We start from the raw sequence: 47,841 nt of genomic DNA, 5'->3' as shown, positions 1-47,841 counted from the left end.
AATGCCATGGTAACCAACAAATCAATATAAAGTACTCATATTGACCGTAAATTCGCATTCGCTTATTCATATTTACCACATAAAAAAACAAAAATTTGAATAAAATTTGGTTACAACTCGTTACATGTTGAATTTACATTCACATTAACTGCTTATAAAATCTAGATTTTTACAAGCAGCCATACCATTAACAATTGGTTTACAAATACTTTAGTCGCAGATAAATTCACTAACCGAGTAGCATCTGAGTCGTAGTTATTCTTATGAAACATAAAATAATAATGATTAACACTAAATTGACCATGGAAGAAGAACATGACAATCAACAGAACCACTAAAATAGCGTTAAGCCTTTCAAGCTTAGCTATTGCGATCTCAGCCGGTGTACAAGCAGCACCACAAGCCCCAGGTTTTGCCGCAGCATTACAAGCACAAACCTCTCCACTGCCAAAGCGTTACATAGTGAAATTTAAAAACGCCGATGCAGCGGCCATTATGTCGGCCAGCAATGTGCAATCAATGAGTGATCAACAATCGAGTGACGCGACAACTGACGCGCTGCCAAGCACGATGAATTATCAGCCACAAATGGCGGAAATCAGTGCCCAGCACACTGCATTGAACAAAGTGCAAGCGAAGGAAATGAAGCGTATCGGACGCAGTAACAGCTACTCGGTCAAACTCGATGCTAACGGCATCAATACCTTAAAAAAACGTGCCGATGTGGAATATGTTGAAGAAGACATGCCGCGTCACTTACTGAGTGAAAGCACACCCTGGGGCCAAACCTTTGTAGGAGCGACTCAGCTAAGCGATAGCCAAGCGGGCAATCGCACGATTTGTATTATCGATTCTGGCTACGACCGTAGCCACAGCGAATTAGGTGGCAATAATGTCACGGGTACCAATAACTCAGGTACAGGCAACTGGTTTGAGCCGGGCAACAACAACGCCCACGGTACTCACGTTGCGGGCACGATTGCGGCGATTGCTAACAATGACGGCGTGATCGGCGTAATGCCAAATCAAACTGCCAATATTCATGTCGTTAAAGTGTTTAATGAATCGGGCTGGGGTTACTCTTCATCCTTAGTGGCCGCAGTAGATACTTGTGTTGCCAACGGCGCTAACGTTGTCACTATGAGTTTAGGTGGCGCGGGTTCCAGCACCACTGAGCGTAACGCTCTGGCTGCACATTATAACAATGGCGTGCTGTTGATTGCCGCAGCGGGTAACGCGGGTGACAGCACTCACAGCTACCCAGCATCTTACGATGGCGTGATGTCTGTTGCCTCTGTGGATAATCATAAAGATCACTCGGCATTTTCCCAATACACCAACCAAGTGGAAATATCTGGCCCAGGTGAAGCGATTCTGTCGACGGTTACCCGTGGCGAAGGCCGTCTAGCCGATATCACTATCGGTGGTCAGTCTTACTTTGATTCAGGTGTCGTGCCACATAATCGCCTCATTTCATCGGGCGGCAGCTATGTACCTGCGCCATACAATGGCACAGCGACAGCCACACTTGCCGAATGTAGCGTCAGCGGAACTAGCTTTAACTGCGGCAACATGACCAATAAAATCTGTTTAGTGGAACGTGTTGGCAATCAAGGCACAAGTTACCCTGAAATCAATGCGGCTAAAGCCTGTAAAAATGCCGGTGCCAGTGCGGCGATTGTTTACAGTAACGCGGCATTGCCGGGCTTACAAAACCCCTTCCTTGTCGATGCTAACAGTGAAATCAATATGGTTTCCGTGTCAGTAGATCGCGCAACAGGTTTAGCACTGCGTAATCAACTGGGCGCGACAGCTACAGTCAGCAATCAAGGCAATAAAGATTACGAGTACTACAACGGTACTTCGATGGCGACGCCACATGTGTCAGGTGTTGCAACCTTAGTATGGAGCTATCACCCAGAGTGTAGTGCCGCACAAGTTCGTAACGCATTGAAAATGACCGCTGAAGATCTTGGTACTGCGGGTCGTGATAACTACTATGGCTATGGTTTAGTCAACGCTGTTGCCGCGAAAACCTTCTTAGATGCCTCTTGTTCTGGCCCAACGGGTCCGGTTGATCCAACACCAACCGATGGCGTGTTAGTTAACGGTGTGGCTAAAACGGGCTTAGGCGGCGCAGCGAGTGAAGAACTGCACTTCTCCTTTGACGTACCACAAGGCGCAACTAATTTAGGCTTTGTAATGAACGGTGGTACAGGTGATGCAGACTTGTATGTGCAATATGGCGCAGCGCCAACTACAGCTAACTATGATTGCCGTCCGTATAAAAGTGGCAATAGCGAGTCTTGCCCAATCACCAATATCCAATCAGGCACTTACTACGCCATGCTGAAAGGCTACTCTGCCTTCACTGGAGTGTCGTTAACAGCAAGCTACACAGCATCTAGCGGCGGAACTCCACCGACTACGCCAGCAAGCTATAGCAACACTGATAACTACAACATCCCTGATAACAAAGCAGCAGGGATCACTAGCCCAATCACAGTCACTCGCACCGGTGATTCAGGCACTGTGACTGCGGTAGTGAACATAGTCCACCCTTATATTGGTGACTTGAAAGTGCAGCTGATCAGCCCTTCTGGTAAAACAGTTACATTGCATAGCAACACAGGTTCAGGTGCTGCCAATATCAACAAGAGCTATACCGCTGATATGACGGGTGCTAATTCGAACGGCGTATGGAAGTTAAAAGCCGTAGACAGTGGCGGTGGTGATGTGGGTTATATCGATAGCTGGGAGCTGAGCTTCCAATAAATCCAAATCGATACGCTTACTGAGAAATGAAAGTAATAAATGAAAAGAGCCTGCAATCGCAGGCTCTTTTTTTACAAGACATGTTATGCAATATCTTTGAGGATTTCAGGTTCGATCAACACGCTGGTCTCATTATCCGATAGCCAAATTTGGCCTTCGCTGATAGAAACCTGCAATGCCATATTGCGCCCAACAAAGGCTTCCATCGCCGTGACCGACTCTTCGGCAATATTCCACACGGTTAAATTCTGGTAACGCTCTAACGCCTGCTGATTCTGTTTCCACCAAATGGGTACACTACGGCCACCATAGGTAAATAACTGCACAACTTTGGCACGGCCACTGGCCTTTCGCAGCCATTTCTCATCGGCCTGACCAAACTCAACCCACAGATCAATTTCGCCTGATAAGGTTTTGTCCCACAACTCGGGCTCATCATCGACGCACAAACCTTTACTGAAACTTAAGGTTTCGCTGGCATTCACAATAAACGCTAGTAAACGCACCATCATGCGGCCATCGGTTTCGGAAGGATGCTGGGCAAGCGTCAATTGATGGTCTTGGTAATAATTCCGATCCATATCGGCTATCTGTAAATTGACCTTAAACACGGTCGCTTTGAGGGCCATAGTCATCCTAAATGCAGAGTGAAATCCTGAAACAGCGAAATCCTAAAATAAGGCTGCCGAGTCTACCTGAGACTCGGCATTAGCTCAAACGAACAATAAGATACGTCCATCAAATCGAACAGAAAGTGCAATCGGACAGAAGTCAGAATCGATAAGAGGTTAAATCGCGCCGGGTCGCAGATGCTTAGCCATGGGAAAATGCGCCTTCAACAGACTGATTTTTTGCGTATCGGCCACCAGCAACATGCGAGTGCCCTGCTCGTACTGCTGACTCAATTCACTGAGTGCGGGTAACTCACCACGATTAGCGTCTCGACGAACTAATTCTGCCAACTCGTCGCTCAAATCGCCTTGGCTATAGATCCAATCGAGGCGCTGCAACAACGGCATGGCAGCGAGCGGCAGTAAGTCCACAGAGGCTGAATCATCCAACAAAAGGATTTCGCCGCGGCTAACTAAATGATTAAACGCATTATGGTAATGCTCGGCGGTACGACTATCGAAACGGTCGCCATTGGTATCGAAAAAACGCTCCCAAAATAAACGGCGTTTCGAGGTTGAATCGAGCTTGTCTTGCACTTCGACGCGTCTATCGGCGACAAAGTCGAATAAAGGCTTGAGTGATTGCGGTAGGCTGGATTCTAAGCGCGAGCGAATCGTGCGTGCAAATACCGGTGCTGCGCCCGCAGTGCTGATCGCGACCACTAAACGGCCTCTATCGACAATCGAAGGGGTGATAAAACGGCAAAATGCCGGATTATCAACGGCATTAACCCAAATACCGCGCGCGGTGGCTAGAGTCGCCAACTCGGCATTAAGACTGTCGTTTGCCGTGGCTAAATACACCAGATCATAATTTTGAATATCGGCGTGGACCACTTCACGCTGGGATAGCAGAATTCGGCCCGTATCGGCATAACGCTGCACTTCAGGATTCACTTCAGGGGCTATCACGTGGATACTGGCTTCGGTACGTATCAGCAGCGCCAGCTTACGGCTCGCCACATCACCCGCCCCCACCAGCAAGACATTTAAGTTAACCGTATCGACAAACAAGGGGAAATATTGCATTAGATGAGATCCTGAACGCTTAATCCTGCACGACTGGCAGTTGACGCTGTACCCAGCCCTTATAGCCACCAATCAAAGAGGCAACGCGGGTGTAACCCATGAGTTGCAGATTATGGGCCGCCAAGGCTGAGCGCGCACCACCTGCGCAATAGAGTAATATGGGGGTATGTTTATCGGGGAAACGTGCTTCGATATCACGCTCTAAAATACCCCGACTTAAATGTTTTGCTTGGGGTAAATGATCCTGCAGCCACTCGCGATCCTCACGCACATCCACAAGGTGCCAGCTGTCATCGGCCTGATAGGCTTCAATGGTCACTTCGGTGATGTTAGGCAGAATTGCGTCAACAAGGGCGGAAAAAGCACTGGGATGCGGCATCACTGACTCCTAGATAAGATATTGAATGACATGATGAATGTCAGCTTATCAGCAAAGTGTAATCTTCTCATCCAGTAGACGCAATCTTTCAGCCACAGCACAAAGCAAAGGTGATTGCCTATCCAAGGCTAATTGTGGCTTTCACTGCGCTCAGAGCTGCATTGCCAGCACAGCTCAAAACTGCCTTCATTGGTTTCATGGCACTGCACACATTGCCACTGTGGGCTTTCGACATCCAACGCATTCAGTTGCACTTGCGCCGACGCATGCTGGGACTCGCCCACCCACAACTCGACGTTTTGCATCCCTGTCGGAAGCTCACCAATTCCGCCCAATAGCGCTTCACCTCTGAGCTCAACATGAATACCACAGGCCTCTAATAAACCTTTCCATGTGTGGGCTTGCAATAAATTACCACCAGCAACTAACACTTTACGTTCTTCCATGCGACATCCTACGGCTACAACTCTCTGGAATATGGGTTGCCGACATCCTACTGCTAAATAGCCGAGCCTGTCGAGCGCTGATTTTTGCATCAGTTGTTAATTTAATTAACATTCCATTTTTACAGCATAACTGACTATAACTTTGTGAGTTTGCTAGCAGAATGTCAGATCTATCTCAAATTCGAGCTAAAAAAAAGCCACCTCGTCGGTGGCTTTTTAACTCGAATGTAACCTTTAAGGCATCATAGGAGGTTGATCAGCGCCTTCTTTCTCAATCTCAACTGGCATCATGTGCTCACGATTGATCCCCAGTTTGATGGCCAAGAAACTCGCCACATAGATAGAGGAATACGTACCCACAAAAATCCCCATCAGCAATGCAGTCGCAAAACCATGGATCATAGTACCGCCTTTAAGGAACAAGGCCACGACCACCACTAAGGTTGTACCTGTGGTGATAATAGTACGGCTCATTGTTTGAGTAATGGACACGTTAACCACTTCTTCCGGGTCGCTTTTGCGCATCTTAAGGAAGTTTTCACGGATACGGTCAAATACCACGATAGTATCGTTGAGTGAGTAACCCACAACCGTCAATAGACCCGCCAGAACGGTCAAGTCGAATTCCAATTGGAATACCGAAAACACGCCTAAAGTCACGATCACGTCGTGCGCCAATGCTGCCACTGAACCAAACGCTAGGCGCCATTCGAAACGGAATGACACATAGATCATGATACAGATAAGCGCGACTAATACTGCTAAAGCGCCTTGCTCAGCCAGTTCTTTACCCACTTGTGGGCCAACGAACTCAACACGCTTCTGCTGAACCTGTGGATCAACTTTCTGCGCAGCTTCCATGACAGACTTAACTTGCACGTCACTCTTAACGCCTTCTTTCACCTGTAAACGTACTAATACGTCACGGCTAGAACCGAAGTTTTGCACAATCGCGCCTTCAGAATCTGGCGTCGTCAGTTGCACCCGCAGGGCGTTTAAATCGACCGGATTTGTGAACTCCATTTCAACGACGGTACCGCCAGTGAAATCAAGACCCCAGTTGATGCCATTGGTCGCGAGCGAAACCAGCGAGCCCAGCACCAATACAGCCGACATAATACTGATAGGCAGTGCATGACGGAGGAAGTTTACCGTATGTTTTAAAGATAAAATTTCTAACATTGTCACTTCCCCTTAGATAGACAGAGTCTTCACGCGCTTACCGCCCCAAATCGCGTTAACGATTGAGCGAGTACCCACGATTGCAGTAAACATGGAAGTCGCAATACCTATCATCAAGGTCACCGCGAAGCCTTTAACAGCGCCTGTACCTACGGCAAACAGGATCAGCGCCGTTAGGAAAGTGGTGATGTTCGCATCGGCTATGGTGGAGAATGCGTTGCCATAACCTTCGTGGATGGCCTGCTGGACGCTACGGCCCGCACGTAATTCTTCACGGATACGTTCATAGATCAGCACGTTACCGTCAACTGCCATACCCACAGTCAACACCATACCGGCAATACCTGGCAGGGTTAACACTGCGCCAGGGATCATCGACATTACGCCCACCACCATAACTAAGTTCATGGTTAAGGCGATGTTGGCAATAAGACCAAAGCCACGGTAGTAAACCAGCATAAAGAGTAAGACAACCGCCATACCCCAAACCATAGCTTGCACACCGTTTTGAATGTTTTCAGCACCTAAGCTTGGACCAATGGTACGTTCTTCAACAATCGACACTGGGGCAATCAAGGCACCAGCACGCAGTAATAGCGCGAGGTTTTGTGCTTCACCATGGCTTAAGCCAGTGATCACAAAGTTACGGCCTAAACGCGCTTGAATGGTCGCGACAGAAATTACTTCTTGGATTTTCTGCATCTTAACGCTGCCGTCGGCATTGCGTTCACCACTGTCTTTATATTCGATGAACAATGTCGCCATAGGCTTGCCTATGTTGTCTTTGGTCACGTCAGAGAAAATGGTGCCGCCTTTCGCATCAAGGTTGATGCTAACCTGTGGACGACTGTACTGGTCAAAGCTAGGTTGTGCGCCCGTGATATGATCACCGGTCAACATAACTTCTTTCTTCAATATCACAGTGCCACCTTCGCGGCGCTGGTACACTTCAGAACCCGCTGGTAAACGGCCTGATTGCGCAGCATTAGGATCAGCTTTGTCATCGACCATGTGGAATTCAATCGATGCGGTAGCACCTAAGATTTCCTTAGCGCGAGCGGTATCTTGCACACCTGGCAATTCAACGATAATGCGCTCGGCGCCTTGACGTTGTACTACAGGCTCAGCCACACCTAACTCGTTTACACGGTTACGAATGGTCGTAATGTTTTGTTGCAGTGCTTCTTCTTTAATCTGCTTAAGATACACGTCACTCATCACAGCTTGCAGGGCAAAGTCTTCACCCTTGCTCACATCGGTGAACACCATATCGTTGCTGCGAGATTTTAGGAAACGTTCGGCACTGGCTAAACTTTCGCCATCACGGAATTTAATCTCGATTCCTTGAGCATTATTGCGAATGCCCGCGTAACGGATTTTTTCTTCACGTAATTGCGAACGGAAATCGGCAATTTTAGCCTCTTCCATTTTGCGAATCGCTTCGCCCATGTCCACTTCCATCAAGAAATGCACACCGCCGCGAAGGTCGAGACCGAGTTTCATTGGGCTACCGCCCATTGACTCAAGCCACTTAGGTGTCGCTGGGGCTAAGTTGAGCGCCACAGTAAACTTGTCACCTAAACTGTCAGCAATCACTTCTTTCGCCAGTAGCTGTTGATCCGCATTTTGCACACGGACCAACAACTGACCTTTTTCAAGCTCAGAGCGCTTTACCGCAATGCCCTTACTGGCTAACAGCTCGTTCACACTGGCTTGGGTTGATGCCGTGACTTCAGCACCTCGAGTCGCCACCACTTGCACCGCATGATCTTCACCAAATAGGTTCGGTACGGCATAGAAACAACCTATGGCAATGACGAGCATCACCATAATGTTTTTCCACATTGGGTATTTATTTAACACGCCTGAGCCCTCTTGGCTTACAACGACTGGATAGAGCCCTTAGGCAATACAGCTGCAATATAGTCTTTTTTGATCGTGATTTGTGTTGTGTCGTTTAAGCTCAGTAACACGTAATCGCTTTCGTCGCTGATTTTTGCAATTTTGCCTAAAATCCCACCACTGGTCAGCACTTCATCACCTTTGCCAAGTGAAGACATCAGATTTTTGTGCTCTTTAACGCGTTTTGATTGCGGACGGAAAATCATGAAATAGAAAATCAGGCCGAAAATCGCCAGCATGAAAATCAGTTCCATCGTGCCGCCACCTTGTGGTGCGCCGGCAGCGCTTGCATATGCATTTGAAATAAACATAGTTTTCTCTTCTTATTAGCAAAAAATCAATCGACTAACTCTGGTACTTCGCGACCTTGACTGGTATAGAAGTCCGCCACAAAGGCGTCTAATGTACCCGTCTCAATCGCACCGCGCAAACCTTCCATTAACATTTGATAGTATCTCAAGTTGTGAATGGTGTTTAAACGCGCACCCAGAATCTCATTACAACGATCTAAGTGGTAAAGGTACGCCCGTGAATAATTTTTACAGGTATAACAATCACACTTAGTATCGAGTGGTGACGTGTCATCTCTATGACGCGCATTGCGTATTTTGATCACACCTTCACTCGTAAACAGATGACCGTTGCGGGCATTACGGGTTGGCATTACACAGTCAAACATGTCAACACCACGACGTACACCTTCAACTAAATCTTCTGGTTTACCGACCCCCATCAGATAGCGAGGTTTGTCTGCAGGAATTTGCGGACAAATATGCTCAAGAATGCGATGCATATCTGCTTTAGGCTCACCTACGGCCAAACCACCGACGGCATAACCGTCGAAACCGATATCGACTAAGCCTTTTAAGCTTTCGTCGCGTAAATCTTCATACACACCGCCCTGAATAATGCCGAATAGAGAGTTAGGGTTCTCTAAACGGTCAAATTCATCACGCGAACGTTTGGCCCAACGCAGCGACATCTGCATTGACTTGCGCGCTTCATCTTCAGTCGCGGGATACGGCGTACATTCGTCAAAAATCATCACCACATCGCTGCCCAATGCATCTTGGATTTGCATTGATTTTTCAGGATCTAAAAAGATTTTCTCGCCATTGATTGGCGAACGGAAATGCACACCTTCTTCGGTGATCTTACGGATATCGCCAAGACTGAATACTTGGAAACCACCCGAATCCGTTAAAATCGGACGCTGCCAGTTCATAAAATCATGCAAGTCACCGTGCTTACGCATGATTTCTTCGCCTGGGCGCAACCATAAATGGAAAGTGTTACCGAGCAAAATGTCCGCGCCTGTAGCACGTACTTCTTCTGGCGTCATACCTTTAACTGTGCCGTAGGTTCCAACAGGCATAAATGCGGGGGTTTCTACTGTGCCACGGTCAAAAATCAACCGACCACGGCGCGCACGGCCGTCGGTAGTGTCTAATTCAAATTTCATAATTCACCTCGCCAGATAAACAGTCTGACTACATTTTTAATGGCTAATGCCATTTTGATTAACAATAGAGATGGGGACAGCGTTAAAAGGTTCAACCTTTTAACGAAAAAAAGTTGCCGCCCATACTCACTTTGGGCGGCTATTTTAAAACAAAATCTTGGTCTAGTGGGCTTTTTTCGTCACAAACATGGCATCACCATAGCTAAAAAAACGATATTTTTGCGCGATAGCATGTTGATACGCCGCCATAACATGATCAAAACCGGCAAATGCGCTGACTAACATGATGAGAGTCGATTCGGGCAGATGAAAGTTCGTCACCATGGCATCGACCACTTGGAATTGATAACCAGGATAAATAAAGATATCGGTATCGCCGCTAAAGGCTTTGAGTTCACCAAGGCTTGCGCGCGCCGCACTTTCTAAGGAACGTACAGATGTTGTGCCGACGGCCACGACACGTTTACCCGCCGCTTTGGTTTGCGCGATTAAATCAACCACATCCTGCGGCACATTGGCCCACTCTGAATGCATCTTGTGCTCAAGAATGGTATCAACACGCACCGGTTGAAAGGTGCCCGCGCCCACATGCAAAGTCACAAAGGCGATATTCACCCCCTTGGCTTTTAATGCATCGAGCATGGCATCGTCAAAATGTAATCCCGCCGTTGGCGCAGCAACTGCACCTGGATTTTGGTTATACACGGTTTGGTAGCGCTCTTTGTCAGCATCTTCATCGGGTCTGTCGATATAAGGCGGTAGCGGCATATGCCCTACGGCTTCGAGCACCTCTAGAATGGTTAAGTCGGATAACAGCTCAAGTTCAAACAAAGTATCGTGACGGGCGACCATCTTCATTTGATAGCCACCGTCGAGCAGAATTAACGAATCGACTTTCGGCGATTTAGAGCTGCGAACGTGGGCGAGGATGCGCTTATCATCGAGCATACGCTCAACTAAAATTTCTAACTTACCGCCGCTGGCCTTTTGGCCAAACATACGCGCGGGGATCACTCGGGTATTGTTGAACACCATTAAATCGCCGGGATTAATCATCCCCAGCAGATCGGTAAATTGTTTGTCGCCTAAGGCGCCAGAATTGCCGTCTAAGGTTAACAGACGTGATGCATTACGCTGCGCCATAGGATAACGAGCGATCAGCTCATCGGGGAGATCGAAAGAAAAGTCTGCAACGCGCATGATAGGCCTCTAGATAGCTTAGAACGGCGGCTAGTCTATGGTTAGAGGCCAAGAATATCAAGATTACTTATTGCCAGCGTCCACTTCTTGCTCAGGAACCATAGGTTTGGCGCTATCTTGGGGCAAATTGTCATCGGCATCGAATTTAAGCCGCGAACGGCTGAAATCATCCATGCTAAAGCGGTGTTGTTCAAAGGGGATTTCTACCAGCACTTTTTTGCGCTTCGGCTGCTCGTCTCTACCAAGCATTTTGGTGAACCAGTTCCACATCATCCATGATCCTAAAAAGTGAAAAAATACTGCATTTTTAGCTTCCGTGCTTTCCTAAGCGCGCTTGCGCATGATACCGTGAACCGACGTGGTTAACCAAGTACAAAATATGAACTTTCTTACACACTTACATCTCGCCGACATCAGTAAAACACACCTTGCCGCCAATGTGGCGGGCAATTATATTCAAGCGCCAATTGCACAAGCTCCAATTGAGTTACGCCAAGCGTTATGGTTAAACCAAGAGATTAATACCCTCTGCGCTAGCCACGAACTCACGATTGAATTAATGGAAGCTTTCCCTGCGCCTTTAAGAAGCATAGCAGCAGAACTCATGGCCGTGAGTTTTGATCACTATTTAGCTTACTATTGGGAAGAATATCATCACCAACCCTTAGATGAATTCAGCCGCAAGGCCTATGATGCGTTAGATACTTTCGCCGTCCAAGGTGTAGACCCATACCATCCAGAAGCACTTGCTAAGCTCTTGCCTGCCATGCGCAGCGCCGATTGGCTCGGCAGCTACACCACAGAAAAAGGCTTACAACACGCCTTAGCACAAGTGGCAAAACAACATCCGCAAGCCGCACTGTTTAAAGATGCCCATAAAGTCGTCAATAAAATGCAGATCGAAATCGAAACCGCATTCCGCACTTTTTATCCGCAGCTGATGGCTTATACCCGTATCTGGAGCCGTAAAACACCTGCAGAATATTTGCCTTCCTCCCTCTAGGAATAAGCGAGCATGAGATTATGCTGTGTGCCTGCGTAAATTTTGCTAATATGGCCGCGCAAAAATGAGGACAAAATGCAGATATTTGATTACCAGCCCCCAGCAGTTCCTTGGCTAGACATCCGCTATAAAGATAGAGATCTGATTATCATCAATAAACCTTCGGGCCTATTGTCTAATCCGGGTATAGCGGCTCACACCTCCGATTGCGCGTTAACTCGCTTACAAACCCTTTATCCAGAAACAATTTTAGTGCATCGTCTCGACTGCGCGACCTCGGGCATTATGGTGTTCGCCCGCAATAAAAAAGCCGAGTCGCATTTAAAAACGCAATTTCAAGATAGACAGAGTAAGAAAGTCTATATTGCCGAAGTGATGGGACATGTGCCGCAGGAACAGGGCATGATTGACCTCGCGATAGCACCAGACACTGAGCATCCACCCTATCAAAAGACACTGCAAGCAGGAGAGACTGGCGGTAAAAGCGCGCTCACCTACTACCGTGTACTAGAGCGCCGAGAAAACAGCACCTTAGTCGAGCTTTCGCCAGAAACCGGCCGCACCCATCAATTGCGTGTGCATATGCTTGCCCTAGGCCATGCGATTTTAGGCGATGAGTTTTACGGTGATGTCGAGGTTATCAAAGCCGCGCCGCGTTTATGCTTACATGCACAAAGCTTAAGTCTGACTCATCCCTATTCGGCTAAACCACTGTTTTTTAGCAGCAAACATCCCTTTAGCGAATAACTCAATCCAATAGCTGCAACCCCATAAAAGCAAAAGGTCGCGATTTAGCACTGAGCTAAAATGCGACCTTAGTTACTTACGGACTCGATTGTTGCCTTTTAAGCGACGCGTATGCCTTGAGCAAAATCGGCATCGGCGGCTAATTTATCCGCTTGGAAATAACAGCCCTGCTCATTACAAAATTGTAATTGCTGCGACTGTGTCACGATAAAGAATTCACCAAAGAAATTACCGCCCACATCTTCCAGCTTATGGCCTTCAGCGGTTGGCGACATATAGACTTCATCTAAACTATGGCAGCCATCGCTAAACCAAGTTTCTAAAAAATATTTTCCGTCTTCTTTATAGAGGGTAATTTTGTCACCCAATAAAGGACGCCCATCTAACCAACGACCAATAATTTCACGATTTTGCATATCTGTCTCCCGCCAATGAAGGCGACGGCGTTTTTCAATCCCAGACATCCTGATATCCTTATGCAATACCCAATCACCTAAAGTGAATGTCAGTTGTGGTAGTACATTAAGCATAGAACCCATTTAACGCTTTACTCCCCACTACAGCAAATTACTTCAAACCGCCCGTCAAATGTAACTTTTAGGTTAATTTAAATTTGCTAAATGTTTAAATATAAAAGATAAATACCTTTGATTAATTAATCGGCAGTGTAGCTCAATCTACAAATAAAAACGCGATCTTTATCACTATTTACTTATCGCTAAAGTAAAGACAGCTAAAAGACTTATCTAGCGAGCTGAATGAGAGCGCCACGCTGTTTAAACGTCGATACAATGGAACGGCAGCCATACACAATACAGACCAACTGGCAATGCCAGCGAAAGTTCAATAAATCCCTTTTATATTACTAACAGTCCTCATAACATCCTTATTAACCGTTATGCGTTAAGTTGAAGAGCTTGTATGGCACTTAGTCACAAGCGCCAATATATTTTCCATTGCCAACGAGTTTCGACTTGATTTTCATTGCCTCTTCAGAGATTGTCACTTCAAGCTTAGAAGTGGACGTTTTCCCATTGAAATGCATTTCACCCACTGTTTTAGATGCACCATCAGGACTAGTGCATGATGTTTCAAACACCATTTTGTTAGCACTGATCCAATTGCTGTTGGTTTGACATTCTTCGCCTTCATTTTCTTCAGGCTCCAAATCAAATGCAGAGGAGATGTCATTTATGCATTCAGTTTCCGTGTAATCAGGCCTTTTGGACATGCTCCGCATCATTTTCTCCATTTCAGGAGGTGCGTCTATTTCTACTATTTCGGATTTCCAAATGGTTTCCCATAAACCCGGTTTGAAGTCGTAGTTTTCAGCGTGAAGATGAGTTGATGCCACTATGAGTCCAGTTAACATCAATTTAGTAATTAGGTGGGTCATTTATTATTCCTTTAATTAATGAAAAACAAGTAAGGTTTTAGTGCCTAGCGCCCAAATTTAGCACGCAAAGCCGTGCAGCGGGTTGACGTCGCAGCCAGCACTTTTGCAGGCGTTAACATTTGTTTTTAGGGGCGACAACCATCTTAATCGTCCGACCCACTATAAACATCTAAACTTAAAACAATTCCACGTTGACCAAGTGCCAGCATGATTTCAGGTGACAAGCTCAAACCATCATTCCAGTTGCCCATAAACAAGCCGCAGAACATGTCAACTTTGTAGCGTTGGTAAAGCTTTTCCCATATCGCTAAGTCACTTGTTAGCTGGGATAAAATTGCTTCAATCTGCGCGTTTAGGTCTTCTGGCTCTCTCTTTTTAGCCTGAAAATGCCAGATACCCGTTTTGGCAATCCGCACTTTTCCGCTGATTTTGCTGACATCTTCATCACCTTTCTTTTTACTTTTAGTTGCTGTACCACCAAGTAAATTTGATACGTCTTCAGGTATCAAATCATCCCCGAAGATCCGAAGAGTGGCTTGTGAATATTCAAATGCCCCCATAAAAGGCCCTAATGCTGAGCTAAAAAGCGCCAATGCAGCGTAGCGTTGGCGTCCATAGAAAAATAAAAACGCGCACACTTAACTACCTGTATTAACTAAAAGTTATCAGCTTTATACCGCTTTTCATATACAAGAATCCATCAGAAAGACACGCATGCGCGTTTTCCAGACCTATTATCCTAAAACGGTAACCTCTAAGTGTTTTATTTTAAATATTTTTAGATTTAGATGTTTGAGATAACACGCACGTGTATTGACAGAAAGCACTCACAAACAAGCAATTTAGATACGATTGTATCTCTTCCAGTTTCTACGACTCTTGATGAAGAGTTAAGCACAAGGGGGATGTAGCGTTATTTCTACAAATCTAAAACTCAATCCTTTGGTATGAATATGCTCCACATCTTGTCCAATTTCGTTTTTTAGTTTGCTTTGATCATATTGATGAACTCGCAACAAAAATAACTCAAGCAATTGTTTTTTTTAATTTTACATCAAGCCAACAATGTTACGCGTTTCATACTAAATGGACTTATAGGAGCTTGTTACATCTTTATTGCCAATTTAAATGGGGTTTCTGATATAACCCATAAGTGAATGACCGTACAAATAAGACCAAGTGATATTTCAATATCCCTACAAAACAAAAATAAAGCAGGAAGCGCTATGCATAACATTCATCGTCGTAATTTTCTTAAGGCTGCAGGTGCCGCTACTGCAGGACTCGTTACTGCCAATATTGCTCTCAATGCCTACGCCAGTAGCGTCGCCCCTAAACCGCAAGTGGGTAAATCCGTTATCGGACTCATAGCACCTAAGATGGACGTGGTCCGAGTCGGTTTTATCGGTGTTGGCGAGCGGGGTTTTAGCCATGTCGAGCAATTCTGCCATTTACAAGGCGTTGAACTCAAAGCCATTTGTGATACCCATCAAGCGGTAGTCGACAGGGCCGTGGATCATATCGTTAAACAGAATCGACCAACACCGGCTGTCTATACAGGTAATGATCTGAGCTATCGCGATCTGTTGAGCCGCGATGATATCGATATTGTGATTATTTCAACCCCATGGGAATGGCACGCGCCAATGGCGATAGAAACCATGGAGAGCGGCAAGCATGCCTTTGTCGAAGTGCCAATGGCGCTCACGGTTGAGGAGTGCTGGCAAGTTGTCGATACTGCTGAGCGCACTCAGAAAAACTGCATGATGATGGAGAATGTCAACTACGGCCGCGAAGAACTGATGGTGCTCAACATGGTGCGTCAAGGCGTGTTTGGTGAGCTACTCCACGGCGAAGCCGCCTACATCCATGAGCTACGTTGGCAGATGAAAGAGATCGATCATAAGACAGGCTCATGGCGCACTTACTGGCATACCAAACGTAACGGTAACTTGTACCCTACCCACGGTTTAGGGCCAGTTTCCCAGTATATGAACATCAACCGCGGTGACAGGTTCGATTATCTAACCTCGATGAGTTCGCCTGCCCTTGGCCGTGCGCTCTATGCTAAACGTTTCCCGCCGATCATGAACGTAATCAGCTCAAGTATATCAATGGGGATATCAATACCAGTCTGATTAAGACCGTTAAGGGCCGAACCATCATGGTACAGCATGACACGACGACCCCAAGACCTTACAGTCGCCATAATTTAATCCAAGGAACAAATGGCGTGTTTGCTGGCTTCCCGAATCGGATCGCCGTCGAAAATGGTGGCTTTGGTCAAAGTTACCACGAGTGGGATATGGACATGCAAAAGTGGTACGACAAATACGATCACCCACTGTGGCAGCGCATAGGAAAAGAGGCTGAAATTAACGGCGGCCACGGCGGCATGGACTTTGTGATGCTATGGCGCATGATTTATTGCCTACGCAATGGCGAAGCTTTAGATCAGGATGTGTACGATGGCGCGTCTTGGTCGGTGGTGAATATCTTAAGTGAACATTCACTTAATGATCGCAGTAACTCTGTCACCTTCCCTGATTTTACCCGCGGGGCATGGCAAACCGCCAAACCATTAGGGATTGTTGGCGCTTAAACTGCGGCTTTCGCCAAACACATCATTTTAATGAGTTCACCATAAGGATAAGTGCTTCGGCCTTATCCTTTTTCTTACTGTTAAATTAAGTGCTGAGATGACCCGCGCCATTAGCAACAAGCCATCAGCCATAAGCACTTAGCGGTAAGAAACTCGCGATCACCATAAGAAACTCACCACAAGCGTTAGTAGTAGCCGATTTCTCTGATTTTCAAAGAAAAATCACCACTCTGCTGGGCACCAATCACTAGCCCTAGACTACAGACTTGGCTTAAATCTATTGCCACTCGGGAAATGGGTTTACCTCGACATTGGGGCTTGAAATCACGGAATGGAATTTCTATCCGCTGCCAATTCAATACTCTGGCACTACTCACGCCAAAGGTTTGGTGAGTTGGCGTGGGCATAGGCGCTTGATACACCGTACTTTGTGGTGTGTCGACATCCTTTAAATTCACTTTATAGTCTTTAGTTCGGTCGCCATCGAGTTCGAGGTAAATCCCAGTAAACTCACTGACATCTATAGAGCTAAACTCACAACGCACTGAGGCAAACCCGCCGCCATTTGCCAGCGACACATGGCCACTAAACTCACCATAACCCAAAGGTGAAACCGTCATTTTACTGCGGGACAAACCGCCCATCACAGTGTCATTTATCCCATACCAGGGTTTTGCGGCATCTAGCACGCTAAAATCAAAAAATATCATAACGACTCCCATAAAAAAAGCAGCCACCTAAGTGACTGCTTCCATAATACTTTTCGATACGAATAACAGCACTCGTTAACTCAGTTTAGCTTTATTCTCGGCGGCTTCACAAGCGGCAGCGGTAAAGATAACGTCGGTTGAACTGTTCAATGCGGTTTCGGCCGCATCTTGAACCACACCAATAATAAAGCCAACAGCGACCACTTGCATGGCAACATCGTTAGAAATACCAAACAAGCTACAAGCCAGTGGGATCAACAATAATGAACCACCCGCCACTCCCGATGCGCCGCAAGCTGAAACAGCAGCAACAACACTCAATAACAAGGCGGTCAGTAAATCGACTTGAATGCCTAAGGTATGCGCCGCCGCTAAGGTCAATACGGTAATAGTGATCGCCGCGCCGCCCATGTTGATGGTGGCACCTAAGGGAATAGAAACTGAATACGTGTCTTCATGCAGCTTTAACTTTTCACACAGCGCCATATTCACCGGAATGTTTGCCGCGCTCGAGCGAGTAAAAAACGCCGTCACACCACTTTCACGCAAGCATTGAAATACCAGCGGATACGGATTACGTTTAATCTTCACGTACACAATCAATGGATTAACAACTAAAGCAATAATAGCCATCGCACCTAATAGCACGGCCAATAACTGGGCATAACCTGCAATCGCCGCAAAACCGGTTTCGGCAAATGTCGCCGCAACGAGACCAAAAATACCGATAGGCGCTAAACGGATAATAAAACGCACCATTTGTGAAATACCGTGGCTCATGTCGGCAAACACTTGTTTAGTCGAATCGGTAGCGTGATGTAAGGCTAAACCTAAGCCCACACCCCAAGCGAGGATACCAATATAGTTGCCCGTCATTAACGCATTGACTGGGTTATCAACCAGTTTGAATAACAAGGTATGAATGACTTCACCAATGCCCTGTGGTGGGCTAGTGCCTTCTACGCCAGCAACTAAAACTAAGTTAGTCGGGAAAATCGAACTCAGGAGTACTGCGGTTAATGCGGCTGCGAAAGTGCCGAATAAATACAGCACCACAATGGGACGCATATTGGTTTGAGTATTCTTTTTTTGATTAGCAATCGATGACGCCACTAAGATAAAGACTAAGATGGGAGCAATCGCTTTTAATGCGCCAACGAATAAACTGCCTAAGAAGGCGATATCTTTCGCGCTACTCGGTGAAAAACTGGCTAAGACGACACCAGCGATGATCCCCAAAAAGATTTGTATTACGAGACTGCCATTAGCCAACTTAGCTAACAATGATGATTCTTGTTTCATGGTTTAACCTATCGTTATTATATTTCGGTTGAGATCCCCAACGCGCACCTTCGGAAATGAGGCCAATAAGGTTTTTATAGGATGTGACTGGACTTGTCTAGTTTTGCGGGGAAATAAGCTAACTAAATTACCCTAGCCCCGCAAAAAGCATACAAAAAACTAACAAGCGCCAGATTAGCGCTTGTCTAAGGCGAGATCGGCGCCCCGTAACATGGCGTCGATTAACTCGTGGGCATCGAACTTAGTCAGTGCTTCATTCGCCCCAACTTGATGGGCCTGACTCACGCTAATTTCGCTGGATAAAGACGTATGCAAAATGATGTAGGCCTTGGCAGTCAGTGGATTATCACGCACTTCAAAAGCCAATTCGTAACCATCCAGTCCCGGCATCTCGATATCACTCACCAAAATATCTATCGGGTGATGTTCCAGTGCCGCTTGCTCCATCATGACTAGCGCTTCTTTACCGTCGGCGGTGACTCGATAAGGAATGTTAATCATATCAAGGGCGTCGGATAACTGCTTACGCGCTACCTTAGAATCATCCACCAATAAGATATTCATAGGTTTAAGTTTTTCACGTTGTACGTCAGTCAAAATAGCCCGATTCGTCTGTGGATCATCGGGGAAGATTTTCGACAATAACAGTTCAACGTCAAGTAACTGTACCAGTTGGTCCTCAAAACGTGTCACGCCCGTCAAATAGGCATTTTTCCCTAAACTAGACGAAGGAGCTTCAATATCACGCCAGTTACATTCAATAATCTTATCGATACCGCGCACCAAGAAACCAATGATCATCCGCTGACAATCCGTGATGATGATGTAGCACTTTTCCCGCTCTTCAGGAGCAATCGGCCGATAACCAATCGCCGCCGCCATATCTATGATAGGAATCGTATGACCACGGATAGTCGAAGCCCCCAGAATCGTCGGATGAGATTGGGGGATTTTGCTGAGACGTGTGTACGGCACCAGCTCACGCACTTTCAACGTGCCTAAGGCAAACACTTGCGTTTGTGATAACCGAAACAGTAGTAATCCCTGTGACTGACTTGCCTTACTTTTCATAATTAGATAGATAACTCACTAAAACCAACCTGCGGATAGCTTAACCTTAACACAGTAAAATTTTGATGACTAAGGTCAAACGAATGAAACTATTATGCCTATTAATGAATAGGTTCGGCCCTGAGACACCTACAAAAGGCTTAGTCTTGTAATGCGTACAAAACGTCAAAGGCGAATTGATCCCAGCCATCGGCAGTAAAGGCGATATCGCGAATACTGCGTACTTGGCTTACAGCGTGTAATGGCGCAGCACCATTGACCATTAAGTAATAGGCCATGATAAGACTGGTGCGATCCTTACCAGAACGGCAATGGATCACCACAGGTAAGCCATCGGCTTCACACTGTTGGATAAAAGCTAATGCCTTGGGCAATTGAGCGACACAAATCGCCACATCCCCATCTTGGGGCGGCACATTGCGCGAAAAGGGAATACATTCGTAACGTAAATCGAGCTTTTTAAAGGTGCTAGGCTCACAGCCTTCGCCCCCATTGACCGACAAAATAGCACCAATACCGGCCTCTTTAAGCGCCTGCAAATCCCAGGGATCTTTATTGGGACCACTGCGCCCTGCGACTTTACCTTCAACTAACCAGAATAAGTGTTGCATAAACCTTACCTACGACAAGTGAGATGACAAGGAACGCCAGAGATAAGCTAAGAATAGCTTGTTTCCAACGACTTAAGATTTTTTGCCCCAAAATTCAGCATTGGCAGCCGGCAACTGTTTACGCTTTTTTTTACCCATACCTTCGGGCTTGGCGACAGGTTTAGCTTGTTCTAACAGTTCGACTGGCATTTCATCATCGGCTTCAAAACCGACAATTTGCTCACGCACTAACTTAAGCTTGTTCTTTTTCTCTATCACGCCAAAGTGGTGATAATCCTCATGGGAAATCAAGGTCACAGCTAAGCCTGCTTCACCGGCGCGGCCACTACGGCCAATACGATGCATATAATCCGCAGGACTTCTGGGTAAATCAAAGTTAATCACCACGGGGAGTTTATCTATATCAATCCCACGCGCTGCGATATCGGTCGCAATTAACACGCTGATCTCACCGTTTTTAAAGCCATCGAGCACCCGCGTACGCGCGCCTTGGGCTTTATCACCATGGAAGACTTCGGCAGTGATCCCACGTTTAGATAACTTTTGCGCTAAGTGATTACAGGTATTTTTAGCACTCACAAAAATCAACGCCTGTGACCACTGATGTTCTTTAATCAGATGCGCCAATAATGCGGTTTTCATCGGACGATTAACGGTAATCACCCGCTGATGAATCGTGCTTTCTTGTTCACTTTGCAATTGGTATTCAAGCGGATCATTCAGCAGTTTTGCCGTTAATTCACGGACTTCTTCTGGGAATGTCGCTGAGAATAATAAGGTTTGTTTCTTGGCGGGCAACGCGTCGAGCACTTGGGCTAATTCTTCGGTAAAACCAAGGCTTAACATACGGTCAGCTTCATCGAGCACTAAGGCGCTAACGCGGTTAAGTTTGATGGCATTGCTGGACAACAGATCTAACAAACGCCCTGGCGTTGCCACTAATACGTCAGCACCAGCGCGTAGGCTCTGCATTTGCGCATTAACTGACACACCGCCAAACGCGGCAACGATTTTTAGCTTGCCATTCAAATGCGAGGCATAGGACAGAAAGCTGTCTGCGACTTGCTGGGCTAATTCGCGGGTGGGTACTAAGACCAAACAACGAACATAAGCGCCTGTCTTATCGTCTGTTTTTGCTTCAACAAGTTGCTGCAACAGCGGCACGGCAAAGGCTGCCGTTTTACCCGAGCCCGTATTGGCGCCGGCTAACACATCCCGCCCAGCGAGCACAGCGGGAATCGTCGCCACCTGTACTGGTGTGGGCGAAACATACGCTAATTCGGTTAGTCGATTTAGCAAAGGTGCAATAATGCCGAGTTGGGCAAAGCTTGCTGCAGAGGAAGAAGCCTGAGTCATAGAAAGTTTAACTGCTCACCAATATCTTAATAGGCGGCTATTCTAGCTTAAATATCGAGGCAGTGCTTGTCAGTTTCCAGCGTTAACAACTGCTGTTTCATCGCAAGCCCGTAGGCGTAACCCGTTAACTTGCCATTTTTGCCTATCACTCTATGGCAAGGCACGATAATCGCGATGGGATTGGCGCCATTGGCCGCGCCCACGGCGCGCACTGCCTTAGGCCGACCGATTTGCTCGGCAATTTGCCCATAACTACAGCTCTGGCCGTAATCTAGATTGAGCAAGGCTTGCCATACGTCGCGCTGAAATTCAGTGCCCTTGGGCGCGAGTTTTAAATCAAATTCAACCCGCTCACCCGCAAAGTAATCCGCGAGCTGCGCCTGAGTTTCGCGAATATGCGCCTTAGCTTGATTGAGGGCATCCTCACTCGCCTTGGCAAGCACAATCTCAGTGCGATCCGAGCCGACAACCGTTAAATGGCTTAGTCCATAGGCATTGGCATTTAACTGCAATATTCCGGCAGGACTGATAAACGTATCCACGGCGCAGGGTTGATATTCTGCAATGCTTGGCGCTTGGCTCAATTGACGAATCGCATGTTTCATAATCTGTCTCTTTATTTGATCTTAATTTGGTTCTTAACTGAACTGCTTACTCATCTTTTTAAACTGGCCATTTAATGTGAGACAGCTTAATGGTTATTGATGCCAAAGCTGAAAGGTTAAATAACTGCCCCATGGGGCAATTTGTTGGCTCAGCTGCTCGCACAATTGGGGATAGCTCACCGCTGCAGCGGCTGTTTCATCCAACCTATTGTTCTTGATATATAAGGCCAATAAATGCTTTTTAACAATCAAATCCGAATGCAAAAACACGTTTGGATCGCCCAAGCCACGAAGCTTGGCATACGCTATCGTCCAAGGACCTATGCCTTTAACGCTAAGCCAATCATCGACGCTCGCCTCAGGATGTTCGCAGATAAACGCCGCGAGCGCATTGAGCGCTAATTTACGGGCGCCCGGCATTTTAAGCTCAGTTAAACCCGCCTCACGAATCGCCTCGGGTGTTGGGAATAATCGATACTCGCGGCCATTGAGACTAAAACGCTCCCCATAGGCTTCAACTAATATATTCAGTAACTTAGTTGCTTGCACGACCGTCACTTGCTGGCCCAAAATCGCGCGGCAAACCGCTTCAAATAAAGATCCAGCGCCAGGAATGCGAAGTCCCGAAAACGGCGTTAAGCCTAAACTCGGTAGCGTACTTAAACCTTGTTCAATCTGCTGCATATCCGCATCGAGATCTAAAATGCGTCGCACCTCAGTGACCAGCAATTGCAGCTCATCAACGGCGGAATCTTCGGTCAAAGCAATCGCAAGTTTGAAGCGATTTAGCTTAGGTTCATGGATAATTTGCACTGTGCCGCGCATCTTGCCTATGGCAAAACAGCGACCATATTCGAGCCCGTTATCGTCAGCCTTGGCTTCTGCTGAAACATAGGTTTCATCTGCAATCTGAACTGCATCGCTCGCTTGTGGATGACTCATTTGCGGCGTAAACCACTCCATCCCTGTCACCGCACGTAAGCGATAAAATGCCAGCTGCGATGCCCAATCCAATGGGGGTCGATAGTATTGATATAGGGTTAATCCATAGTGCGGCACAAATTCACCCAAAGTATCAATTTCACCGAATCCTGTTGATGAATCAATATCCTGCTCCTTTGCCGCCTTGGTTAACGCGGTCTTTCTTAATTGCGTTGGCGTCAATTGTAAGGTTTGCTTAAATGCCTCATTGAAACGGCGAATACTGTTGAAACCCGCCGCCAACGCGACTTGGGTGATAGGTAATTGGGTTTGATGTAGCAGTTGTTTTGCAAACAGTAACTGCCGGTATAAGGCATATTGTTTAGGCGAAGTGCCAAAACCTTCGGTAAAGAGCTTATTGAGATAACGACTACTGATCCCTAATCTGTCAGCCAATTGTGTCACAGTCGACGCTGGCTCTCCCGATGATTTCCCCGCTAAGGCACCCGCTTCAATTAAACTAATGGCCCTCGCCAACGTTGTGCCAGTGCCTTTCCACGGATTTGAACCTGGCGCACTGTCGGGCCGACAACGCAAACACGGGCGTAATCCCGCCTGTGCGGCTTTCACGGCCGAATCAAAATAACGCACATTTTGCTCTTTTGGCGCGACGGCGGGACACACGGTACGGCAATAAATCCCCGTCGTTAATACGCCCACAAAAAACTTACCATCAAAACGCGGATCGCGGCTCATCCTCGCCTCACGGCAAATAGACGCAGAAAGTAGTCCCGCACTGGATTCCAGTGAATGCACTGAGTCTATTTCATCACACTTAATCGCACTCTCAGACGCTCTATCTGTACTCATTTTTCATCACGCCCGACAATATTCGCTCACAATTAATTTCTTGTTCATTACTTTACGTAAAACTAGCATGTAGCACTAGCGGAAAACGGAACTCAATCATTTCAATGCTTTTAGGGAATGAAATCTTATATACCCAAGCTACCTGAAGATACGAGTTTCAGAGCGTCTAGGGTGCTTCAATTCAAGGCGCATCAATGACAGAATGTCGGCCACCTTTTGAATTGATGCAACACGGAAGTGGAGTGCCCTAGACGCTCCGTTCCGGCGGGTTTTAACGCACTTTATGCCGTGTTGGTTATTTTTAACTTAGTCCACTAGGTCTGCAAATAACCGCCTTGCCTAAAGTGCGTTAAATTCCCGCTGAATCCTGCATCTTCAGGTTGTTTGGGTATATGCTATACGCGACTATTTTTTATCTCACCATAGAGTTAATTCATGTTTAAACGATTTGAATCTTGGGTTGAAGCCCTCCCCGATGATGAACCGACTAAGCCACCCACAGGGGTTTATGCTTTTTGCCGCCACTACACTAAAGGCTACGAACTGCCGCTGATCTTAATGTCAGTGCTAACCGCGATGCTGGCGATGCTTGAAGTGTCCCTGTTCGGATTTATGGGCCAATTAGTGGATTGGCTTGTGAAAAAAAATCCCGAAACCTTATTTCAAGACGAAGGCACGACCTTAATGCTGATGGGGGGCATGGTGCTGATTGTGATGCCAATATTGGTATTACTGCATGCGCTTATCATGCATCAAACCTTGCTCGGCAATTATCCTATGTCGATCCGTTGGCTCGCCCACCGTTATTTGCTAAAGCAAAGTGTGTCATTTTATCAAGATGATTTTGCTGGCCGAATCGCCACCAAAGTCATGCAAACCTCCCTAGCCGTGCGTGAAACTGTGATGAAATTACTCGATGTATTGGTATACATTCTCGTGTATTTCACTTCTATGTTAGTGATGATCGCCAGCGCAGATCTGCGCTTAGTCATACCTATGCTCATCTGGCTTGCACTGTATGTTGGGCTGCAATGGTACTTTGTACCTAGGCTCAAAAGTGTCTCTACCGAACAAGCCGATGCGCGCTCGACCATGACAGGCCGTATTGTCGACAGTTATACCAACATCACCACAGTGAAACTATTTGCCCACACGCAAAAAGAAGCCGAATACGCCAAATCCAGCATGCGGATATTCTTAGACACGGTTTATCGCCAGATGCGCTTAGTAACGGGCATCAGTGTCAGCGTGCAAATTATCAACTATGTACTCGCATTCAGCATTGCCGCTGTATCGATAGCTCTGTGGACTGATAATGCAATCACGGTAGGCGCCATCGCCATTGCGGTCAGTTTAGCACTACGCTTAAACGGCATGTCACAGTGGATCATGTGGGAAATCAGTTCGTTATTTGAAAATATCGGCACTGTCACCGATGGGATGAACACCTTATCGAAAACAACGATCATCCAAGATGAGCCAAACGCCAAGCCGTTGGTCGTCAATCAGGGTAAGATTGATTTCAACCAAGTGTGTTTCCATTACGGTGAGCAAACAGGGGTAATTGAAGATCTGAATCTGAATATTAAGGCTGGTGAAAAAGTTGGCTTAGTGGGACGTTCTGGTGCGGGTAAGTCGACCTTAGTGAATCTATTAATGCGCTTCTACGATGTCGAGAAAGGTCAGATTAATATTGACGATCAAGACATTAAAACAGTTATGCAGGATTCGCTACGCTCGCAAATCGGTATGGTAACCCAAGATACATCACTGTTGCACCGTACTATCCGCGAGAACATTCTTTACGGCAATCCAACGGCCAGCGAAGAACAGCTCGACAGTGCGATTAAACAAGCTCAAGCCTATGACTTTATTAAGGATCTAAGTGACCCTCACGGTAATCATGGCTTAGATGCCCAAGTCGGTGAACGTGGTGTAAAACTTTCTGGGGGCCAAAGACAGCGTATCGCTATCGCGCGGGTTTTATTAAAAAATGCGCCGATTTTGCTGCTTGATGAAGCCACTTCAGCGCTTGATTCTGAAGTCGAAGCCGCCATTCAAGAAAGTTTATATGAGTTAATGCAAGGTAAAACAGTCATTGCAATCGCTCATCGACTTTCGACCATTGCAGCAATGGACAGGCTAATAGTGTTAGATCAAGGCCGAGTCGTCGAACAAGGCACTCATCAAGAACTTATTGCCGCTGGCGGTATTTATGCCCAGCTATGGGCACACCAAACCGGTGGATTCTTAGGTGTAGACTAAATTAAACGTTAAATGACGAAAGGCGACACTCAGCAATGAGTGTCGCCTTTTTTATCTCAAATAAGTCTCCGCCTAAATCTGCCCTCTTCCCGCAAAGCTTCACTCTTACACTCGCCCTCATATTCACCGCAACGATACGCTATTTTGCACAATAGATGCAGTGAGAACGGCTCACTTCAAATTGCGCTCGTTGAGCTATTGGAAGCATGAGATAAATCGCGATTAACGGTTCAACTTATCAGTATTGAAAGTAGCAGCATTCAAAGTGCCAACACACTGAATAATCCGAAAGGTAAGTTTTAGCTATGGGTTAACGTAAGGTTAAGCAGGAAAACACTTAAATAATTCTTATCACACAATTGAACAGAATGACTTCACCACACTAAGTATGCCTCTCGAAGCATTATTTATCTTAATGTGGATGGTTTGATTGGTGGGTAAATTCGGCTTCGGCAAATAACTCGAGGCGTATGACTCGCAAATGAACTGGGGGTCTCGATTAAATACTAAAATTTAGATACAAAAAAACCACCTTGAGGTGGTTTATTGTCTTTAACCAAAGTTTCGATAAACCTTGATTAAAATTGGTATCCCCTAGGGGATTCGAACCCCTGTTACCGCCGTGAAAGGGCGGTGTCCTAGGCCTCTAGACGAAGGGGACCCGGACTTATTAATTTGAACTTAATGTTCCCGTTTAACATCTACGGTATCCTAGGCACTCTCTTCTAAAAAAAGAAGGGTACCCGGACTTATGATTTAACTCGTAACCGAGCTTTGTAACACATTCACTTCAGTAGGCTAGGAAGTAAATGCTTTGTTCTTACCAAACAACTCGTTAGTTATTTGCTAGGAACCACTCTCTATAAAAATAGATGGTATCCCCTAGGGGATTCGAACCCCTGTTACCGCCGTGAAAGGGCGGTGTCCTAGGCCTCTAGACGAAGGGGACCCGGACTTATGATTTAACTCGTAACCGAGCTTTGTAACACATTCGCTTCAGTAGGCTAGGAAGTAAATGCTCTGTTCTTACCAAACAACACGTTAGTTATTTGCTAGGAACCAAAATTTGGTATCCCCTAGGGGATTCGAACCCCTGTTACCGCCGTGAAAGGGCGGTGTCCTAGGCCTCTAGACGAAGGGGACCCGGACTTATGATTTAACTCGTAACCGAGCTTTGTAACACATTCACTTCAGTCGGCTAGGAAGTAAATGCTTTGTTCTTACCAAACAACACGTTAGTTATTTGCTAGGAACCAAAATTTGGTATCCCCTAGGGGATTCGAACCCCTGTTACCGCCGTGAAAGGGCGGTGTCCTAGGCCTCTAGACGAAGGGGACCCCGGACATATTAATTTGAACTTATTGTTCCCGTTTAACATCTACGGTGTCCTAGGCACTCTCTTCTAATGAAGCAAGGTCACCTCAGACATATTAATTCGAACTCACGTTCCTGCTTAACATCTACAGTAAATTGGTGGAGCTACACGGGATCGAACCGTGGACCTCTTGCATGCCATGCAAGCGCTCTCCCAGCTGAGCTATAGCCCCAAATTTTTGTCGACACTGCTAACTTTAATAGTATGCGTATCAGCAGAAATTTAGATTTTGTTCATACCAAACAACTCGTTAGCTATTCGACAGGAACCAATACTTGGTATCCCCTAGGGGATTCGAACCCCTGTTACCGCCGTGAAAGGGCGGTGTCCTAGGCCTCTAGACGAAGGGGACCCGGACATATTAATTTGAACTTAAAGTTCCCGTTTAACATCTACGGTATCCTATGCACTCTCTTCTAGAAAAACGAAGGGTACGCGGACTTATGTTTTAACTCGTAACCGAGCTTTGTAACACATTCACTTCTGTAGGCTAGGAAGTAAATGCTTTGTTCTTACCAAACAACTCGTTAGTTATTTGCTAGGAACCACTCTCTATAAAAAATATATGGTATCCCCTAGGGGATTCGAACCCCTGTTACCGCCGTGAAAGGGCGGTGTCCTAGGCCTCTAGACGAAGGGGACCCCGGACATATTAATTTGAACTTATTGTTCCCGTTTAACATCTACGGTGTCCTAGGCACTCTATTCTAAAGAACGAAGGTAACCTCAGACATATTAATTCGAACTCACGTTCCCGCTTAACATCTGCAGTAAGTTTGGTGGAGCTACACGGGATCGAACCGTGGACCTCTTGCATGCCATGCAAGCGCTCTCCCAGCTGAGCTATAGCCCCAAACTTATTAAACTACATTTAAGTGCACTACAAGCATTTGCTCGTCTGTGTCTCAACTGCGTGGCGCATTCTATGCAGCGCACCTAAAAGTGTCAACTCGTTTTTTAGGAATTTATTCTATCTGCTACAAATTCAATCGCTTTGGATATTCTTTGCTCAGAACGGCTTCTTCCGATTAAAAATAATGTGATATCAAGGCCTGGTGACTGCCCTGCCCCTGTTACAGCGACACGTAAAGGCATACCAACCTTGCCCATACCCACATCTAATTCTGTTGCAGTGTCTTCAATCGCCTGATGGATAGCTTCTACAGTCCACTCAGTTAATGCGGCTAATTTTTGTTGAACCAGTTGCAACGGCTCTAACGCAACACCACGTAAATGCTTTTTCGCTTGGGCCTCATCAAACTCTGCAAAGTCTTCATAGAAATAGCGGCTAGAAGCGGCTAACTCTTTTAGTGTCTTAGCGCGTTCGGCTAATGCCGTAACCACTTCCGCTAATGCTGGGCCGTTTGACATATCAATTTTTTGATCGTCCATGTGCCATTGTAAGTGTGTTGCCACATATTCTGGGGCAAGACTCTTTATATAGTGTTGGTTCAACCACACCAGTTTATCGGTATTAAAGGCAGAAGCGGCTTTATTGATATCACCGAGCTTAAAGTATTGTTTCATTTCTTCTAATGAGAAGATTTCTTGATCGCCATGTGACCAACCTAAACGTACTAGGTAGTTCAACAGTGCTTCTGGCAAATAGCCATCGTCACGGTACTGCATTACGCTCACTGCGCCATGACGCTTAGATAATTTCGCGCCATCATCACCGAGAATCATAGAGACGTGAGCATATTCTGGGATCGGCGCCCCTAATGCTTTAAGGATATTGATTTGACGCGGCGTATTGTTGATATGATCTTCACCACGAACCACACAGGTAATTCCCATATCCCAATCGTCAACGACTACACAGAAGTTATAGGTTGGCACACCATCGGTACGGGCGATGATCAAGTCATCTAATGCATCGTTAGAAAATTCAATACGGCCACGAACATGGTCATCAAATACCACTGAACCGCCGATAGGATTTTTGAAGCGCACGACAAATGGTTCATCAGTATCACGAGCGGGTAAGTCACGGCAGCAACCATCGTACTTTTGTGCTTCACCGTTGGCGGCTTGTGCTTCTCTTAACGCATCAATACGCTCACGTGAGCAATAGCATTTGTATGCAGTGCCCTTTGCTAACATTTGGGCAATAATTTCGTTATAACGATCAAAACGCTTAGTTTGGTAATACGGGCCCTCGTCCCATGTCAAACCTAACCAGTTCATACCTTCTAAAATCGCATCGCAGGCGGCTTGAGTCGAACGCTCAATATCAGTGTCTTCAATACGTAATACAAACTCACCGTTATTGGCACGAGCTTGTAACCAAGAATAAAGTGCAGTACGGGCACCACCAACATGTAAGAAACCAGTAGGACTAGGGGCAAAACGCGTCTTAGTTGTCATAATGGGACACTAACCTATATAAAGTCGTCTAGATAAAGACAATCACGATAAAAAAGTGGGCTTATTCTAACAGTCAAAGCAGGCGCTGCAAATGGGACAAGCTCTGCAGTATCACTTATCTAGTAAAATCGTGACGCTAAATCCCTTCCTTATATAGAGAAGCCTATATAAAGGTGCACATATTAGAGTGACGCTACTCTTATCACCCGCAAACCTGCACCCCATTTATCTGACTTAAGACTCATGGATTGATTTTCGCTACGCTTAGATCCCTGCCCTACTTTTGCCCCTATCATGCCTTCAGCTATAAATAGTGTGTCTTTGACGCAACGCCTATACATCGCTATCCACTCAATCTCTAACATCTAATCATTGTGAGTCACTCACACCCTGTCATTTTATCGTCCGAAATGCTCACGAATGACATGAGTCTAGCTATCGCGGCATCCAAAACACCCAAATTGCACGCCATTGACAGGCGAATAAACTAACACTTTGATCGGCGGCGTGATTAGCATTAAGCCAATGCGAACAAAAATAGCGCGACCAATGCTTTTTTCACTAAAAAGCGTTGACACTAGATCGAACCTCCCTATAATACGGCTCCACACAGCGAGGTCGATTAGCTCAGCTGGGAGAGCACCTCCCTTACAAGGAGGGGGTCACTGGTTCGAGCCCAGTATCGACCACCATTGTTTTTATACATAATTTGTAAAGAAATAATGGCTGTACAAAATAGTTATATCCCAGGTCGCTTAGCTCAGCTGGGAGAGCACCTCCCTTACAAGGAGGGGGTCACTGGTTCGAGCCCAGTAGCGACCACCATATAACTTAATGTACCTTATTGTGTGAAAGTCATTCCCAGGTCGCTTAGCTCAGCTGGGAGAGCACCTCCCTTACAAGGAGGGGGTCACTGGTTCGAGCCCAGTAGCGACCACCATTCTTCAGTGAAGAATGACTTAAAATTGTGTAATATCAGAATTCCCAGGTCGCTTAGCTCAGCTGGGAGAGCACCTCCCTTACAAGGAGGGGGTCACTGGTTCGAGCCCAGTAGCGACCACCATATTCTGCAATACACAAGTTATATCCCAGGTCGCTTAGCTCAGCTGGGAGAGCACCTCCCTTACAAGGAGGGGGTCACTGGTTCGAGCCCAGTAGCGACCACCATATTCTGTAATACATAAGTTATATCCCAGGTCGCTTAGCTCAGCTGGGAGAGCACCTCCCTTACAAGGAGGGGGTCACTGGTTCGAGCCCAGTAGCGACCACCATATTCTGCAATACACAAGTTACATCCCAGGTCGCTTAGCTCAGCTGGGAGAGCACCTCCCTTACAAGGAGGGGGTCACTGGTTCGAGCCCAGTAGCGACCACCATATTTATCCCCCCAATAAACTTTACCAACACGCTGACTCAACTATGCTTGATCTCAATCAGCGAGTGCTAAATTTTACTCTTTCGCCTTTTATAATCCGTAAAATACCAAGCTCTATCGACACTCAGCCTGATTTCATTCTGCTTTTAGCATTGTTTGGAGATCAACATTATGGCCAGCGTCAGTCAATCCGCTTCTCTTGCCAATATTGCCGCTTATTTAAAGCATACCCACGCTTGCGATGAGCAAACGGCACTCAAGGAAGCACGGGAAGTCATGCATAATCTCGTTAGTATGCGCCAAAAGGGCTTTATTACCGGTTGGTACTTTGACGAACAAGGCCACTTAGAGTTGTTGCCTAGCGATGCGATCCTAAAACGTATCCTTTTAGATGATGATTAACTGCACCAACTGTCCCTTTGTCTTGATTGACGACAAACACCATCGACTTGACCACAATTAACCACACAATCAGCCTACACTGCTTATCCCAAAATAATCCATCACGCATTTTTCAGCGTAGCGCATACTTTTGCGGCATTTTTTGATCTCAAAATAACTAAGTTTGTTTAATAAACCTGCACCGTCAAGGGCTATCTATTTGAGGCAGATCCGCGCCATGGGTGGGTTCCCACCCAAATACAAAATCACTGTGAGCGAGATCTCACCCACAAAACTAAAAGTGTGACAAACATCAAATGAACTACACTTTAGTAACCAAACACTTACAGAAGTCAGTGTAAGTTGGCGTGGTATTTGCCTTTAGTAAGACAGACCTCAGGGAAATCAAGGCTGTATTCCTACTCAAACTTGGTAACAAACTAACCAAGACTGAGGACAAATCCTAACAACAGAAAAAGGAACTCAAGATGACATTGAATCAACAAACTGGATTGACCCGTCCACTCAAAACCTTAGTCAAAATGCTCGCCGTTGCCTCCGTGTTCGCAACCAGCTTTAACGTATTTGCAGAACCTATTGAAATTAAGTTTTCGCACGTTGTGGCAGAAAATACGCCCAAAGGCCAAATGGCACTTAAGTTTAAAGAACTCGTTGAACAACGTTTACCGGGTGAATACAAGGTCAGTGTATTTCCTAACTCACAGTTATTTGGGGATAACAACGAGTTAGCTGCACTACTGTTAAACGACGTGCAATTTGTTGCGCCGTCACTCTCAAAATTTGAACGTTACACTAAACGCCTACAAGTATTCGATTTACCTTTCCTCTTCAATGATATGGATGCGGTAAACCGTTTCCAACAAGGTGAAGCAGGTCAAACACTGCTGAACTCTATGACCCGTAAAGGGATTGTCGGTCTAGGTTATTTGCACAATGGCCTGAAACAGTTCTCGGCTAACACGCCACTTAAAAATCCATCTGATGCAAACGGCTTGAAGTTCCGCGTAATGGCATCTGATGTTTTGGCGGCTCAGTTTGATGCTGTCGGTGCTATCCCAGTGAAAAAACCCTTCTCTGAAGTATTTACCCTGCTGCAAACCCGCGCTATCGATGGTCAAGAAAACACGTGGTCAAATACTTACTCACAAAAGTTTTATGAAGTGCAAAGCCAAATCACTGAAAGTAACCACGGTGTGCTCGACTATATGGTCGTGACCTCTGACACTTTCTGGAAAGGCTTACCCGCTGACAAACGTAAGATCATCAAAGAAGCTTTAGATGAATCTATCGCATTAGGTAACAAAATTGCCGCTGAGAAAGATAACCAAGACAAACAGTTAATCCTAGATTCTAAACGTTCACAGTTAGTGACTTTAACGCCTGCTGAACGTCAAAAATGGGTCGATGTGATGAAACCAGTTTGGGCTAAGTTTGAAGAGCAAATCGGTAAAGATGTGATTGAAGCTGCTGTAGCTGCAAATAAATAATAATGATGATAGCCGCTTAATCTCAACCGAGGTTAAGCGGCCATTTCAGCGAGGGGATTATGGCTGTGATATCGCGAATATTTGGTTATTTTGAAGAAGGTGTGCTCAATTTATTGATCACTCTGATGACGTTGTTAGTGTTTTCAGAAGTCGTCGCACGATTCTTCTTCAATACGGGTTTTCTGTGGATCCAAGAACTCACACTGACCTTTTGCGGTTGGTTTGTGTTGTTTGGTATGTCTTATGGGGTAAAAGTTGGCGCGCACATTGGTGTCGATGCCTTCGTTAAAAACTTAGCGCCTCGGGCCAAAAAGATAACGTCCCTCGTTACCGCCTTTGTCTGTATTGTCTATTGCGGACTCTTTTTAAAAGGCAGTTGGGATTACTTAAGCCAGATGTATCAAATTGGTGTGCCTATGGAAGATATTAATTTCCCCCAATTTTTGTTAAAAAGCCTCGACCCAGACTTTGCTTGGAACACCTTACGGATTGATGTTGAAGATGGCGCGGTACCGATTTGGTTATCCCAGAGCATCTTGATCATTGGTTTTTCGATGTTGACTTGGCGATTCGCCGAACTCTTTATTGCCATCCTACGTGACCAAGTCACTGGCTTCCAATTTGCCGATGAAGCGAAAGAAAGTATGCACTTAATCGATGAAAGCGTTAAAAACGCCAATGAAGAACCCGTCTCTGACGAAAAGGAGACTAAATAATGGCGATCGCAACCCTATTTACCGCCCTATTAGTGTGTATGTTTCTCGGTATGCCTATCGCTATTGCGTTAGGTTTTTCCAGCATGCTCACCATTTTGTTTTTCTCGAATGACTCCTTAGCCTCAGTGGCACTCAAACTGTATGAGTCTTCATCGGAGCATTACACTCTGCTCGCTATCCCCTTCTTTATTCTGTCATCCGCCTTCCTCTCAACCGGTGGCGTCGCGAGACGGATTATCGATTTTGCCATGGACAGTATTGGACATGTCCGTGGTGGATTAGCGATGGCATCTGTTATGGCCTGTATGCTGTTTGCGGCGGTTTCAGGCTCATCACCCGCTACCGTAGCTGCGATTGGTTCAATCGTGATTGTGGGCATGGTTAAAGCGGGTTATCCCGAGAAGTTTGCGGCGGGGGTTATCACCACCTCAGGCACACTTGGTATTTTGATCCCACCGTCCATTGTGATGTTGGTGTATGCGGCAGCGACCGAAGTGTCTGCAGCAAGAATGTTTATGGCAGGTTTAATCCCAGGTTTAATGATGGGATTCATCCTGATGATCGTTATCTACATCGTCGCCCGCTTTAAGAACTTGCCTTCGCGTCCTTTCCCAGGCTTTAAACAACTGGGGATTTCAAGCGCCAAAGCTTTGGGTGGATTAGCACTCATCCTTATCGTACTCGGCTCTATCTATGGCGGCGTTGCTAGCCCGACTGAAGCTTCGGCTGTGGCTTGTATGTATGCGTACTTTATTGCGGTATTTGGTTACCGTGACATTGGGCCATTAAAAGAGGTGGCTTGGCGCAATCAAGGTGAAAGCTTACCTAAAGCCGCCGCACGTAACTTAGGTCACATGTTCCTAGGGCTAATTAAAACGCCTATCGACAAAGACATACGTAACGTAGTGCGTGATGGTGCTAAGGTCAGTATCATGCTGCTGTTTATCATAGCTAACGCTATGTTGTTCGCGCATGTATTAACCACTGAACGTATTCCACATATTATCGCTGAGCATATCGTTAACATGGGTTTACCCGCTTGGGGCTTCCTGATCATCGTTAACTTACTGCTGCTTGCTGCCGGTAACTTTATGGAGCCATCGGCAATTGTACTGATTATGGCGCCGATCCTCTTCCCTATCGCGACTCACTTAGGCATAGATCCTATTCACTTAGGTATCATCATGGTGGTAAACATGGAGATAGGTATGCTCACGCCGCCGGTGGGGCTCAACCTCTTTGTTACCGCGGGGATCACGGGTAAGAGTATTGGCTGGGTCATTCAATCGGTTCTGCCTTGGTTACTGCTGATGTTAGCTTTCTTAACCTTGATCACTTACGTGCCACAGATTTCGCTCTTCTTACCAGAATGGTTGGATTCGATGCGTGGATATTAATCTGCAATGCAAGGTTGTGAGATTACCCCTTGATTACAGTTAGTTTTTAAGCGAGCCTAGTCAGGCTCGCTTTGTTTTATGATGCACAATCTCAGTGATTGATACCGTCGCTTTATCAGGATAGCCACCATGTTGCCCATGACGCCTAAGGCCAAGAAACGCCTCTTTCTCACTGTAGTGTTACTTGCAGGCCTATTTGCAACGCTCAAACTGACCTATTGGGTGCATTTGCATCAAGGTAAAATCGAGATCCAAACCCAATCGGAGAAACAACTGAAGGAGTTAGTCAGCTTTCTCGATGGTGCATTATCGCGATACGAAAGCATTCCCCACGTGCTCTCGACTAACCCTATGCTCGCCAATGTACTGAACGACCAACAAAACCCCGATAAAGTCCAAGAACTTAATTTATATCTCGAAGAAATCCAGCATGTCACTGAGGCGTCCGATATCTATCTGATTGATGCCTTAGGGATCGCGATTGCCGCCAGTAACTGGCAACAGAGTTTCTCCTTTATTGGCAAGGATTATTCCTTTAGACCCTATTACACCGATGCTATTTCGGGCAATTTAGGCCGTTATTATGCCGTGGGTACCAGCTCAGATAAGCGTGGTTTTTACTTTTCTTACCCTATTTATCAGCAAGGCGGCAAAGGCATACTCGGCGCGATCATAGTCAAAGTGGACATTAGCGGTATCGAGCAGCAAAGCACGAGCATTGCCATTGCGGGTCAATACCAATTCCTTATCAGCGACCCTGAAGACATTGTTTTTATCTCTAGCGTCGATGAGTGGCGGTTAAAGTCACTCACTCCACTTACCCAAGCCAAACAATATGCGCTTAATGCATCAAAGCGTTACGCGGAACGCCCCATAGGTGAACTGTTGATGAAACCGCCCTATGAGAGTGGCAGCCAAGCCATGCTCTACCAATTACAAACGGGCAGAGATCATGAGCAATACATGGATAATCATCAGTTGATGGCCAAAGCTGGCTGGCGGGTGCACATCTTAGCGCCCATCAAACCCTTGCTGTCGTCTTTACCTGCACTAATGTTACTGTCAGCCAGCATTTATCTGTTGCTGGCGCTCAGCATCTTGTTTAGCGCCGAGCGTCGCCGCAACCTACAGCGTATGCAGCTGGCACAAAGCCTGTTAGAGCAGCGAGTCGAAGAACGGACTCAGGACTTGCAGCAGGCGAACCATCAGCTTAAAGATACTCAGGATGAACTCATTCAAGCGGCAAAACTCACAGTGATCGGCAGTTTATCCGCCAGCATTAACCATGAGCTTAATCAGCCGCTTGCGGCACTGCGCAGCTACGCCCAAAATACTCAAACCTTTCTAGCCCGTAATATGCAAGATAAGGCTTTGGATAATATCAAGATTATTATTGAACTGACCGATAGATTGGCCGATATTGTCGGCCAATTTAAAAGCTTCACTCGCAAGAGCCAAGGCACGGATAGCGCTACCGATATTGGCCGCTGTATCAAACAAGCGCTGACCATAGTTCAGCCTGCAATAGACAAGCAAGGCGTTGAACTCGATGTGCAGTTACCCAATGGCAACTATCAGGTTTGGGGCGATAAAGTCCGATTACAGCAAGTGTTTGTCAATATCATGAGCAACGCCATTGTCGCTATGCAACAATCGGTTAAACGCAGCTTGGTCATCCGCGTGACCAATGAAGATAAGTTCTGTATCAGCATCCAAGATTCTGGCCCTGGCGTGCGTGAAAGCCAAATGGAAAAAATATTCGAACCTTACTTTACCACTAACGAGCGCCACGGATTAGGGCTGGGCTTATCGATTTCACAGCGTATTATCGAATCCATGCAAGGCCAAATTAACGTTGCCAATGCCGAAGAGGGTGGCGCCATTTTCCAGATTATTTTACCTATTTATTTGCTTGAGGAACGTTAGTCTCATGAGTGTGCCCAATTCCATCCAAGATTATTCTGTACTCATCATCGACGATGAGCCGCACATAGGCACAGTTCTCGTTCAGCTATTTGAACTTGAGGGCATTAAGGCGCTCGCCACCACAGAGCCTAAAGGGATCGCTAAGCACCTGCATAAGGATTGGGCGGGAATGGTGATATCGGATGTCAACATGCCGCAATTAGATGGCATCAGCTTAATGCAACAAATCCGGCTGCAGGACCCCGACCTCCCCGTTGTGCTATTGACAGGGTTTGGGGATATCGCCATGGCAGTCAATGCCCTAAAGCAAGGCGCCTACGACTTTCTCGAAAAGCCCTTTAATAACGAGCATATACTCGATGTGGTCAAGCGCGCCTTAGATAAACGCAGCCTGACCCTAGAGAACCGTAAGCTTAAAAAGGATCTCGAAAGCCAGAGCGTACCAGGCCCTCGCATTTTGGGTAACAGTGTCGGCATCAACCGCATGCGCCACATCATAGATCAAGTGATAGACACCCCCGCTGACGTGTTAATCGAGGGTGAAACAGGCACAGGTAAAGAGCTCGTCGCCCGCTATTTACACGATCACAGCAGCCGCAGCCAAGCCAACTTTGTCGCCATCAACTGTGGGGCGATCCCCGAAAACTTAATTGAAAGTGAGCTCTTTGGCGCCGAAGCAGGTGCCTTTACCGGCGTCGATAAGATGCGCATTGGTAAGTTTGAATACGCCAACGGCGGCACATTATTTTTAGATGAAATTGAAAGTACGCCACTGTCGCTGCAAGTAAAGCTGCTGCGGGTACTTGAAGATCGTAAAGTTGAACGCTTAGGATCAAACAAAAGCATCAGCCTTGATATACGGGTAATTGCCGCCACTAAAGTAGATTTAAAAAGCCTGTGTGACACGGGGGAGTTTCGTCAAGACTTGTTGTATCGCTTAAATCTGGTGACTGTGCCTATCCCTCCCCTGCGGGATCGCCGAGAAGATATTCCTTTGCTGTTCCTGCACTTTGCCCGCGTCGCATCGGCACGCTATCACAAAGCGCTTATTGCCTTAAATGCCGAGCAAAACGCCATACTCACCTCCCACGACTGGCCGGGTAATGTGCGTGAATTACGTAATCTCGCCGAACGCTTTGTGCTGCTGGGCGGAGAAGCCGCCTTTGCTGGCACTTTGGGCAATACCCCAAGCCTGCACTCGAGTATGTCCTTGCTACAAAGGGTAGAGTTTTTTGAGCGGGTACTGATTGAAGAAGCGCTTAGCCACAACAAGGGCAGCATTAAGCAAACAATGGAGCAGCTGGAACTGCCCCGTAAAACCCTCTACGACAAAATGCGAAAATACGATTTAGACCGCAAGCAGTACATTAACTCCGATGACTAGCTCATTTCGATGACAAGAGAGTGCGAACCCAGCTTGAGCTGGGTTCGCTATCACAGCATAAAAATGAGTCTGAATCATGTATTACGCCGACGTTTTATTACTTGAATGTATAAAATACAGTGCGATCGCCAAACAGATCACGGCGGCGATTCGACTTGCAGAAAAGTGAATCGTTTCATTGCCAAGCCAGCCAAAATTATCAATCAACATACTCATTAGTAGCTGTCCAAAAATAACCGCAACGGTTGCGACAGCTGTACCTATCCGCTGAACGGCTAACACCATGATGACGATATAAGGCACGCCACACATTGCACCTAATAACTGCCATTTAGGTACATCCAACAATGTCACTGCTTGAGGTGGTTCAAAATAAAAAATCAACAACCCAGTGATCAAGGCTCCAGTCGAAAAAGTTAAAAATGCACTGCGAAACACCCCCACTTTACTCCCCAGCTGTCCATTTATTGCTGCTTGCATACTCAAGGTTGCCCCGCCAATCACAGCCAACATAATCATAATCAATGTCATAACTCGCCCTTAACTTTGCGCCATCAGCACTAATGCTGCGACGATAAATAGCAGTGCCACAATACGTTTGGTATCAATTCGTCTATGTGCTGTACCAAATAAACCGTAGTGGTCAATCAGCAAACTCTTCGCAACTTGGCCTGCTAAAATACCGATCATTGTCATAGCAATCCCAACTGCTGGTGTTGCGATCGTGAGTATCACCACATAAATAGGGCCCAGCACGCCGCCCGTTAATGTCCAAGAGGGTTGCGCGAAAAATGAGGGACTATTTCGAGGGCTGAAAAACAGCATCAAGATAAAGGTAAGCGCTGCGCCAACACCGAAAATGCTAAAGGTTGCCCATAACTCCCCGACTTCAGCACCTAAAGGTCCTAGGAGGCCCGCTTCAACGGATAATCCCGCCCCTCCTAGCACAACAAAAAAAATCATTAAAAACTGCATACATAAGCTCCTGTGATTAAGGGCAGCAAGAGTACCCTAGTCGATAAAACCAATAAATGAGACAATGCAGGAAACACCTGTGCAGAATTTGCAAAAATGAATGATATAAACTCAATCAATATGCGAGCGTTAAAGTTTTTTATCGGCGTTTATGACAGCAAAAGCTATTCTGTTGTGGCTCGAAAGGAAGGGGTCTCTCCCTCGATGATTTCTAGAGTCATCAGCCAACTAGAAGATTCTCTGGGACAGCAGCTGTTTTATCGAAATACCAGGGCAATCATACCCACGGAATCGGGTAGGATTTTCATTGAATATGCGCGTTCCATGGCAGAGCAACTGAATGAAGTCCGCAATGAATTATTAGATAGGACGATAGAACCTAAGGGATTGATCAGAATTAATGCCCCGGTTTTTTTCGGCCAGCGACATATTGCGCCTTGGTTAGCGGGGTTTTTAAGGCGATATCCGCAGGTGCAAGTGGAGCTCACACAAACTGACGATTATATCGACCCGCATGTTAGTGCCGCCGATATTATCTTTCGTATTGGCACTTTGGTTGATTCATCACTCCACTCAAGAATGCTGGGAAGCCAAACCTATCATCTTGCGGCGTCCAAAGCGTATATAGCACTGCATGGCATGCCCACTGAACCCGCCGATCTCAAAAACCATCAATGCCTAGTCTATAGCGGATCTTCGGGTCAAAATCGCTGGTTTTTTAACAAGAACAAGACGACATGGCTGCATCAACCCATCACCCCCATACTCACCTCAAATAATGCGGAAACATTACTCATAGCCGCATTAAATGATATGGGAATCGTCCTCTTTCCTGACTGGTTAATCGGTGACTCTCTTAAAAATGGACAACTTATTTCATTGCTCACGGACTGCGAATCAGCGATAAAAATTGATCAGCATTATATTACTGCGATTTACCCAAATTCTCGCACTCCCTCATTGAATGTCCGCGCTGTGATTGACTACTTTCTTGAGGTGTATGGCAATCCGCCCTATTGGAAATATCAAGGTTAATAAATCGCTGCACTTAAGCTGCAACAGATGCATTAAATCAGAACGCTTAGTGGATGAGCTTAAATATCGACCATAAGACTCAAGGCATGAAACTCAGCCCCACATTCCGCATAACGAGTATGATTTGCAGGTTTGAGCCAGCTGATCAAACGACCCACACCAAAAACGAAGGCCAACGGTTGATGTTGGCCTTTATTCATTTGATTTAATCACTTGATATAATAGCTTAGCGATTTTTTTACTTTTATTGCTTTAACAACAATAGCCCTGTCGAAGCCTATGCAAGCGCACGAACGTCATTGGTTTGATGGTAATGTAAACGGGTGATGGCCAAGGCAATCAAAGCCAGTAAGGTTAATGACCCCATTACCACGCCGCGCCACTGCGCCTCATGCCAAAACATCATTAAATAAGGGCCGCCTATCGCCGCGCCTAAGTAGTAACAGCATAAATACAGTGATGTCGCCTTAGCCCGATCGCGACTGGCCCGCATTGCGACAAAAGAATTACAGCAACTGTGGGTGAGGAAGAAGCCACAGGCTGTCATCAAAAAACCTAAGCTAATGGTTAAAGTGGTATCAAACAGGGTCAGTAAACTGCCGAGCAACATCACGCACCAAGACCACTGATACAACTTATGTTGGCCAAATTTGGCGAGCCATTTCGCAGTGAAATACGAAGCTATAGTACCGCTGGAATAACACAGGAAAATCAAGGTTGCTTGAAAGCGACTCCATTCATAGGGCGCCGCCATCAAATGCAGCTGAATAAAACTAAATTGATTCACCATCATCATAAAGGTTAAGCCGCCAATCGCGTAGACCAAGCGCATTTGTGCATCGGTGAGATGATGGCTAAAGCCATGAAGATCTTGGGCTAAACGGGCGCGTTTTGATAAAGAGGGCTCAGTTTTACTCTTTGACATGGCCTGCGCATCGGCAAGTGAAGGCAGTAAATAGTTCACTAAAGCCACGCCCGCTAAGGTGACTAAAAACAACAGCCACATGGATTCTTGCCAAGATAAAAACTGCGACATAACGCCGCCGAGTAAACGGCCAACAATGCCACCAATGCTATTCGCCATAATGTAAATGCCCGCGGCTTTGAGCATAGTGCTCGGTGACAACTGCTCCTTAAAGTACGCCATAGCAATCGCTGGCACGGCAGCGAGTAATGCACCTTGCAGCAATCGCACTAGCACTAGCCCATTAAAATCCGGTGCCCAAATCAACAATAAGTTAGATAGCGCCAACAACCACAGGCTGACAATAATCGGTGTGTGTCGACCGATACGGTCTGACAGTACCGCATACAAGAGCAATGAAAAGGCCAAGGAAAAACTGGTTACCGACAGGATTAACGTCGCTTTAGACCCAGATACCGCAAAATGCTCCGCAATTAGCGGCAGCATGCCTTGCATCAGATACAAGTTGATATACACCACCACAGAAGCAACACATAGCGCCCACATCAGTCGGGTATCACGCTGTTTATTATCAATCATAGTATCTAACACGGCTTGCACAGGAGCCTCGACAAAGCATCACTCATAGGATAGACAAAGGTTATCACTGGGCATAACATAACAATAATAGATAATATCTATCGCTATCATTGATTTTTGTTATAACCACAACGCACCGACCTTGCCACTATTCAACAGTATGGGCCCGATTGATGGATATCCGCCAACTCAAGCATTTAGATGCCCTTGCCAGTACTGGCAGCTTTACCGCCGCAGCCAAAAAGCTCAATATGGCCCAACCGGCCTTAAGCCAAAGTATCAAGCGCTTAGAAGTCGCACTCGGCGTGACTTTAGTTAATCGTACGAGCAACAAGAATGACAAGCTGCTCGCACTCACGGCCGAAGGTTTAGTCTTGCATCAACATGCCACTTTGATCCTGAAACAGATTAAGCAGGCCGAAGCGCAAATCCGTGCCATGGCCAATCTCACCTCGGGGGAAGTCCGCATTGCCGTGCCGGGCATGCTGGGATCTTTCTACCTGCCCTCGCGCTTAATGGCTTTTCGGCATAAATACCCCGAGTTGAAACTGTCACTGTTTGAAGGCGGGACGCGCGACGCGTTGCGTATGTTGCAACAGGAAGAAGTGGATATTGCAATCATTACCGCCCAAGACCTACAACCCGAATTTGATAGTCAGCTGTTGATCCGTGAGCAAATGGTGATCGCTATGGGAGCCGAACATCCTTTAGCGGAACATAGCGCCGTCAGTCTCAATGACTTTTTCGACCATGAATTAGTGATGTTCAAGACAGGTTATTTCCACCGCGAGTGGATCTTATCGCAAGCCAAGGATCTGGGGAAAAAGCCCAATGTCGCCTTCGAGACTAATTTGATTAACCTTATCAAACAGATTGTTTCCCAAGGATTTGGGATCACCAGCGTGCTCGAAATGGCAATCAGCTCAAAAGATGACATTTTAGCTAAACCCTTCGATCCTCCAGTATTTTTGAATCTGCACATCGCATGGAAAAAACAGCGCCCCGTGAGTCAAGCAGACCGCGCCTTTGTCGATTTTTTAATGTCAAATCGCTGACCTAAATCGATTAAAACAAAAAGGGCTGATATTGATATCAGCCCTTTCTTTTTACTAGTAACTAACTGTTACACCTTGCGATTTAACCTTAAACAATTAGCCTTGCTTACGACGGCCAAAGGCAAATGGTAGCAATAACAAGCTTAACCAACCTAATGAACCACCATCATCTTTCTTAGCTGGTGTTTCTGTCACAGACACAGACACAACACTTGAATCTTTGTTGCCATGATTGTCCGCTACAGTCAGTTGGAATGACACGGTTTGAGCAGTACCACTTACTTCTGGCGCCACTAGATTAAGCTTGGCTGCATTCGCGTCAAAGTTGAAGCTCGCGCCGCCTAACTGAGTCCATTTGTAGGTCAATGGGTCATTGTTAGCATCGGATGACTTGCTCGCATCGATAAACAGTGGTTTACCTTCTTGAACAGATACCGGCGCTTCAATCACTGCCACTGGCGCAACTTCTGGCACATCAAATTGATATTCTTGCTTCAAGATTTCAGCCGACTCGTTGTTCACTTTGTTGGTCAAAGTCACAAGGTTGTCTTGGCTTGCCTTACGTGGCACTAAGTCAAACGTCACATCTTGTGCCGATGCACCAGAGACCATCTCGATAGTCCAAGTGATCTTATTACCCACTTGTGTACCTTGATGGCTGATATTAGCCACTTCGTGACCTTCTGGTAATAACGCCTCTAAAGTGTAAACGCGGGTTTCTTGCGTTTTGTTCGCTTCGACACGGGTCTTCATCATTTTAGCGGCGCCTGGCGTTAACTCGCCAGAAACAGTGCTACCTAGAGGCGGTAAAACATCATCACTGACGCGCTCAAATATAACCGGAATTTTAACCGGTGCGACTTTGTCATCAGTAGTGGTCAGAGTCAGCATTGCCAAGCCAGCATCGCCCACTAACATCGCTTGTTTCCAAGCTAAGTTGACGTTGAAATCTTTATGATCACCGGTAAGATTTGCCGTTAAGTTATCACCCGCTTCATCGTATAAGGTCACTTGTTTCAAACTAAAAGCATCATCCGCATCGGCTGCAGATGCCTGATAGTTTTGTATCACGACAATATACTCACCTTTCACTGGGTCCTTAATAGACACACTTTCCTTTGAACCACCAAAAGCCGAAGATGCCGCGATAGAAAGCTTACTACCATCTTTCTTATCGAGTATCACAAACATGTCTAAGTCAGGAGAGGTGGTATTACCGATTGATGCATTGAAATATAACGCTTTGTCTTCAACGTTAAAGCTAAATACTTTTACGCCATCGGCTAAATCATCAAATGCACTATCGGTATTTGAATCTTGTTTCACACTTGATTCATAAGTAGCGCTTAACTTAAGTGCAGTCACTGTCGCCGCAACACCCGGTAGATCAATCGCTTTCAAGTGAGCCAAATTGCGCTCATCGGCATCACGTGAGGCTGAAACATTAACAACCGCAGGTAAGTCGCGTTTAGCAATTTTAGCCACGATCGGCATGTTAGCCGTTGGGAAGGCTTCCGAAGCTAATACTAAGTTACCAAAGCCCCAACTTGCACCGACGTTAGTCACATCCGCAGTCACAGTGATAGTTTGACTCTCACCTTTTTTCAGGTTGAAGCTTTCTGGCGTCACAGTTAACGCGAACTTATCGGTTGCGGAAACACCTTTTGCTGTCCAGCTACCGTCAGCCATTGCAGTGACAGTACGTGTCCAAGTACAAGTATCGATACAACGTGAATCAGCCATGCTTGGAATGTTTAACTTACGAGGATCGCCACCTGTTGTAGGGTTAGCAATCTCGTAGTTTAAGGCACTTTCATCCATCACTAAGCCAGATTTAGCCGCTAAATCCACACGAATACGGCCTGCGCCTACGTCAAACGGATCTGCAACAGTTTTGCCATCGGCTTTTTTCATCGCTTGGGCTGTCGTTGCTGTCATCATTAGCGCAGAACGAATGTTATCTGGGGTCCAATCTTTATGCAGTGATTTAAGTAACGCGCCAGCACCGGCAACGTGAGGACTCGCCATCGAAGTACCTGACATCAACGTGAAATCAGCAGGATCAGTTCCCGTCTTATCATGGCCGAATTGTTGATCTGCATAAGCAGCGTAAATGTCACTACCCGGTGCAGCAACATAAGGCACGAGTACATCGTTAGTCAGGTTAGGTCCAATCAATGAGCTGGCAGCTAAAACATCCGCTTCTTTACTGATGACTTTAGGGGTTGGAGACAGCGTGATTTCAAGCGCTGGATTTGCCGCCATAGCAGCAATCAGTTCTAAGCCATCGATATCGCCAATAAATACCGCTGGAATATCCAATTTATCTAGCCCAGACATGGTCAGACGCGCATTATTTTCACCATCTCTATTGAAAACAATCACACCCTTAGCGCCAGCTTTCATCGCCGCAGCGACTTTAATATCAAATGAACAACCACCGCGTCTTAAAACAGCGATCTTATCTTTAAAAGCATCCGCAGCGAATGGTTTACAGGCTTCAAAATTGGCCGCATCAATTGTGCCTGCATAAACAGGCACACCTTTGAGCACTTCTGTTTGAACCGGGCCAGAGCCAGCAGTGTAGTGGTAGTTTTTACCATTAAATTCAACGGCGCGTACTATGTCGCGATTGTGGGTCGAGTTAGCAACCGACGTATACCAAGGCGCATTTTTAGGCGTTGAGTAAGGTGTTTGATTAATAGCAGGGCTAGTATTTGTCGCGGCACGTGTGTTACCCGCAGCAACGGCAGCAAAAATACCCGCATTACGTGCAGCTAAGAAACCTTGCTCTGTTGCACTATTCCACGGATTTCCACCACCGCTGATTGAAAAGTTAATCACATCGACGCCATCTTTGATTGCATCGTCTAACGCTTTTAAAATAGGTGCGGTCGGGCATCCAGAATAAGTGTCGCCCGCATTACCCGGATTACAGATTTGATAAGCTATGATGTTTGCATGTGGTGCAACACCTGAGATTTGCGCAAATTCAAGACCCGTCGCAATACCATCACCTTCTAACTTACCCGTTTCACCTTGCACATAAGGGACATTCACTAAAATGTTACCCGCTGCTGTACTGGCGACATGCGAACCGTGTCCGCCGTAATCCTCACCATTTTTTGCCGGAGGGGTGTCACCATACACTTTTACGTCATCAAAGTTATTGGTGATTTCTGGATAGCTACGGACACCGATCAGTTTATCGTTACACATGCTGGCGAAATCAGTTTTACAGTCACCAATATAGATGCCTTGACCTAATGGGTTTGTGTGGTCATAACCATCTTGACCAACATCCGCAAATGAAGCATGGTCAGAGTTAATGCCTGAGTCGATAATACCGACGATCACACCTTCACCCATGGCTTTCGTGCCCGTTGCACTACCATCCCATACATTTGGAGAACCGATAAGCGCTTGGCTAACATCAGTTTCCATTTGTTCCATGCGTTCGCGCTCAACAAACGCAACCTCAGGTAACTCAGCCATTTTCTTCGCTTGAGCTTGAGTCATGCGCACTGCCATACCGTTTAACGCATACTGATAGGTCGTTAATGGCTGCAGATTGGTGCCAATAGCCGCACTTGCGTTAGCTAGAAATCGGTTTTGTTTGACTTTTAAATAGCTAACATAGCTTTTGACTTCAGGTCTTGAAGCATCGAGTTTACCATTCACCGCGACTTTTGAAGTGCCACTTGCCTGCACTCTCTGTGAGCTCGTCGCTTTAAAACCAGGAGTCGTTCCTTGATAATTAGCAACTGAACTGTCGCGTAAACGAACGATATAAGTAAATTCACCCTCGCCTAAATCAGCTTCTGGTACAAACTTAACTTCAGCCCCGGCAGCATTACCGCGTAATGATGTGGTTTGTAGTTCACTTGGAATATCTAACTGCAAGGTTTCACCCGTAGGTGATAAAACGGTTTGCGCATTTGCCGCCGACGATAGCAGCGCCATAGACACTGCTAGTGCTATTTTAGTTTTCATTGTGACTTCCCTAATTCTTATAAGTTGTATGATTTATAAAACTCAGGTTGGTGGCATGAACACACTGCAACAACCAAGAACGTCACCTGTAACTGACATTTTTTATGAATAACCATTCAATTTACTGTGATGATGATCACTGAGTTTTATCGCGACAATTTGTAACACGCAAAGATACAAATTAAAACATCAAGTTAACAGAACGTTATTCAGTAAATCGTGTATCAGCTTCTATTTATCTTAAAAAAGAGAAATAGATTGTTTCGAAGGTTGAATAGCAGGTAAATTAAAGCTCATAAACAAAAAATGCGAAATATAAATAGTTATTTAAAATCAGCACATTAAC

Annotated in this window: 38 protein-coding genes, 15 tRNA genes and 1 pseudogene; 20 read left to right on the top strand and 34 right to left on the bottom strand. The window is 46.1% G+C overall.

Translation table 11 applies throughout. The annotated features are described in order from the left end of the window. Window positions 1-315: 315 nt before the first annotated feature. The gene (locus tag K5Q99_RS11400) at window positions 316-2,775 is read left to right on the top strand and encodes a S8 family serine peptidase (protein ID WP_220776928.1); all 2,460 of its coding nucleotides are present in this window, start codon (window positions 316-318) and stop codon (window positions 2,773-2,775) included. An 83-nt stretch (window positions 2,776-2,858) separates the two neighbouring features. On the opposite strand, the gene K5Q99_RS11395 is transcribed toward K5Q99_RS11400, so the two are convergent. The 10 genes from K5Q99_RS11395 to K5Q99_RS11350 all read right to left on the bottom strand — a co-directional run bounded on the left by K5Q99_RS11395 (window position 2,859) and on the right by K5Q99_RS11350 (window position 11,319). Further along, on the bottom strand, window positions 2,859-3,404 hold the full coding sequence (locus K5Q99_RS11395) for a YaeQ family protein (RefSeq protein ID WP_006085495.1): 546 nt from the start codon (window positions 3,402-3,404) through the stop codon (window positions 2,859-2,861). A 159-nt stretch (window positions 3,405-3,563) separates the two neighbouring features. Further along, a complete protein-coding gene (locus K5Q99_RS11390) occupies window positions 3,564-4,475 on the bottom strand; it encodes a precorrin-2 dehydrogenase/sirohydrochlorin ferrochelatase family protein (protein WP_220776927.1) in 912 nt (303 codons plus the stop codon). Between the two features lie 19 nt (window positions 4,476-4,494). Next, window positions 4,495-4,854, bottom strand: a complete 360-nt coding sequence (locus K5Q99_RS11385) for a rhodanese-like domain-containing protein (RefSeq protein ID WP_006082272.1) — start codon at window positions 4,852-4,854, stop codon at window positions 4,495-4,497. Between the two features lie 128 nt (window positions 4,855-4,982). After that, window positions 4,983-5,300, bottom strand: a complete 318-nt coding sequence (locus K5Q99_RS11380) for a putative signal transducing protein (protein ID WP_006082273.1) — start codon at window positions 5,298-5,300, stop codon at window positions 4,983-4,985. A gap of 234 nt (window positions 5,301-5,534) precedes the next feature. Beyond that, complete coding sequence (gene secF, locus K5Q99_RS11375; RefSeq protein WP_071939589.1) at window positions 5,535-6,482, bottom strand: protein translocase subunit SecF; 948 nt, start codon at window positions 6,480-6,482, stop codon at window positions 5,535-5,537. A 12-nt stretch (window positions 6,483-6,494) separates the two neighbouring features. Then, on the bottom strand, window positions 6,495-8,345 hold the full coding sequence (gene secD / locus K5Q99_RS11370; protein ID WP_220776926.1) for a protein translocase subunit SecD: 1,851 nt from the start codon (window positions 8,343-8,345) through the stop codon (window positions 6,495-6,497). 17 nt (window positions 8,346-8,362) lie between these two features. Then, complete coding sequence (gene yajC, locus K5Q99_RS11365) at window positions 8,363-8,695, bottom strand: preprotein translocase subunit YajC (protein ID WP_007649452.1); 333 nt, start codon at window positions 8,693-8,695, stop codon at window positions 8,363-8,365. Between the two features lie 26 nt (window positions 8,696-8,721). Continuing rightward, window positions 8,722-9,846 (bottom strand): tRNA guanosine(34) transglycosylase Tgt, encoded by a 1,125-nt coding sequence (gene tgt, locus K5Q99_RS11360; protein ID WP_106650965.1) that lies wholly within the window; start codon window positions 9,844-9,846, stop codon window positions 8,722-8,724. Window positions 9,847-10,008: 162 nt separating this feature from the next. Continuing rightward, on the bottom strand, window positions 10,009-11,046 hold the full coding sequence (queA, locus tag K5Q99_RS11355) for a tRNA preQ1(34) S-adenosylmethionine ribosyltransferase-isomerase QueA (RefSeq protein WP_220776925.1): 1,038 nt from the start codon (window positions 11,044-11,046) through the stop codon (window positions 10,009-10,011). A gap of 63 nt (window positions 11,047-11,109) precedes the next feature. Beyond that, window positions 11,110-11,319, bottom strand: coding sequence for a hypothetical protein (locus K5Q99_RS11350; RefSeq protein WP_220776924.1), 210 nt, complete (start codon window positions 11,317-11,319; stop codon window positions 11,110-11,112). A 106-nt stretch (window positions 11,320-11,425) separates the two neighbouring features. Between K5Q99_RS11350 and K5Q99_RS11345 the strand changes: the two genes are divergently transcribed. Beyond that, a complete protein-coding gene (locus tag K5Q99_RS11345) occupies window positions 11,426-12,049 on the top strand; it encodes an acyl carrier protein phosphodiesterase (protein ID WP_220776923.1) in 624 nt (207 codons plus the stop codon). 75 nt (window positions 12,050-12,124) lie between these two features. After that, window positions 12,125-12,796: an RluA family pseudouridine synthase gene (locus K5Q99_RS11340; protein WP_220776922.1), complete on the top strand. Its 672-nt coding sequence runs from the start codon at window positions 12,125-12,127 to the stop codon at window positions 12,794-12,796. 98 nt (window positions 12,797-12,894) lie between these two features. On the opposite strand, the gene K5Q99_RS11335 is transcribed toward K5Q99_RS11340, so the two are convergent. The 3 genes from K5Q99_RS11335 to K5Q99_RS11325 all read right to left on the bottom strand — a co-directional run bounded on the left by K5Q99_RS11335 (window position 12,895) and on the right by K5Q99_RS11325 (window position 14,830). Next, on the bottom strand, window positions 12,895-13,335 hold the full coding sequence (locus K5Q99_RS11335; protein WP_106650969.1) for a hypothetical protein: 441 nt from the start codon (window positions 13,333-13,335) through the stop codon (window positions 12,895-12,897). 389 nt (window positions 13,336-13,724) lie between these two features. Then, window positions 13,725-14,192 (bottom strand): DUF3617 domain-containing protein, encoded by a 468-nt coding sequence (locus K5Q99_RS11330; RefSeq protein WP_220776921.1) that lies wholly within the window; start codon window positions 14,190-14,192, stop codon window positions 13,725-13,727. Window positions 14,193-14,335: 143 nt separating this feature from the next. Then, window positions 14,336-14,830, bottom strand: a complete 495-nt coding sequence (locus K5Q99_RS11325) for a DUF4279 domain-containing protein (RefSeq protein WP_232790825.1) — start codon at window positions 14,828-14,830, stop codon at window positions 14,336-14,338. A 588-nt stretch (window positions 14,831-15,418) separates the two neighbouring features. Between K5Q99_RS11325 and K5Q99_RS11320 the strand changes: the two are divergent. Next, window positions 15,419-16,794: pseudogene (locus K5Q99_RS11320) on the top strand (Gfo/Idh/MocA family oxidoreductase). Window positions 16,795-16,979: 185 nt separating this feature from the next. Here the strand turns inward: K5Q99_RS11320 and K5Q99_RS11315 are convergent. From K5Q99_RS11315 to K5Q99_RS11285, 7 genes are all read right to left on the bottom strand, one after another. Continuing rightward, window positions 16,980-17,504, bottom strand: a complete 525-nt coding sequence (locus K5Q99_RS11315; RefSeq protein ID WP_220776920.1) for a CIA30 family protein — start codon at window positions 17,502-17,504, stop codon at window positions 16,980-16,982. A 75-nt stretch (window positions 17,505-17,579) separates the two neighbouring features. After that, the gene (gene sstT, locus K5Q99_RS11310; protein WP_006082286.1) at window positions 17,580-18,806 is read right to left on the bottom strand and encodes a serine/threonine transporter SstT; all 1,227 of its coding nucleotides are present in this window, start codon (window positions 18,804-18,806) and stop codon (window positions 17,580-17,582) included. Window positions 18,807-18,980: 174 nt separating this feature from the next. Continuing rightward, a complete protein-coding gene (locus K5Q99_RS11305; protein WP_106650974.1) occupies window positions 18,981-19,877 on the bottom strand; it encodes a chemotaxis protein CheV in 897 nt (298 codons plus the stop codon). 140 nt (window positions 19,878-20,017) lie between these two features. Next, window positions 20,018-20,488 (bottom strand): phosphatase domain-containing protein, encoded by a 471-nt coding sequence (locus tag K5Q99_RS11300; RefSeq protein ID WP_006082288.1) that lies wholly within the window; start codon window positions 20,486-20,488, stop codon window positions 20,018-20,020. 72 nt (window positions 20,489-20,560) lie between these two features. Continuing rightward, a complete protein-coding gene (locus K5Q99_RS11295) occupies window positions 20,561-21,844 on the bottom strand; it encodes a DEAD/DEAH box helicase (protein ID WP_220776919.1) in 1,284 nt (427 codons plus the stop codon). 47 nt (window positions 21,845-21,891) lie between these two features. Continuing rightward, window positions 21,892-22,449, bottom strand: a complete 558-nt coding sequence (locus tag K5Q99_RS11290) for a methylated-DNA--[protein]-cysteine S-methyltransferase (RefSeq protein WP_220776918.1) — start codon at window positions 22,447-22,449, stop codon at window positions 21,892-21,894. 93 nt (window positions 22,450-22,542) lie between these two features. After that, window positions 22,543-24,240: an Ada metal-binding domain-containing protein gene (locus K5Q99_RS11285; protein WP_220776917.1), complete on the bottom strand. Its 1,698-nt coding sequence runs from the start codon at window positions 24,238-24,240 to the stop codon at window positions 22,543-22,545. Between the two features lie 435 nt (window positions 24,241-24,675). Here K5Q99_RS11285 and K5Q99_RS11280 point away from each other — a divergent pair, with 435 nt between their 5' ends. Then, window positions 24,676-26,505 carry an ABC transporter ATP-binding protein gene (locus K5Q99_RS11280; protein WP_220776916.1) on the top strand — a complete coding sequence of 610 codons (1,830 nt, stop codon included), beginning with the start codon at window positions 24,676-24,678 and terminating at the stop codon, window positions 26,503-26,505. Window positions 26,506-27,090: 585 nt separating this feature from the next. Here K5Q99_RS11280 and K5Q99_RS11275 read toward each other — a convergent pair. From K5Q99_RS11275 to gltX, 9 genes are all read right to left on the bottom strand, one after another. Next, a tRNA-Glu gene (locus tag K5Q99_RS11275) sits at window positions 27,091-27,166 on the bottom strand. A gap of 212 nt (window positions 27,167-27,378) precedes the next feature. Further along, window positions 27,379-27,454, bottom strand: a tRNA-Glu gene (locus K5Q99_RS11270). Between the two features lie 118 nt (window positions 27,455-27,572). Then, window positions 27,573-27,648: transfer RNA gene (locus K5Q99_RS11265), tRNA-Glu, on the bottom strand. A gap of 118 nt (window positions 27,649-27,766) precedes the next feature. After that, window positions 27,767-27,842 (bottom strand) — tRNA-Glu (locus tag K5Q99_RS11260). Window positions 27,843-27,976: 134 nt separating this feature from the next. Next, window positions 27,977-28,052, bottom strand: a tRNA-Ala gene (locus K5Q99_RS11255). Between the two features lie 104 nt (window positions 28,053-28,156). Continuing rightward, window positions 28,157-28,232: transfer RNA gene (locus tag K5Q99_RS11250), tRNA-Glu, on the bottom strand. Between the two features lie 214 nt (window positions 28,233-28,446). Further along, a tRNA-Glu gene (locus tag K5Q99_RS11245) sits at window positions 28,447-28,522 on the bottom strand. A 135-nt stretch (window positions 28,523-28,657) separates the two neighbouring features. Next, window positions 28,658-28,733: transfer RNA gene (locus K5Q99_RS11240), tRNA-Ala, on the bottom strand. A 104-nt stretch (window positions 28,734-28,837) separates the two neighbouring features. Continuing rightward, window positions 28,838-30,247, bottom strand: coding sequence for a glutamate--tRNA ligase (gltX, locus tag K5Q99_RS11235; protein WP_106650979.1), 1,410 nt, complete (start codon window positions 30,245-30,247; stop codon window positions 28,838-28,840). Window positions 30,248-30,863: 616 nt separating this feature from the next. Here gltX and K5Q99_RS11230 point away from each other — a divergent pair. From K5Q99_RS11230 to K5Q99_RS11170, 13 genes are all read left to right on the top strand, one after another. After that, window positions 30,864-30,939, top strand: a tRNA-Val gene (locus K5Q99_RS11230). Between the two features lie 57 nt (window positions 30,940-30,996). Further along, window positions 30,997-31,072, top strand: a tRNA-Val gene (locus K5Q99_RS11225). Between the two features lie 39 nt (window positions 31,073-31,111). Beyond that, window positions 31,112-31,187, top strand: a tRNA-Val gene (locus K5Q99_RS11220). 47 nt (window positions 31,188-31,234) lie between these two features. Beyond that, a tRNA-Val gene (locus tag K5Q99_RS11215) sits at window positions 31,235-31,310 on the top strand. Window positions 31,311-31,338: 28 nt separating this feature from the next. Beyond that, a tRNA-Val gene (locus K5Q99_RS11210) sits at window positions 31,339-31,414 on the top strand. 28 nt (window positions 31,415-31,442) lie between these two features. Continuing rightward, window positions 31,443-31,518 (top strand) — tRNA-Val (locus K5Q99_RS11205). A 28-nt stretch (window positions 31,519-31,546) separates the two neighbouring features. After that, window positions 31,547-31,622 (top strand) — tRNA-Val (locus K5Q99_RS11200). Window positions 31,623-31,792: 170 nt separating this feature from the next. Then, window positions 31,793-32,023: a hypothetical protein gene (locus K5Q99_RS11195; protein ID WP_006082294.1), complete on the top strand. Its 231-nt coding sequence runs from the start codon at window positions 31,793-31,795 to the stop codon at window positions 32,021-32,023. 467 nt (window positions 32,024-32,490) lie between these two features. Then, on the top strand, window positions 32,491-33,510 hold the full coding sequence (locus tag K5Q99_RS11190) for a TRAP transporter substrate-binding protein (RefSeq protein ID WP_220776915.1): 1,020 nt from the start codon (window positions 32,491-32,493) through the stop codon (window positions 33,508-33,510). A gap of 59 nt (window positions 33,511-33,569) precedes the next feature. Then, on the top strand, window positions 33,570-34,226 hold the full coding sequence (locus tag K5Q99_RS11185; RefSeq protein ID WP_220776914.1) for a TRAP transporter small permease: 657 nt from the start codon (window positions 33,570-33,572) through the stop codon (window positions 34,224-34,226). Then, window positions 34,226-35,623: a TRAP transporter large permease gene (locus tag K5Q99_RS11180; protein WP_006082297.1), complete on the top strand. Its 1,398-nt coding sequence runs from the start codon at window positions 34,226-34,228 to the stop codon at window positions 35,621-35,623. The genes K5Q99_RS11185 and K5Q99_RS11180 overlap by 1 nt, the downstream gene beginning before the upstream one ends. Before the next feature lie 129 nt (window positions 35,624-35,752). Next, on the top strand, window positions 35,753-37,549 hold the full coding sequence (locus K5Q99_RS11175) for a sensor histidine kinase (RefSeq protein ID WP_220776913.1): 1,797 nt from the start codon (window positions 35,753-35,755) through the stop codon (window positions 37,547-37,549). Between the two features lie 4 nt (window positions 37,550-37,553). Next, window positions 37,554-38,933 (top strand): sigma-54-dependent transcriptional regulator, encoded by a 1,380-nt coding sequence (locus K5Q99_RS11170; protein ID WP_006082299.1) that lies wholly within the window; start codon window positions 37,554-37,556, stop codon window positions 38,931-38,933. An 81-nt stretch (window positions 38,934-39,014) separates the two neighbouring features. Here K5Q99_RS11170 and K5Q99_RS11165 read toward each other — a convergent pair whose 3' ends face one another. Next, window positions 39,015-39,464: a DMT family transporter gene (locus K5Q99_RS11165; RefSeq protein WP_220776912.1), complete on the bottom strand. Its 450-nt coding sequence runs from the start codon at window positions 39,462-39,464 to the stop codon at window positions 39,015-39,017. 9 nt (window positions 39,465-39,473) lie between these two features. Next, window positions 39,474-39,908, bottom strand: a complete 435-nt coding sequence (locus K5Q99_RS11160; protein WP_220776911.1) for a DMT family transporter — start codon at window positions 39,906-39,908, stop codon at window positions 39,474-39,476. A gap of 96 nt (window positions 39,909-40,004) precedes the next feature. On the opposite strand from K5Q99_RS11160, the gene K5Q99_RS11155 reads away from it, so the two are divergent. Then, window positions 40,005-40,943, top strand: coding sequence for a LysR family transcriptional regulator (locus tag K5Q99_RS11155; RefSeq protein ID WP_220776910.1), 939 nt, complete (start codon window positions 40,005-40,007; stop codon window positions 40,941-40,943). 59 nt (window positions 40,944-41,002) lie between these two features. Here the strand turns inward: K5Q99_RS11155 and K5Q99_RS11150 are convergent, their stop codons facing one another. Continuing rightward, on the bottom strand, window positions 41,003-41,143 hold the full coding sequence (locus tag K5Q99_RS11150) for a hypothetical protein (protein ID WP_220776909.1): 141 nt from the start codon (window positions 41,141-41,143) through the stop codon (window positions 41,003-41,005). Between the two features lie 77 nt (window positions 41,144-41,220). Then, entirely contained in the window at window positions 41,221-42,468 is a 1,248-nt protein-coding gene (locus K5Q99_RS11145; protein WP_012197365.1) for an MFS transporter, read from the bottom strand. 152 nt (window positions 42,469-42,620) lie between these two features. Between K5Q99_RS11145 and K5Q99_RS11140 the strand changes: the two genes are divergently transcribed. After that, window positions 42,621-43,502 (top strand): LysR family transcriptional regulator, encoded by an 882-nt coding sequence (locus K5Q99_RS11140; RefSeq protein WP_012587291.1) that lies wholly within the window; start codon window positions 42,621-42,623, stop codon window positions 43,500-43,502. Window positions 43,503-43,598: 96 nt separating this feature from the next. Here K5Q99_RS11140 and K5Q99_RS11135 read toward each other — a convergent pair whose 3' ends face one another. Next, window positions 43,599-47,495: a S8 family serine peptidase gene (locus K5Q99_RS11135; RefSeq protein WP_220776908.1), complete on the bottom strand. Its 3,897-nt coding sequence runs from the start codon at window positions 47,493-47,495 to the stop codon at window positions 43,599-43,601. Window positions 47,496-47,841 lie beyond the last annotated feature (346 nt).

It is taken from the genome of Shewanella hafniensis, assembly GCF_019655335.1.
In the GTDB taxonomy this organism is placed as follows: domain Bacteria; phylum Pseudomonadota; class Gammaproteobacteria; order Enterobacterales; family Shewanellaceae; genus Shewanella; species Shewanella hafniensis.
Note: the sequence above shows the minus strand (reverse complement) of the source record. Positions and strands in the feature narration are given on the sequence as shown.

Excerpts from the sequence above, each read along its gene's own strand:
- K5Q99_RS11400 (WP_220776928.1), top strand. The coding sequence starts at position 316 with ATGACAATCAACAGAACCACTAAAATAGCGTTAAGCCTTTCAAGCTTA.
- K5Q99_RS11395 (WP_006085495.1), bottom strand. The coding sequence starts at position 3,404 with ATGGCCCTCAAAGCGACCGTGTTTAAGGTCAATTTACAGATAGCCGAT.
- K5Q99_RS11390 (WP_220776927.1), bottom strand. The coding sequence starts at position 4,475 with ATGCAATATTTCCCCTTGTTTGTCGATACGGTTAACTTAAATGTCTTG.
- K5Q99_RS11385 (WP_006082272.1), bottom strand. The coding sequence starts at position 4,854 with ATGCCGCATCCCAGTGCTTTTTCCGCCCTTGTTGACGCAATTCTGCCT.
- K5Q99_RS11380 (WP_006082273.1), bottom strand. The coding sequence starts at position 5,300 with ATGGAAGAACGTAAAGTGTTAGTTGCTGGTGGTAATTTATTGCAAGCC.
- secF (WP_071939589.1), bottom strand. The coding sequence starts at position 6,482 with ATGTTAGAAATTTTATCTTTAAAACATACGGTAAACTTCCTCCGTCAT.
- yajC (WP_007649452.1), bottom strand. The coding sequence starts at position 8,695 with ATGTTTATTTCAAATGCATATGCAAGCGCTGCCGGCGCACCACAAGGT.
- tgt (WP_106650965.1), bottom strand. The coding sequence starts at position 9,846 with ATGAAATTTGAATTAGACACTACCGACGGCCGTGCGCGCCGTGGTCGG.
- queA (WP_220776925.1), bottom strand. The coding sequence starts at position 11,046 with ATGCGCGTTGCAGACTTTTCTTTCGATCTCCCCGATGAGCTGATCGCT.
- K5Q99_RS11350 (WP_220776924.1), bottom strand. The coding sequence starts at position 11,319 with ATGATGTGGAACTGGTTCACCAAAATGCTTGGTAGAGACGAGCAGCCG.
- K5Q99_RS11345 (WP_220776923.1), top strand. The coding sequence starts at position 11,426 with ATGAACTTTCTTACACACTTACATCTCGCCGACATCAGTAAAACACAC.
- K5Q99_RS11340 (WP_220776922.1), top strand. The coding sequence starts at position 12,125 with ATGCAGATATTTGATTACCAGCCCCCAGCAGTTCCTTGGCTAGACATC.
- K5Q99_RS11335 (WP_106650969.1), bottom strand. The coding sequence starts at position 13,335 with ATGGGTTCTATGCTTAATGTACTACCACAACTGACATTCACTTTAGGT.
- K5Q99_RS11330 (WP_220776921.1), bottom strand. The coding sequence starts at position 14,192 with ATGACCCACCTAATTACTAAATTGATGTTAACTGGACTCATAGTGGCA.
- K5Q99_RS11315 (WP_220776920.1), bottom strand. The coding sequence starts at position 17,504 with ATGATATTTTTTGATTTTAGCGTGCTAGATGCCGCAAAACCCTGGTAT.
- sstT (WP_006082286.1), bottom strand. The coding sequence starts at position 18,806 with ATGAAACAAGAATCATCATTGTTAGCTAAGTTGGCTAATGGCAGTCTC.
- K5Q99_RS11305 (WP_106650974.1), bottom strand. The coding sequence starts at position 19,877 with ATGAAAAGTAAGGCAAGTCAGTCACAGGGATTACTACTGTTTCGGTTA.
- K5Q99_RS11300 (WP_006082288.1), bottom strand. The coding sequence starts at position 20,488 with ATGCAACACTTATTCTGGTTAGTTGAAGGTAAAGTCGCAGGGCGCAGT.
- K5Q99_RS11295 (WP_220776919.1), bottom strand. The coding sequence starts at position 21,844 with ATGACTCAGGCTTCTTCCTCTGCAGCAAGCTTTGCCCAACTCGGCATT.
- K5Q99_RS11290 (WP_220776918.1), bottom strand. The coding sequence starts at position 22,449 with ATGAAACATGCGATTCGTCAATTGAGCCAAGCGCCAAGCATTGCAGAA.
- K5Q99_RS11285 (WP_220776917.1), bottom strand. The coding sequence starts at position 24,240 with ATGAGTACAGATAGAGCGTCTGAGAGTGCGATTAAGTGTGATGAAATA.
- K5Q99_RS11280 (WP_220776916.1), top strand. The coding sequence starts at position 24,676 with ATGTTTAAACGATTTGAATCTTGGGTTGAAGCCCTCCCCGATGATGAA.
- gltX (WP_106650979.1), bottom strand. The coding sequence starts at position 30,247 with ATGACAACTAAGACGCGTTTTGCCCCTAGTCCTACTGGTTTCTTACAT.
- K5Q99_RS11195 (WP_006082294.1), top strand. The coding sequence starts at position 31,793 with ATGGCCAGCGTCAGTCAATCCGCTTCTCTTGCCAATATTGCCGCTTAT.
- K5Q99_RS11190 (WP_220776915.1), top strand. The coding sequence starts at position 32,491 with ATGACATTGAATCAACAAACTGGATTGACCCGTCCACTCAAAACCTTA.
- K5Q99_RS11185 (WP_220776914.1), top strand. The coding sequence starts at position 33,570 with ATGGCTGTGATATCGCGAATATTTGGTTATTTTGAAGAAGGTGTGCTC.
- K5Q99_RS11180 (WP_006082297.1), top strand. The coding sequence starts at position 34,226 with ATGGCGATCGCAACCCTATTTACCGCCCTATTAGTGTGTATGTTTCTC.
- K5Q99_RS11175 (WP_220776913.1), top strand. The coding sequence starts at position 35,753 with ATGTTGCCCATGACGCCTAAGGCCAAGAAACGCCTCTTTCTCACTGTA.
- K5Q99_RS11170 (WP_006082299.1), top strand. The coding sequence starts at position 37,554 with ATGAGTGTGCCCAATTCCATCCAAGATTATTCTGTACTCATCATCGAC.
- K5Q99_RS11165 (WP_220776912.1), bottom strand. The coding sequence starts at position 39,464 with ATGACATTGATTATGATTATGTTGGCTGTGATTGGCGGGGCAACCTTG.
- K5Q99_RS11160 (WP_220776911.1), bottom strand. The coding sequence starts at position 39,908 with ATGCAGTTTTTAATGATTTTTTTTGTTGTGCTAGGAGGGGCGGGATTA.
- K5Q99_RS11155 (WP_220776910.1), top strand. The coding sequence starts at position 40,005 with ATGAATGATATAAACTCAATCAATATGCGAGCGTTAAAGTTTTTTATC.
- K5Q99_RS11150 (WP_220776909.1), bottom strand. The coding sequence starts at position 41,143 with ATGAATAAAGGCCAACATCAACCGTTGGCCTTCGTTTTTGGTGTGGGT.
- K5Q99_RS11140 (WP_012587291.1), top strand. The coding sequence starts at position 42,621 with ATGGATATCCGCCAACTCAAGCATTTAGATGCCCTTGCCAGTACTGGC.
- K5Q99_RS11135 (WP_220776908.1), bottom strand. The coding sequence starts at position 47,495 with ATGAAAACTAAAATAGCACTAGCAGTGTCTATGGCGCTGCTATCGTCG.